The 57671-nt window shown below is 58.1% G+C and carries 46 protein-coding genes (1 of these 46 running past the window's edge); 20 read left to right on the top strand and 26 right to left on the bottom strand.

Annotation, left to right across the window (positions count from 1 at the left end):
- Positions 1-35: 35 nt before the first annotated feature.
- Complete coding sequence (locus tag ACI5FR_RS05330) at positions 36-767, top strand: SGNH/GDSL hydrolase family protein (RefSeq protein WP_405451307.1); 732 nt, start codon at positions 36-38, stop codon at positions 765-767.
- On the opposite strand, the gene ACI5FR_RS05325 is transcribed toward ACI5FR_RS05330, so the two are convergent.
- The 9 genes from ACI5FR_RS05325 to coxB all read right to left on the bottom strand — a co-directional run bounded on the left by ACI5FR_RS05325 (position 753) and on the right by coxB (position 9405).
- Complete coding sequence (locus tag ACI5FR_RS05325) at positions 753-1883, bottom strand: response regulator (RefSeq protein ID WP_405451304.1); 1131 nt, start codon at positions 1881-1883, stop codon at positions 753-755. The two genes, ACI5FR_RS05330 and ACI5FR_RS05325, sit on opposite strands and share 15 nt — an antisense overlap.
- A 172-nt stretch (positions 1884-2055) precedes the next feature.
- Complete coding sequence (locus ACI5FR_RS05320; protein ID WP_405451302.1) at positions 2056-3129, bottom strand: Gfo/Idh/MocA family protein; 1074 nt, start codon at positions 3127-3129, stop codon at positions 2056-2058.
- Between the two features lie 135 nt (positions 3130-3264).
- Positions 3265-3873 (bottom strand): Uma2 family endonuclease, encoded by a 609-nt coding sequence (locus ACI5FR_RS05315; RefSeq protein WP_405451299.1) that lies wholly within the window; start codon positions 3871-3873, stop codon positions 3265-3267.
- 122 nt (positions 3874-3995) lie between these two features.
- Positions 3996-4454 (bottom strand): DUF420 domain-containing protein, encoded by a 459-nt coding sequence (locus ACI5FR_RS05310; RefSeq protein ID WP_405451297.1) that lies wholly within the window; start codon positions 4452-4454, stop codon positions 3996-3998.
- Between the two features lie 47 nt (positions 4455-4501).
- Complete coding sequence (gene ctaG / locus ACI5FR_RS05305) at positions 4502-5398, bottom strand: cytochrome c oxidase assembly factor CtaG (RefSeq protein ID WP_405451295.1); 897 nt, start codon at positions 5396-5398, stop codon at positions 4502-4504.
- A gap of 116 nt (positions 5399-5514) precedes the next feature.
- Positions 5515-5826, bottom strand: a complete 312-nt coding sequence (locus ACI5FR_RS05300; RefSeq protein WP_405451292.1) for a cytochrome C oxidase subunit IV family protein — start codon at positions 5824-5826, stop codon at positions 5515-5517.
- A 3-nt stretch (positions 5827-5829) separates the two neighbouring features.
- Entirely contained in the window at positions 5830-6444 is a 615-nt protein-coding gene (locus ACI5FR_RS05295) for a cytochrome (ubi)quinol oxidase subunit III (RefSeq protein ID WP_405451289.1), read from the bottom strand.
- Positions 6441-8243, bottom strand: coding sequence for a cytochrome c oxidase subunit I (gene ctaD, locus ACI5FR_RS05290; protein ID WP_405451498.1), 1803 nt, complete (start codon positions 8241-8243; stop codon positions 6441-6443). The genes ACI5FR_RS05295 and ctaD overlap by 4 nt, the downstream gene beginning before the upstream one ends.
- An 82-nt stretch (positions 8244-8325) precedes the next feature.
- The gene (gene coxB / locus ACI5FR_RS05285; protein WP_405451286.1) at positions 8326-9405 is read right to left on the bottom strand and encodes a cytochrome c oxidase subunit II; all 1080 of its coding nucleotides are present in this window, start codon (positions 9403-9405) and stop codon (positions 8326-8328) included.
- A 433-nt stretch (positions 9406-9838) separates the two neighbouring features.
- Here coxB and ACI5FR_RS05280 point away from each other — a divergent pair, with 433 nt between their 5' ends.
- The 5 genes from ACI5FR_RS05280 to ACI5FR_RS05260 all read left to right on the top strand — a co-directional run bounded on the left by ACI5FR_RS05280 (position 9839) and on the right by ACI5FR_RS05260 (position 14267).
- Positions 9839-10522, top strand: a complete 684-nt coding sequence (locus ACI5FR_RS05280) for a hypothetical protein (RefSeq protein ID WP_405451284.1) — start codon at positions 9839-9841, stop codon at positions 10520-10522.
- A 166-nt stretch (positions 10523-10688) separates the two neighbouring features.
- Complete coding sequence (gene motA, locus ACI5FR_RS05275; protein ID WP_405451281.1) at positions 10689-11504, top strand: flagellar motor stator protein MotA; 816 nt, start codon at positions 10689-10691, stop codon at positions 11502-11504.
- Complete coding sequence (gene motB / locus ACI5FR_RS05270) at positions 11476-12276, top strand: flagellar motor protein MotB (RefSeq protein WP_405451278.1); 801 nt, start codon at positions 11476-11478, stop codon at positions 12274-12276. The genes motA and motB overlap by 29 nt, the downstream gene beginning before the upstream one ends.
- Positions 12277-12385: 109 nt before the next feature.
- On the top strand, positions 12386-12973 hold the full coding sequence (locus tag ACI5FR_RS05265) for a guanylate kinase (RefSeq protein WP_405451275.1): 588 nt from the start codon (positions 12386-12388) through the stop codon (positions 12971-12973).
- A gap of 121 nt (positions 12974-13094) precedes the next feature.
- Positions 13095-14267, top strand: coding sequence for a conserved virulence factor C family protein (locus tag ACI5FR_RS05260; protein ID WP_405451272.1), 1173 nt, complete (start codon positions 13095-13097; stop codon positions 14265-14267).
- Positions 14268-14397: 130 nt separating this feature from the next.
- On the opposite strand, the gene ACI5FR_RS05255 is transcribed toward ACI5FR_RS05260, so the two are convergent.
- Together ACI5FR_RS05255 and ACI5FR_RS05250 are read right to left on the bottom strand one after the other, a co-directional pair.
- The gene (locus ACI5FR_RS05255; RefSeq protein WP_405451270.1) at positions 14398-15837 is read right to left on the bottom strand and encodes a DEAD/DEAH box helicase; all 1440 of its coding nucleotides are present in this window, start codon (positions 15835-15837) and stop codon (positions 14398-14400) included.
- Positions 15838-16311: 474 nt separating this feature from the next.
- On the bottom strand, positions 16312-17145 hold the full coding sequence (locus tag ACI5FR_RS05250) for a MurR/RpiR family transcriptional regulator (protein ID WP_483875159.1): 834 nt from the start codon (positions 17143-17145) through the stop codon (positions 16312-16314).
- Between the two features lie 243 nt (positions 17146-17388).
- Between ACI5FR_RS05250 and ACI5FR_RS05245 the strand changes: the two genes are divergently transcribed.
- The 5 genes from ACI5FR_RS05245 to ACI5FR_RS05225 all read left to right on the top strand — a co-directional run bounded on the left by ACI5FR_RS05245 (position 17389) and on the right by ACI5FR_RS05225 (position 22479).
- Positions 17389-18438, top strand: a complete 1050-nt coding sequence (locus ACI5FR_RS05245; protein WP_405451261.1) for an HD domain-containing phosphohydrolase — start codon at positions 17389-17391, stop codon at positions 18436-18438.
- Positions 18435-18986 carry a heme NO-binding domain-containing protein gene (locus tag ACI5FR_RS05240; RefSeq protein WP_405451255.1) on the top strand — a complete coding sequence of 184 codons (552 nt, stop codon included), beginning with the start codon at positions 18435-18437 and terminating at the stop codon, positions 18984-18986. Before ACI5FR_RS05245 ends, ACI5FR_RS05240 begins: the two co-directional genes overlap by 4 nt.
- A 4-nt stretch (positions 18987-18990) precedes the next feature.
- Positions 18991-20724 carry a hybrid sensor histidine kinase/response regulator gene (locus ACI5FR_RS05235; protein ID WP_405451252.1) on the top strand — a complete coding sequence of 578 codons (1734 nt, stop codon included), beginning with the start codon at positions 18991-18993 and terminating at the stop codon, positions 20722-20724.
- Positions 20717-21076: a response regulator gene (locus tag ACI5FR_RS05230; RefSeq protein WP_405451249.1), complete on the top strand. Its 360-nt coding sequence runs from the start codon at positions 20717-20719 to the stop codon at positions 21074-21076. The genes ACI5FR_RS05235 and ACI5FR_RS05230 overlap by 8 nt, the downstream gene beginning before the upstream one ends.
- Positions 21077-21177: 101 nt before the next feature.
- Complete coding sequence (locus ACI5FR_RS05225) at positions 21178-22479, top strand: ABC transporter substrate-binding protein (RefSeq protein ID WP_405451247.1); 1302 nt, start codon at positions 21178-21180, stop codon at positions 22477-22479.
- 2 nt (positions 22480-22481) lie between these two features.
- Here ACI5FR_RS05225 and ACI5FR_RS05220 read toward each other — a convergent pair whose 3' ends face one another.
- Positions 22482-24974 (bottom strand): glycoside hydrolase family 2 TIM barrel-domain containing protein, encoded by a 2493-nt coding sequence (locus ACI5FR_RS05220; RefSeq protein WP_405451245.1) that lies wholly within the window; start codon positions 24972-24974, stop codon positions 22482-22484.
- Positions 24975-25082: 108 nt separating this feature from the next.
- Between ACI5FR_RS05220 and ACI5FR_RS05215 the strand changes: the two genes are divergently transcribed.
- On the top strand, positions 25083-26000 hold the full coding sequence (locus tag ACI5FR_RS05215; RefSeq protein WP_405451242.1) for a helix-turn-helix domain-containing protein: 918 nt from the start codon (positions 25083-25085) through the stop codon (positions 25998-26000).
- Between the two features lie 21 nt (positions 26001-26021).
- Here ACI5FR_RS05215 and hisJ read toward each other — a convergent pair whose 3' ends face one another.
- A complete protein-coding gene (gene hisJ / locus ACI5FR_RS05210) occupies positions 26022-26858 on the bottom strand; it encodes a histidinol-phosphatase HisJ (RefSeq protein ID WP_405451239.1) in 837 nt (278 codons plus the stop codon).
- Between the two features lie 99 nt (positions 26859-26957).
- On the opposite strand from hisJ, the gene ACI5FR_RS05205 reads away from it, so the two are divergent.
- A complete protein-coding gene (locus ACI5FR_RS05205) occupies positions 26958-29909 on the top strand; it encodes a DEAD/DEAH box helicase (RefSeq protein WP_405451237.1) in 2952 nt (983 codons plus the stop codon).
- A 56-nt stretch (positions 29910-29965) separates the two neighbouring features.
- On the opposite strand, the gene ACI5FR_RS05200 is transcribed toward ACI5FR_RS05205, so the two are convergent.
- Positions 29966-31303, bottom strand: coding sequence for a hemolysin family protein (locus ACI5FR_RS05200; protein WP_405451235.1), 1338 nt, complete (start codon positions 31301-31303; stop codon positions 29966-29968).
- Positions 31304-31735: 432 nt separating this feature from the next.
- Here ACI5FR_RS05200 and ACI5FR_RS05195 point away from each other — a divergent pair, with 432 nt between their 5' ends.
- The gene (locus ACI5FR_RS05195) at positions 31736-32386 is read left to right on the top strand and encodes a sensor domain-containing protein (RefSeq protein WP_405451232.1); all 651 of its coding nucleotides are present in this window, start codon (positions 31736-31738) and stop codon (positions 32384-32386) included.
- A gap of 66 nt (positions 32387-32452) precedes the next feature.
- On the opposite strand, the gene ACI5FR_RS05190 is transcribed toward ACI5FR_RS05195, so the two are convergent.
- From ACI5FR_RS05190 to ACI5FR_RS05170, 5 genes are all read right to left on the bottom strand, one after another.
- Complete coding sequence (locus tag ACI5FR_RS05190) at positions 32453-34717, bottom strand: glycosyl hydrolase family 28-related protein (RefSeq protein WP_405451229.1); 2265 nt, start codon at positions 34715-34717, stop codon at positions 32453-32455.
- A gap of 72 nt (positions 34718-34789) precedes the next feature.
- Positions 34790-37054, bottom strand: a complete 2265-nt coding sequence (locus ACI5FR_RS05185) for a glycosyl hydrolase family 28-related protein (RefSeq protein WP_405451226.1) — start codon at positions 37052-37054, stop codon at positions 34790-34792.
- 187 nt (positions 37055-37241) lie between these two features.
- Positions 37242-39494, bottom strand: coding sequence for a glycosyl hydrolase family 28-related protein (locus ACI5FR_RS05180; RefSeq protein ID WP_405451223.1), 2253 nt, complete (start codon positions 39492-39494; stop codon positions 37242-37244).
- Between the two features lie 40 nt (positions 39495-39534).
- On the bottom strand, positions 39535-41193 hold the full coding sequence (locus ACI5FR_RS05175; protein WP_405451220.1) for a hypothetical protein: 1659 nt from the start codon (positions 41191-41193) through the stop codon (positions 39535-39537).
- 214 nt (positions 41194-41407) lie between these two features.
- A complete protein-coding gene (locus ACI5FR_RS05170) occupies positions 41408-42007 on the bottom strand; it encodes a hypothetical protein (RefSeq protein WP_405451218.1) in 600 nt (199 codons plus the stop codon).
- Positions 42008-42188: 181 nt separating this feature from the next.
- Between ACI5FR_RS05170 and ACI5FR_RS05165 the strand changes: the two genes are divergently transcribed.
- Positions 42189-42530 carry a VOC family protein gene (locus ACI5FR_RS05165; RefSeq protein ID WP_405451215.1) on the top strand — a complete coding sequence of 114 codons (342 nt, stop codon included), beginning with the start codon at positions 42189-42191 and terminating at the stop codon, positions 42528-42530.
- A 68-nt stretch (positions 42531-42598) separates the two neighbouring features.
- Here the strand turns inward: ACI5FR_RS05165 and ACI5FR_RS05160 are convergent, their stop codons facing one another.
- Complete coding sequence (locus tag ACI5FR_RS05160) at positions 42599-42847, bottom strand: glutaredoxin family protein (RefSeq protein ID WP_405451212.1); 249 nt, start codon at positions 42845-42847, stop codon at positions 42599-42601.
- A 264-nt stretch (positions 42848-43111) separates the two neighbouring features.
- On the opposite strand from ACI5FR_RS05160, the gene ACI5FR_RS05155 reads away from it, so the two are divergent.
- The 3 genes from ACI5FR_RS05155 to ACI5FR_RS05145 are packed head-to-tail and all read left to right on the top strand — an operon-like array spanning position 43112 to position 45681.
- The gene (locus ACI5FR_RS05155; RefSeq protein ID WP_405451209.1) at positions 43112-44095 is read left to right on the top strand and encodes an ABC transporter ATP-binding protein; all 984 of its coding nucleotides are present in this window, start codon (positions 43112-43114) and stop codon (positions 44093-44095) included.
- Positions 44092-44895 (top strand): ABC transporter permease, encoded by an 804-nt coding sequence (locus tag ACI5FR_RS05150; protein WP_405451207.1) that lies wholly within the window; start codon positions 44092-44094, stop codon positions 44893-44895. The genes ACI5FR_RS05155 and ACI5FR_RS05150 overlap by 4 nt, the downstream gene beginning before the upstream one ends.
- Positions 44896-44898: 3 nt before the next feature.
- Complete coding sequence (locus tag ACI5FR_RS05145) at positions 44899-45681, top strand: ABC transporter permease (RefSeq protein WP_405451204.1); 783 nt, start codon at positions 44899-44901, stop codon at positions 45679-45681.
- A 2-nt stretch (positions 45682-45683) separates the two neighbouring features.
- On the opposite strand, the gene ACI5FR_RS05140 is transcribed toward ACI5FR_RS05145, so the two are convergent.
- Complete coding sequence (locus ACI5FR_RS05140) at positions 45684-46796, bottom strand: SGNH/GDSL hydrolase family protein (RefSeq protein ID WP_405451495.1); 1113 nt, start codon at positions 46794-46796, stop codon at positions 45684-45686.
- Positions 46797-47032: 236 nt separating this feature from the next.
- Between ACI5FR_RS05140 and ACI5FR_RS05135 the strand changes: the two genes are divergently transcribed.
- Positions 47033-47929, top strand: coding sequence for an aminoglycoside phosphotransferase family protein (locus ACI5FR_RS05135; RefSeq protein WP_405451202.1), 897 nt, complete (start codon positions 47033-47035; stop codon positions 47927-47929).
- Positions 47930-47950: 21 nt separating this feature from the next.
- Positions 47951-48790 (top strand): sugar phosphate isomerase/epimerase family protein, encoded by an 840-nt coding sequence (locus tag ACI5FR_RS05130; protein WP_405451199.1) that lies wholly within the window; start codon positions 47951-47953, stop codon positions 48788-48790.
- Between the two features lie 78 nt (positions 48791-48868).
- Here ACI5FR_RS05130 and ACI5FR_RS05125 read toward each other — a convergent pair whose 3' ends face one another.
- The 5 genes in view from ACI5FR_RS05125 to ACI5FR_RS05105 are tightly spaced (at most 60 nt apart) and all read right to left on the bottom strand, a layout consistent with a single transcriptional unit that may run on beyond the window.
- On the bottom strand, positions 48869-50992 hold the full coding sequence (locus tag ACI5FR_RS05125) for a hypothetical protein (protein ID WP_405451197.1): 2124 nt from the start codon (positions 50990-50992) through the stop codon (positions 48869-48871).
- Between the two features lie 25 nt (positions 50993-51017).
- The gene (locus tag ACI5FR_RS05120) at positions 51018-51662 is read right to left on the bottom strand and encodes an SGNH/GDSL hydrolase family protein (protein ID WP_405451194.1); all 645 of its coding nucleotides are present in this window, start codon (positions 51660-51662) and stop codon (positions 51018-51020) included.
- An 18-nt stretch (positions 51663-51680) separates the two neighbouring features.
- Positions 51681-54842, bottom strand: a complete 3162-nt coding sequence (locus ACI5FR_RS05115; protein ID WP_405451191.1) for an alpha-mannosidase — start codon at positions 54840-54842, stop codon at positions 51681-51683.
- A 44-nt stretch (positions 54843-54886) separates the two neighbouring features.
- Positions 54887-56167 carry an ABC transporter substrate-binding protein gene (locus ACI5FR_RS05110; RefSeq protein ID WP_405451188.1) on the bottom strand — a complete coding sequence of 427 codons (1281 nt, stop codon included), beginning with the start codon at positions 56165-56167 and terminating at the stop codon, positions 54887-54889.
- A gap of 60 nt (positions 56168-56227) precedes the next feature.
- Positions 56228-57671, bottom strand: partial view of an FAD-dependent oxidoreductase gene (locus ACI5FR_RS05105; RefSeq protein WP_405451185.1) — the 3' portion only. It continues 485 nt past the right edge of the window; 1444 of the gene's 1929 nt are visible here — the last part of the coding sequence; its start codon lies off the right edge, out of view; its stop codon occupies positions 56228-56230.

The raw sequence follows: 57671 nt of genomic DNA, 5'->3' as shown, positions 1-57671 counted from the left end.
TGGGGAGCAGAACCTTGAGACGAAGGAGAATCTCCATGAACGATCCAGATTCCCTCCCCGATTCCGCCGCATTCGCCAGATTCCGGGAGCGGCTGGCGCGTAAAAACGCCGACGTAGCCGAACCGCCCGTCCTCTACACCGCCTTCGGCGACAGTGTCACGCAGGGCTGGTTCGAACATGCGACATGCGATCATCCCTGCTCGTTCCCCACCCAATTCAAGCTTCGGGTCGAGCGTCGCTATCCGGCTGCGGCCGTCAATCTGATCAATGCCGGCGTGGCCGGCGATACGGCTGCCCGTTCGCTGAATCGCATCGAGCGCGATCTGCTGCGGTATCCGTCCGATCTGGTTACGATCGCTTTCGGGGCGAACGATGCGCACGGCGGGTCGGCAGGCCTCGATGCCTATCGCCGCTCGCTCACCGAGATCATACGGCTCGTCCGCGAGAACAGCGATGCCGATCTTCTGCTGATCACACCCAGCTGGATGATGTTGAGCGACAACCCGTTCATCCATGTGCTGGAGCGCAAATATGTAGATACGTTCGTCCAGCTGGCCGAGCGCCGCACATTGTCTGACTATCGAGAGGCCATGCTGGAAGCCGCCAGTCTGACCCATACGTCGTGCTTGGACATTTATGCCATGTGGCAGAAGATGCACGACTCCGGTATCGATATTCATGCCCGGCTGGCGAACGGCATCAATCATCCCGACCGCGCCATCCATGAACGGATCGCGGAAGCGATGGAGCGGCTAGTTGTGGGCTGACACCATGGCATCGCGCAGCTCGCGTATACGCGGCTTCACCTTCAGCCCCAGCTCTTCCTCCAGCATCGTGCGGTATTTCTCGTACCAGAACAGGAAGGAGCTTCGGTCGTGCAGGGCCGCATACGTCTCCAGCAGCAGCACATACGCGTCTTCGTCGAGCGGGTCTTGCTCCACCGCCTTGAGCAGCGTGTCCACCGCCCGGCTGAGCGCACCCTTCTCCAGGTAGGCGCAGGCGAGCTGCTGGGCGAGCCGGCTGAATTTGCGCTGCAGCCGCTCCTGCTGCGCCTGGCTCCAGCTGTAGTCCTTGCCATGAAGCAGCGGGCCGCGGTACAGGGCGAAGCTGCGCTCGGCGTCTTCCAGGCTCATCTTGCCGGAGTCGATCTCCTCCACCGTTCGCTCGAATTCATCTAGCTCGCAGTCTTTGATGCCGATCAATCGATACGTGCCTCGCTGCGACTCCAGCCGATATTCCACATTGTATTCCTGTAGGGACTTCTTCAGCCGGTAGACGGCGGTGTACAAGTTCTGCTCGGCCCGGTCCGGTCCGGATTCCGGCCACAGCTTCTCGCAGATGTCCCACTTGGAGATGCTGTGGCCTCCGCTCGTGACCAGGAAGGCGAGCAGCTCCTCCACCTTCGCGGTGGAGAACCGCACGGGCGTCGATCGCTTCGGCCCGTACAGCTCGAAGCCGCCGAAGACGACCAAGCGGGCTGAAGCGGGAAGCGGCTCTTCGGCCGGCTCCTCGGCCTCCGCCTTCAGCCGACGCTGGAGCCGCTCCCAGCAGCGCCCCATCTGCGCCGCGCTGACCGGCTTCAGCAAGTAATCGAGCGCGCTGACGCCGAACGCTTCGAGCGCATATTCCTTGTACGCGGTGACGAAGACGAACTCGGCCTGCGGGAGTGCCGCCTGCAGCTCCCCCGCGAGCTCGATTCCGCTCATCTGCGGCATCTCGATATCCAGGAACACGACGTCGGGCCGGAGCCGCTTCGCCTCCTGAAGCGCTTCCGAAGGCTTCGTGAACGCTCCGACCACCTGCAGCTCGGTATGGTCCTGGATCATTTGGGCGAGCAAGTGAAGCGCCGGGCTCTCATCGTCTACGAGTAGGGCGGTCCGCATCTGTCCGTTATCTCCTTTGTCGGTCCCCGGTTATTTCTGGCCGTGCAACCTGATTCACCTCATATTTTAGCACATTTCTAATTCTTGGAGAGGGCTTGGACGAAAGAAAAATGACCGTTCCGAGCAGCTGCCAGCTGTCCGTACGGTCACTTTTGTTCGATGGAGCGGAGGCCTATTCCACTTGCACCGCTTGCTTTTGTGCGATCAGGCATAGCTCGGCCGCCTTGAACGCGTGGGCCTGGGTCATCGCGTTCTCGGTCCGTTTAAGGCAATCGAGCACGAGCTGTCCGAAGTACGGGAAGCCGACCTTGCCGGACAACTCGAGATGCTGCTCTCCTTCATTGTTCACCAGGTACAAGTGATCGGACGTCCCGCTGCGGGCGACGTCTATATACTTGCGAAGCTCGATATAGCCGTCCGTCCCGAGAATGACCGTTCGGCCGTCCCCCCATGTGCCCAGCCCTTCCGGCGTAAACCAGTCCACGCGGAAATAGTTCGTCGCCCCGTTATCGCCGATCAGCGTCGCATCCCCGAAGTCTTGCAGCTCGGGATAGTTCTTGTTGTTGTAGTTCGCCACCTTGCTCGAGACGACCTTGGCGTCCTTGCAGCCGGCGAAGTGCAGGTATTGTTCGATCTGGTGGCTGCCGATGTCGCACAGAATGCCGCCGTATTGCTCGAGCTTGAAAAACCAATCCGGACGCGAGGCCGCTCTCAGCCGGTGCGGGCCTAGGCCGATCACTTGCAGCACCCGGCCGATCGCGCCGTCCTTGATCAAGGCGCCGGCGTGAACCGCACTCTCCACGTGAAGGCGCTCGCTGTAGTACACGGCATATTTTTTACCGGTCTTCGCCGTCATGGCCCTGGCCGACTCCAGCTGCTCCAACGTCGTGAATGGAGCTTTGTCGACGAAATAGTCTTTGCCGTGCTCCATCACCTGCAAGCCCAGCCCGCAGCGCTCGTTCGGGATCCCCGCTCCTGCGACAAGTCGCACTTCCGGGTCTTGCAAAATTTGCTGCATTTCGGAAGCGGCTTGGGCACCCGGATACCGCTTCAGCAGCCCGGCTACCTTGTCCGGATCGGGGTCGTACACCCACTTGAGCGTCGCACCTGCTTCCACTAGCCCGTTGCACATCCCGTTAATGTGGCCATGCTCCAAGGCCGCCGCCGCGAATACGAATTCACCCGGCTTCACAACCGGACTTGGCTTGCCCTCCGGCGCATAGTTCATTCCGTCTGCTTTTTGCATCTCTATCTTTCCCTCCCACTTGTAGTCGCAAGTCAATATCTTCTATGTACTAGCGTACACCAGACCGTTTATTTGGAATTGCACCGTATTTGGTAACTTTCTGCGCTCATTTATACGTGGTTGTTCAATTCCAGCTTAATTCCGGATCGATTGGAACAGCTTGTCCACCTCGATATGCAGGCAGGGGAATCGATTAGACGTAAGCACCATGGCAAATGCTATGCCATAGCTCTGTACGAGCGTGAACTTCCCTTGCTCAAGAACGAATTGGTCGAGCGTAAAATGCAGCGGGTCCACGATCCAATATTCTTCTACCCCGTGCTTCTCATATTGGCGTTTTTTTCTAATTTTATCGTTGGTACTCGTACTTGGAGACAGGATCTCCACGACCAGATTCGGCGCCCCTTCGATACGAGCAGATTTGATGATAGGCTCCCGCTCGTGCAGCACCATGACAAGGTCCGGTTGAAACTGGTTCTCCTCATCCAGATAGACGTCAATCGGTGCATAGAGGATCGTCCCGTTCGAGTGGCACGTGGCGTGGATGGCCAAATAAAGGGCTGCCGAAACTTTCTGATGAGCCACTGTAGGCGCCGGCGAGAGATCATAGCGTACTCCCTCAATGATCTCATAGCGTTCTTCGATGTAAGGAACCGCATGGACGTCTGCACTATACTCGTAGGACTCGGGAGTTTCTTTGACTTTATCCGGTTTTTGTTTGGATGTATCGTCACGCTCGCTCATGGTCGACGCCTCCTGCAGCTCGATTCATGTATTACCGCTCATTCTTATGGTATCAAATGAAGCGCGGTATGCCAACGAAAGAAAAAAGACAGCCCGGTTAGGCTGCCTGAATATAAACCCCATTAATAACCAAAAATCGCTCTCCACACCGGCGCCGTATGGCCGCCCGGGTACTTGATGTAGAGCAAGTAGTACACGGTCACGCCGGTAATCGCCGTTAGGAACCATATGATCGAAGTCCACGGCCCGATGCGGCGATGCTTGTCCAACTGGTTCTTGTAGCCCCAGCGCAAGGTGATGATCCCCATAATGCCGCCGACGGTGGCGAGCACGATATGGAACAGCAAGAAGATGAGATAAAATACCTTCGTATGCTCCGGCCCGTCGAACAGCGTGTTCCCCACGAACACCGTGCGGGACAAGTAAAAGATGAAAAACAAGGAAGCAAATACGCCTGCCGTCGTCATCACTTTCTTATGCGCTTCGATCTTGCGCTGCGCGATCAGCACCCAACCGATCGCCACGAAGATGGCGCTGATTACGATGAACGAAGTGCTAATGGTAGGCATTACATTGTACATCCGCTACAGACCTCCCCTATAGTCCCACAAAACGGCGAACCCCATCGTTACGCGGTCGTCGGTTCGATTTCGTTGTCGTCCCCTCGCTCGCGGCCATACCAGGTGAAGAACACATAAGCCAACGCGGCGCCGTACGTAATTTCCTGCATGACCTTCATGATGACGCCGCCTAGCTGCTGATCTTCCTGCCCCCCGAGCAGCAAGAAATACTGCGGGCCGCCCGCGAACTGCTGCAGCAGCGCCTCCGCATTGCCCGACACGCAGTAGCCCATTGCTTTGGCCCAAGCTTCGGGATCACTATAGGTGGCGTACACCGTTGTATCGGCGAATATGATCAAGGCGCACGCCGGCGTGATCAGCACGCCATTGGCGAAAATATACGCCATCTTTTTCAACTCGGACATGGAATGAAGCTCCGGCAACGGGGACACGATCGGCCACCACATCATGAATGCCGCGAATAACATCGCGAAGAAGTACACATTATGAACCGTAAAATGGGTCATGACATAATCATGCACCATCGGCATGTGATAGAACGAGAAAAGAATGTTGAACATGAACACCGTGATCATCGGATGCGTGATCGCCGTGAGCACCCGCTTGACCCCGCGGAACCGGAACAGCGGCTGGATCATCCAGCCCGGAATCCCGATGAGCATAAGCGGCGGCGCGATCAAATAAGCCAGCGTCATGGCCGTCATATGCGCGCTGAACATGAGGTGGCCGAGCAGACTGACCGGTCCCCCTTGCGCCATGTAGTAGACGAACAGACCGATCAGGAACGAGATGATGCGTCCAATCGACAGCGGCGTCGATTCCGCGAACAGCTTCGTCCGGTACGGGCCTACGAGACCTAAGTACACGACGGCGATGATGATCGTAAGGATCAAGCTAAACGGACTCCACAGGTCGCTGAATGAGAAATATTGCAAGCCCAGCATTAGCGCAACCTCCTTCAAGCCTTACTGTAAGCAACCCCACTCATACCTTTGCGGGGACCCAAACTAAGACCACATTGTAAAAAAGGGGAGGCTATCTTGCAAGCCTCCCCGACATGTTACCACCAAATCCAATATACGACTGCCGCTACGCCTGTTAGCGCGATTGTAAAGCCGAAGGTGATGCCTACGATAGCGTAAACGTGGCCGCGGTCCTTCGCATGCATCCAGAACAAGAACTGGAAGGCGGCCTGGATGAGCGCCAGCAGGACGATGAACAGCAGGGTGAACGTACGTCCCATCTGGGCATTGACTACAACGAACGCCAGAATGGTCAGGACGATCGACAGGGCGAAGGCCAAGAAGTGATTCTTGGGTCCTTCATGCACATGGCGACGGTTCTCGCTCCCCGATGGAGAATGATTTGCCATCGATTACGCCACCTTTCCCATCAAATAAACGATCGTGAAGATGAAGACCCACACAAGGTCGACGAAGTGCCAGTACAAGCTTGCATTGTAGAGCTTGGGCGCCGTGACGACGGTAAGGCCTTTGCGGGCCAGCTGCCCCATCAAGAGCGAGATCCAGATGACCCCGAACAAGACGTGGGCTCCGTGGAACCCGACTAACGTATAAAAGGCGGAACTGAAGGCACTAGTCGAGAACTTATGACCTTCATGGACATATTCGACGAATTCGTAAATTTCGAGACCCAAGAAGGCGAGGCCGAGAACGACCGTGATCCCGAACCAGAGCTGCATGGCGCCAGTCGCCTTGCGGTGCATCGCTTGAACCGCGAGCACGCTAGTCATACTGGAGGTCAACAAGATGAACGTGGCGAGAGCCACTGTAGCGAGCTTGAAAATCTCGTGTGCCGGAGGACCGTCAGCGATCTCGTTGCGCAACCCGATGAAGGTGGCGAACAAGCAGCCGAACAACACGGTCTCTGCGCCTAGGAACAACCAGAAGCCGAGTACTTTATTGCGTCCTTCCAGTGTAGCTTTCTCCGGCTCTGCAGGAAGGTTATGACCCGTCAAATCGTGGTTCATGCTCTTACCTCCTTATCCTGCAGTTCTTCCACTTCTATGTGGTACCCGTGATCGTCATACAGCGAGCGCAGCAGCATGCAGATCAATGTGATTGCAACGCCGATGCCGGATACCCAGTAGTAGTGATACATGAAGCCGTAACCTGCGATGAACAACCCGATCGACATCACGAGCGGCAAGATCGACGGCGATGGCATATGGATCGGACCGAGCGGCTCGGCCGGCGTCATTTCCTTCTTGCCCTCCATCTTCTCCTTGAACAGCGGATCCAGCCCGCGTACGAGAGGAAGCTGCTTGAAGTTGTACTCCGGCGGCGGCGAAGGAATCGCCCATTCCAGTGTACGGCCGTCCCATGGATCGGCTGGCGCGTTCTTCGGTTTCATAGCGGTAATGACGATGTTCACGAGCAGAAGAATCGTCCCTACCCCCATGCTGAATGCGCCGATACTGCTGACGAGGTTCAATGTATCGAAGCCTTGATTCGGCAAGTAAGTGAATACGCGGCGCGGCATCCCCATCAAACCGAGGAAGTGCTGCACGAAGAACGTCAGGTGGAAGCCGATGAAGAAGAACCAGAACATCCACTTGCCTAATGTTTCGTTCAACATGCGTCCGAACATCTTAGGCCACCAGTAGTAGAGGCCCGAGAACAATCCGAACACGAGACCGCCTACGATTACGTAATGGAAATGCGCTACAACGAAATAGCTGTCGTGGAACTGGAAGTCCGCGGCCGGCGCCGCCAGCATAACCCCGGTCATCCCGCCCATAACGAACGTTGGGATGAAACCTACGGCGAACAAGTTCGCGGTCGTGAACCGAATCTGACCGCCCCACAGCGTGAAGAGCCAGTTGAAGATCTTGATCCCCGTCGGAACCGCGATGAGCATCGTCGCGATCGAGAACAAGGCGTTCCCCACCGGACCGAGGCCGGTTGTGAACATGTGGTGGACCCAAACCATGAAGCCCAAGAACCCGATGATTACGGTCGCGAATACCATCGCGCTGTAACCGAACAACCGCTTGTGCGAGAATGTACTTACGACTTCCGAGATAATGCCGAACGCCGGCAAAATCAGGATGTACACCTCGGGGTGACCGAAGATCCAGAAGATGTGCTGCCACAAGACGACGTTCCCGCCGGCCGCCACATCGAAGAAGTTCGCGTGGAACAGTCGTTCGAACATCAGGAGTACGAGGCCTACCGTAATCGCCGGGAAGGCGAAGAGAATAAGTGCAGACGTGATGAACGACGTCCATGTGAAGAGCGGCATTCTCATGAAGGACATGCCGGGCGCCCGCATGTTGATAATCGTGACGAGGAAGTTAATCCCCCCGATCAGGGTCCCGATCCCCGCAATCTGAAGGCCGAGTACATAGAAGTCGGTCCCTCGGCCCGAGTACTCAGGCGAGGACAATGGTACGTATCCGGTCCAGCCCGCATCCGGAGCGCCACCGAGCAGCCAGCTCGTGTTCATGAGCAAGCCGCCGGCGAAGAACAGCCAGAAGCCGAGCGAGTTCACGAACGGAAACGCTACGTCGCGCGCGCCGATCTGAAGCGGTACAACCGCATTCATGAAGGCGAAGATCAGCGGCATCGCCGCGAAGAAGATCATCGTCGTCCCGTGCATCGTGAGCAGCTGATTGAACATGGATGCATCGACCGCATCGTTCATCGGCTTCATCAATTGCACGCGGATCAGAATCGCTTCCAGACCGCCGAGCAGGAAGAACAATCCTCCGGCCAGCAAGTACAGGATGCCGATCTTTTTATGGTCAACGGTCGTCAGCCAATCCATCAGACCGCTGTACTTCTTGACCTTGTGGTGAGCATGTGCATGTGCGTGTGCCAACGTTCTAAACCCCCTTCTTCAATAGTCGTTACTTCGTCGACTTTTGTCCAGCCAAGTATTCTACAAGCGCATCGATCTGCTTATCGGTCAGCCCGAGGCTTGTTTCCATCTTGCTGCCTGGAACGTCCTGCGGATTCGGCATCAGATTGCCCGGTTTCACTTCCTGAGGATCCTTCAACCACGTATGTAGGTTGTTCTTCACGTCCTCCGGGTTCTTGTTGATCAAGATACCGGCTACCGTCATGCGATCTCCGTAGTTGACCAGGTTAGGGGCCACTTTACCGCCTACTACTTGCTTCTGCTGCGGATCGAATACGGCGTGACAGCCGATGCAGCTCTTCTTGAAAATTTGCTCGCCTTCGGACGCAAGCGCGGAATTCACGGCCACCGGAGCCTTCATGCTGGCGATCCAGCGATCGAACTCATCCGGCGTAACGGCCTTCACCTTGAAGTCCATCAGAGCGTGGGACGTACCGCACAGCTCGGCGCACTTCCCATAGTATACGCCCGGCTTATCCGCGACGAGGTAGTGCATATTGGTCATACCAGGGTTGTTATCCTTCTTGCCGCCGAGTGTCGGCACCCAGAACGAGTGGTTGACGTCAGCCGATTCCAGATGGAAGGCAATCGTGCGGCCGGTCGGAATGACAAGATCTTGAGCGGTGTTAACCTTCTCGTTCATGTACTCGAATTCCCACCAAAACTGATGGCCCGTCACCTTCACCTGAAGCGCGTTCGGATCCTTCGAGTAGTCTTTGTCCAGTTCGAACGTGTACTTCACCGTCGGGATTGCAATGATGAAGAGCAGAAGGAACGGAATCACGGTCCAGATGATCTCCAGCTTGTGATTGCCCTCTACTTGCTTCGGGATCCCCGTCTGTCCAGGCCGTTTGCGGAAACGTACGAGAACATAGACGTAAATCACGGCCACGACAATGAAAACGCCGATCATGACGGCGAGCGAGATAAGGATCAGCCATAATTGCTTCTCCGCTACAGGTCCTTTCGGATTCAACGTAGTCAATTCGTCAATCCCGCAGCCGGATAGTATGAACGTCATCATCGCCAGCAAAGGGACTAAACGCCATACAAATTGCCACCGTTTCATTCACTCATCAACCCCAATTCTCTGTTATCAATAGATCAATCGATGAAAGACGACCAATCTATTCAAGTATTACAATCCAAATTCCGCCGTCAAAAACCGAGGAATTTCGATCATGGATGGCCATATCTTGCGGGCGAACCTTAATCACTTTATTAACTATAAGTTCGTACCGATTGTTTGTCAATCTTCCTGGCAAAGTTCACAAAATGTTCTAATATCAAGGGTTCCAAGCGTTTTCGGGCCTTTTTCCACTACCTTAAAATGGCAGTTTTGCCCTCATGGCGACTCATAAAGGGTATTTCCTTTTTTCGGTTACTTTATGCAATTGCCTACAGATTTCGCTGTGTTCGAAGAGGCGCATATTTCCCACTTCGGAGCGAATGATAACGATAAGCGCAATCCTACAACCCGATCTCACAGCCAGGAGGTTCTTATGTCCAACGCACAGCTGATCAAATGGATCGCCTGCCTCACGCTCGCCGCAGGACTTACGGGGTGCACGTCCTACAAACAGCACTTCGAGAACAGCCCTTCCGATTACGGCAGCCGGACCAGCATGCACGAAGCGACAGGCTTCCGTACCTACAATACGCAGCGCAGAGCCGCCGACCACAACAACAATACGATGGCTTACAGCCAATCTTCCTCCGACGCCGTCGACGACATGAAGGGGATCCGAACGTCCTTTGTCATCGTGACCGATAAGAACGCCTATGTAGCGATCCTGCTCGATAGTACCGCTACCGGCATGAAGGGCAAAGGGACGAAGCTCGGCAGCGACCGGAGAATCGCCTCCCCCGGCGTGGACGACCATTCCGACTTCACGGAGTCGCTCAAGCCCGGCGATATCGCGATGAACAAGTACTCGTTCCCGACGATCCCCGATCCGCAGGATATCTCGAGCGAGCTGCAGACGGAGCTGACCCAGAAAATCCGGGGGCTGCATCCGGGCATCACGAACGTGTTCATTTCCGCCAACCAAGATTTCATCAACCGGTTCAGCCAGTACGCCCACGAAGCTTGGCGCGGCGTCTCCCTCCAGCCTTATGTGTCCGACCTGAACGCGCTCGTGAAGGATCACTTCGGGGATCACGGCATCATCCAGCTGACGCCATAAACGTGTTTCTTCATCTAATAGTGTCCAAACACCGAATGAGAATAAGTCTCACGGTGTTTTTTTGTGCGCTGGGGGTGAACTCGCGTGCAGGAATCGATTGTCTCTAATCGAATCCTTAGTCGATGCCGATATACTTAGGGTATAGACTAAATCGCGAGGTGTCACAATGGAGAAATCTACAATAATAGGGGTCGTCCTGGGGTTTGTCGCCGTCGGCGTCGGCATGGTGCTCAAGGGGGCCCACCTCAGCTCGCTGTTGAATTACGCCGCGTTCCTCATTATTATCGGAGGCACCGCAGCCTCGGTTCTCATCGCGTTCCCTATGTCGGAATTGGCTAAGATCCCCAAGCTGTTCCGGATTATCTTCGTGAAACAAAAGCTCGTCCCGAAAAAGGAGCTCATCCAGCTGTTCATCGAGTGGGTGACGATTACCCGCCGCGAAGGGCTGCTCGCGCTGGAGAGCAAGGTGGAGGAGATCAACGACCCGTTCTTGCGCAACGGAATGCGGATGATCATCGACGGCAACGACCAGGAGTTCATCCATGACGTATTAATGGAAGAAGTCCATGCGATGGAGGAGCGTCACCGCGCGGGAGCGTTGATCTTCTCCCAGGCAGGTACATACGCGCCTACGCTCGGGGTGCTCGGGGCCGTGGTCGGGTTGATCGCGGCGCTCAGCAACTTGAACCAGGTAGACCAGCTCGGCCATTTGATCTCCGCCGCCTTCGTCGCGACGCTGCTCGGCATTTTCACCGGCTATGTGCTCTGGCACCCGATCGCTACGAAGCTGAAGCAGATTTCCCGTAAGGAAGTCGAGATCAAGCTGATGATGGTGGAAGGTCTGCTCTCGATCCAATCCGGGATCTCCGCGATCGCGATCGAGCAAAAGCTGTCCGTCTTCCTGACTCCGTCGGAACGTTACGGTCCACAAATCCAAGAGGAGGATTCCGAACGTGAGCAAAAGGCGAAAACCGCATCATGAGGAACATATCGATGAAGGCTGGCTCATCCCTTACGCCGATTTGCTGACGCTCCTGCTCGCCTTGTTCATCATCTTGTTCGCCTCGAGCGAGGTGGATTCCAAGAAGTACGACCAGATTATGCGCAGCCTGAATTCCGCATTCAGCGGCGGGACCAGCCTGTTCGAGAAGACGACGATCGTCCCGATCACCAAGGAACCGACCGACGAGATCAACAAGAAAACTGAGGATTATAAAAACCAGAATCAAGTGCTGACCCGGGAACAACAGGCGCAGTTCGAGAAGGAAATGGCCGACCTGCAGGAGCTGAAGCAGAAGCTCGACCAATACATTCAGGATAACGGGCTCACCACCCAACTCGAGACCCGCCTGACGAACGATCTGCTTATGATCACGATTCGCGACAACGCCCTGTTCGCCTCGGGCAGCGCGGAGGTGAAGCCGGACGCCCGCTTGCTGGCCCAGGCGATCTCGAACATGCTGACCCAATACCCGAATTATCAGATTGAAGTCGCAGGACATACGGACAATATCCCGATCAACACGCGGGAGTTCGAGACGAACTGGGACTTGAGCTCGAAGCGCGCGAGTAACTTCATGAAGATCCTGCTCCAGAACCAGCAGATCAATCCCGCCCGGTTCAGCACCATTGGGTACGGCGAGTTCCATCCGATCGACGACAACAATACGGCGGAAGGCCGGGCCAAGAACCGGCGCGTGGAAGTATCCATTCTGCGGACGGCCAAGAACGGCACCTCTATCTCGGCACAATGACAGCCGTATACAACGCACCCAGAAGACGCAGCGAGTGAACCGATCCTGCGTCTTTTTTGACGCTTGGTTGAATACAATGTTTCCATATAATAAGGGGAGGTGTGCGGTCATGAAAGCGGACAATGGGAATGCGCGAATCTTTGTGTTTACCGGGCCCGACGGATCCGGTCGCAAGACGGTAGCCGATATGGTCGGCTCCACGCTCGAGCTCGAGAAGGTATTGTCCTGCACGACCCGCTCCCGCCGGCCCGGCGAGCAGGAAGGGCAAGACTATCAGTTCCTCAGCGCGGAGCAATTCCGCGAAGCGGACGAGTCAGGAGCGTTCATCGAAAGCGTCTTCATCGACGGGCATTATTACGGAATCCGTCATGCCGATATTGAACGGCTGAGTGCCGCGAACAAGCATGCTTACTTAATCTTGAATACGAAGGGAGCGAGCATCCTCAAGGCCGTGTATGGCGAGCGGGTGGTCGAGGTGTTCCTCTATGCGGACCGGACCTCCGTCGAGAGCCGGCAGCGGGAGCGCGGCGACGCTGAGGACGTCATCCGGAAGCATATGTCCCATTACGACGAAGCGATGGCGTACATGGGGGAATGTGCGCATGTGTTCGAGAATCTCGATCTCGCTCATACGGTGTTCGAGATTACGAATCGGTTGGAGTCGTACCTGGACCGGCATCTATTGAACTTGGATTGAGGGCTAGATCAGCGCGAGCCTCGCTCCCCCGGAGCGGGGTTTTTCATTTGTCGCGGAATGTGACACAATAGAAGTAGTTGGAGCAACGTCTGATTGGCATTGAAGAGGAGGATGATGAAGAATGCGAATTGTTTCGATCGAGCCGACGCCGAGTCCGAACTCGATGAAGATCAATGTGGACGAGGCGCTTCCGAAGGGCGACAAGCGCACTTACGATAAATCGAATCGCAGCTCCGCCCCGGCCGCGATTCAGCAGCTGCTCGATATTCCCGGCGTTACTTCGGTATTCCGAACGGCCGACTTCCTCGCCATCGACCGGAATCCGAAGGGCGACTGGCAGGCGATTCTGGCTAAGACGCAAGAGATTCTGGGGACCGTCGGCGGAGGTCCAAGCTCAACGAGCAACGTTGCCGCAGCCGGTGGGGTTGGGAGCGCCGGGGAAGCGGACGCCCACGCCGCCTTCGGTGAAGCGCAAGTGTATATCCAGATGTTCCGCGGCATCCCGATGCAGATACGCGTGAAGAGCGGCCTGGAGGAATTCCGCACGGCGCTCTCCTCGCGGTTCACGGACGCCGCGATTCAAGCCGGGACGGCGTCCCCGAACTTGATCCGGGAGCGTACGCTGAAGGATGCGGGCGTCCGCTACGGCGAACTGCCGGAGATCGCCGAGCAAGTGGCGGCCGAGCTCGACGCCTCCTATGACGACGCCCGGCTGCAGGAGCTCGTGCGGAAGTCGCTCGAGACTGGCGTGGGCGGCGAGCAGACGCCGGAGGAGCTGAAGGAGCTGTCGGCGAGCGAGCTCGCCGCCCGTATGGCGCACGACGACTGGAAGGTGCGCTATGCCGCCCTGCAGCGGGTCAAGCCGGCGCTTACGACGATGCCCCTGCTCGTCCAGGCGCTGCGCGACCCGCAAGCGTCGATCCGGCGGCTGGCGACCGTCTATCTCGGCGATATCCGCGAGCCCCAGGCGCTGCCTTACCTCTTCGAGGCGCTGAAGGACAGCTCCGTCTCGGTCCGGCGCACGGCCGGCGACACGCTGTCCGATCTAGGCGATCCGGCGGCGATCCCGCCGATGATCGAAGCGCTCGGCGACCCGAACAAGCTCGTGCGCTGGCGGGCCGCCCGCTTCCTGTACGAGGCCGGCGACGCCACCGCGATCCGGGCGCTCAAGGCCGCGGTCGACGATGCGGAGTTCGAGGTGCGGCTACAAGCGCAGCTGGCGCTCGCCCGGATCGAAGGCGGCGACGCGGCGGCCGGCTCGGTCTGGCAGCAGATGACGCGGCGGGGCGAATAGCCTTTGGAAGGAACGAACGCCACTTTGGCGCTGACCGGTTGCCCGGTCCTGCGCCTAAGTGGCGTTCGTTTTTGCCTGAGTGCCGCGGCTACCTGCAGAGCGTAGCCCGGGCTGCTTCTTGAGGCGGGCGTCAGCGCCCGCGTGCGGGGCCCCGCCCGCCGGAGCGCGGGCCGCGCGCTTCGCCGCGGGCGGCGCCTGCCGCGCCGGGGCGCGAGCCGCGCGCTTCGCCGCGGGCGGCGCCTGCCGCGCCGGGGCGCGGGCCGCGCGCTTCGCCGCGAGCGGCGTCGCGCGTGCCGCGCCGGCGCTCGTCCGGCGCGCCGGCACGCGCGGCCCCGCGGCGGCCGCTGCGCGGCTGGCCCGCGCCCGCGGACGCGGACGCGTCCCGCCCGGCGCTGCGGGCGCCGCGGCCCGCCGGCTTCGCGGCGGCAGCGCGTTTCGTGCCGCTCGCGAGCAGTGCGCCCTCGGCCGTGCGGCGCTCGAGCGTCTTGCCGATGCCGCGCTCCAGCTGCTGCAGCGAGATGCGGTCGCGCTGCGTCACGAACAGGATCGCGACGCCGGTCTCGCCCGCCCGGCCCGTCCGGCCGATCCGATGGATGTAGCTTTCCTTGTCGTTCGGAAAGTCATAATTGTACACATGGGTGACGCCCTCAATGTCGAGTCCCCGGGCCGCCACATCCGTCGCCACCAGTACCTGCAGCTTCGCATCGCGGAAGCGCCGCAGCACGAGCTCGCGCTTCGCCTGCGACAGATCGCCGTGCAGCTCGTCCGAGTCGACACCGGCCTCCTGCAGCTTCTTGTTCAAAAACGCGGCGCCCTTCTTGGTCCTGCAGAAGGCGATTGCGAGGTAGGGCTTGTGCAGCTCCAGCAGCTTCAGCAGCGTGTCCGGCTTGTCCGCATCGGTCGTCTCCACGATCGACTGATGGATCTCGTCCAGAGTGATATGCTTGCTCTGAATTTTCACCTCAGCCGGATGGCTCATATAGCGGGTCGCGAGCGCCCGGACCTGCTGCGGCATCGTGGCCGAGAACAGCATCGTCTGCCGCTTCTGCGACATGTCGGCGAGCAGCGCCTCCGTGTCGTCCAGGAAGCCCATGCGCATGATCTCATCCGCTTCATCCAAGACGAGCATCTTCACCCCGGAGAGCACGAGCGTCCCGCGCCGTACATGATCGAGCAGCCGGCCCGGCGTCCCTACGACGAGATGGGTGTCGCCCTCCAGCTTTTTTATTTGCCGGTCGAGATCCTGGCCTCCGTAAGCCGCCAACACGCTGAGGCCCACCACATCGGCGAGCCGAGTGAGCTCCTTGTAGATTTGGAGCGCCAGCTCCCGCGTCGGCGTAATGATCAGCCCCTGCAGGAACGGACGCGTCGGATCGAGAATCTCCAGCATCGGCAGCAGGAACGCGAGCGTCTTCCCTGTCCCCGTCTGTGCCTGCGCGATTACGTCTTTTCCTTCTAATAATGGAGGGATCGCTTGAGCCTGCACCGGCGTCGGTTCGCTTACCCCGACTTCCTTCAGCTTCTGCTGCAGCTCCTTCCGAATCCCCAATTGTACAAAGTTCGTCGCCATATGGCCACCATCTCTTTCCTGCTCATTATCTTACAAACTATACCACACCCGCCCCGTTCCCACAAAGAAACCACACCCGGAGTTACTGTACAGCCAGCGAAGGAGCTGCTCGAGTCGATCAAGAAAGTGCAGGTGTTGGCTCTTCCAGGCGCGGAAGCGGGGCGGAGTCGGATCGGAGAGGGAAAAGCTCCCTCTCTTTCCGGCCGAATGGCCCGCTTTTCGGTTGTGTTGGGGAAAACCTCCCTCTTTTTTTCGGCTACATGCTCGAATCCAGCGGATTTCGACCGAAGAGAGGGAGGTTTTCCCTGTTCTACAAGTAAACGGGCCAGTTGGCGGCTAATGAGGGGGAGGTTTTCCCTCTTGTGGTCGCGCTTACTCGAGCAATGGGCAAAAAGAGCCAAAATGCTGCTATTCGCGCAACACTTTGGCCTTGAATCATACTGCATCTTATGCAACATTCCAAACTCTCGCCTTCTAAGTCCGCTTCGTGCGGCTAACTGCGATCCGAGTCTTCTCCAAGAGCGGGATAACCTTGTCCTGCTGACGGCTCGCGATCGTGATGAACAGGATGTCCACAACGTTCAGCTGTGCGATCCGGGATGCCATCGCCCCGCTGCGGATGCTCTGCTCCACGCTGCTCGTGAACAGCCGGATATCGCCCAGCTCCGCTACCGGCGACGTCCCGAATTTCGTCAGCGTGATGATCGTCGCGCCCTGCTTCTTCGCCTCGCTCAGCGAATTGATGATGTCCTCGGTCTGACCCGAGTAGGAGATGCCGAACGCCACATCCTTCTTCGTCAAGCTCCCGGCCGACGTCAATTGCGCGTGAAAATCCGTATACGCTTGGCACCACCAATTGATTCGGCTGAACTTCTGGTAGACGTCGGCGGCGATGACGGCGGAAGCCCCCACTCCATAAATATCGATTTTGCGCGCGGCCGAGAGTGCGATGGCGGCCCGCTCGACCTCCGTATCCGAAAGCACGGAGAGCGTGTCCTGAATCGACTGCTTGTTGTTGTTGCTCACCGCCTGCATGATCGATTCGATCGAGCCGCCCATCTTGATCTCTTCATACGTCCCGGTCGGCACATTCGAGGTCAGGTCGCCGGCGACGCGCAGCTTCAAGTCTTGATAGCCGGTCATATTGAGCGTCTTGGACAGCCGCACAATGGTCGCTTCCGACACGCCGCTCAGCTCCGCCAGCTTTTGCACCGAATATTTGACGATTTCCTTCGGGTTCTCCAGAATATACTCGGCCACCTTGCGTTCCGATGGCTTCAATTGATCCAAACTGGCTCTTAAGGCCACAAGTCCCCCGTTTAACACTTGACACCACTACCTTTTTTCATCTAAGGATCCGATCTTATTATTGTTAAGCTTATACGAAACCCCACACAAGTGTAAATATCATGGCCCAAAAAAGCACTCCCCTTCCCATTCCAATTCCTGCAAACGCGATCCCGTAGAGGAAGGAAAACCCAGCGTCTCTGTTGAAATATTGTAAATAAGAACTATTTTCTAGGCATCTAGAACTATTCTGAGGGGTTGCTAATGGAACAAACATGGCTAGGCCAAGCATCCGTCTTCATTATGGACGATCAATCGTATAATATCGAGCTGCTCGAGCGGATTTTGCGCCGTGCCGGGTTCGGGAACATGACGAGTACGACCGACCCTACCCAATTCATGTCGATTTTCCGCGAGCTGAAGCCTGACATTGTGCTGCTCGACCTGCATATGCCGGTTCTCGACGGCTTCGCCGCCCTGGCCCAAATCCGCGAGGAGGCACAAGAGGACGATTATTTGCCGGTGCTCGTCCTGACGGCGGATGTCACCCCGGAAGCGAAGCAGCGGGCGCTCAGCGAAGGCGCTCACGATTTTTTGACCAAACCGTTCGATCGGGGCGAAGTCGTCCTGCGGATCCGCAATTTGCTCAAGACCCGCTTCCTCCACCTCCAGCTGCAGGAGCATAACCAGCACTTGGAGCGCAAAGTAGCGGAACGTACAGCCGAGCTGGAAGCCGCTCAATACGAGATTCTCCGCATTCTGGCACGTTCGGCGGAATTCCGGGACGACGAGACCGGCGAGCATACGCACCGGGTCGGCCGGCTGTCCGGCCGGACCGCGCGGGCGCTCGGCTTGTCCGACGAGCTGGCGCAGGAGATCGAGTATGCCGCCACGCTGCACGATATCGGCAAGATCGGCATTCCCGACTCGATCCTGCTCAAGCCGGGCAAGTTCACGGAAGAAGAGTTCGAACGAATGAAAACCCACACGACGATCGGCTCCGGCATTATCGGCGATGCGTCCTTCCCCATCCTGCGCACCGCCGCCGAGATCGCCGTCTGCCACCATGAGAAATGGGACGGTACCGGCTACCCAAGGCAGCTCTGTGGGGATGAGATTCCGCTCGCGGCGCGGATTGTGGCGATTGCGGATTTCTATGACGCGCTCAGCCATGAACGGCCGTACAAGGCCGCCTGGCCTCCCGACCAGGTGATGGCCGAAATTCATCGCCAGCGGGGCAAGCATTTTGATCCGGCGGTCACCGATGCCTTCCTCTCTATTATTTTACCCCAAAAAGAGGAGTCTAGCGTATGAAGGGGATGGTGTTTACTACTTTTTTGGAGATGGTGGAGGAGCGGTTCTCGCTGGAGATGGTCGATAGCATGATCGAAGCCGCTAATCTCCCTTCCGGAGGGGCTTATACTTCGCTAGGCACGTATTCGCACGAAGAGTTCATCCAACTTGTCGTTCAGCTCAGCCGGGAAACCGGCATGGCCGTCCCCGACCTCGTCCGGTCCTTCGGCGAATACTTATTCGTCCGGCTGGCCGCCGGCCATCCGCAGATGGTGGACACCCGTCAGTCGCTGTTCGATTTCCTGCACCGCGTGGACTCGTATATCCATGTCGAGGTGCGCAAGCTGTACCCGGATGCGGAGCTGCCGGCCTTCACCTACGCCTCTCCGTCTCCGAGTATGCTCGTGATGACGTACCGGTCCTCCCGCCCTTTCGCCGATCTCGCGGAAGGCTTGATTGCGGGAGCGATTCTGCATTTCGGCGAGCCGGTTCGTATGGAACGCGAGGATTCGACCGACGAGCAAGGGGCAGCCACCCGATTCACCATGACCTTACAGGAGCTGGGGTAATTGTATGGAAGACCAAATTGCTTTGCTGCAGCGTCAGCTGGAGCGGGAGAAACGGGCGCGCCAAGCCGCCGAGACCATCGCCGAGCAGAAGACGCGTGAGCTGTATTCCGCCAATCTGGAATTGAAGAACGTGAACAATCATCTGGAGGAGCTGATCAAGGAACGGACGGCGGATTTGATCCGGGCCCGGGATGAGGCGATCGGAGCGAACCAAATCAAGAGCCAATTCCTCGCCAACATGAGCCATGAGCTGCGCACCCCGCTGAACGCGATTATCGGCTATAGCGAGATGCTGGAGGAAGAAGCCCAAGATTTGGGGGAGCCCGCCTTCGCCGAGGATCTCAAGAAAATTCATACGTCCGGCAAGCATCTGCTTACCCTGATTAACGATATTCTGGATTTGTCCAAAATCGAAGCGGGCAAAATGGACCTCTTCCTCGAAGTGTGCGAGCTCGACGGGTTCATCCGCGATGTCGCCGCTACCGTGGAGCCCCTGATGCCCAAAAACGGCAATCGGTTGGAGATCCGCGGAGTGCCCGGTTTTTTCCGCACCGATGTGACGAAGCTGCGCCAGATCGTCCTGAACTTGCTCAGCAACGCCTCCAAGTTCACGGAGAACGGCGTCATCCGGCTGGAGATCGAGTCCGTTTCGGAATGGGACAAGGCGGGGTACCGGTTCCGGGTGACCGACACCGGAATCGGCCTGACGCCGGAGCAGGTGGACAAGCTGTTCCTGGCGTTCACCCAGGCCGATCCTTCCACGACGCGCAAGTATGGAGGCACCGGGCTCGGTCTCGCCATTAGCCAGCGGTTCGCGGCCATGCTCGGCGGCTATATCCAGGTCGAGAGCGAGCAAGGCGTCGGCAGTACATTCACCGTCTGGCTGCCGAACATGGAGATCGTCGAGAGCAGCGCTGAGGCCTCCTTGGAACTCGAGAACGACCCTCTCGCCGGGGGCGAGCCCCGGTTCACGGTGCTGCTGATCGACGACGACATGGATATGCTGAAGCTGCTGCAGCGCCAGCTCCAGCGCGAGCGGATCTCCGTCCTCCTCGCACTGAACGGTAAGGACGGCTTGGACTTGGCCCGTGAGCACAAGCCGGACGCCATCCTCCTGGACGTTCTGATGCCCGGGATGGACGGCTGGTCCGTGCTCGCCGCGCTGAAGAAGGAGCCCGACCCCGAGGTGGCGGCCATCCCGGTCATCCTGCTGTCGATCACCGACGACCGCCAGCTCGGGTACGCCTTGGGCGCCGCGGAGTACTTGGTCAAGCCCATTCAGCGGGACCGGCTCCTCTCCGTCATCCATCAATATGTGAAGGACAAGGATGCGAGCCGCGTGCTGGTCATCGAGGACGACGTGCCGACCTCCGAGATGATCACGAAGATGCTGAACCGGGAGGGCTATGCGGTCACACGGGCCGGCAATGGCCGCATCGCCTTGGAGCAGCTCGCCGTCTCCGTGCCCGAGGTGATTCTGCTCGACTTGATGATGCCGGAGATGGATGGCTTCGACTTCGTCGCGGAGCTGCGGCGGCATTCGGAATGGCAGGCCGTACCTGTCGTTGTCGTGACCGCCAAGACGATTACTAGCGAAGACCGGTCCCGCTTGAACGGACGGGTGGCCAACATCCTGCAGAAGGGGCAGGCGTCTACGCGCGATTTGCTGCAGGAGGTTCAGCGGGTGATCAAGGCAGCAGGCCGATCGAATTCGGAAGGAGTAGATACGCATGGCTAAAGTACTCATCGTGGAAGACAACGAAATGAATCGCGACATGCTCTCGCGCCGCTTGCAGCGCAAAGGTTACGAAATCTCCATCGCCTCAGACGGCGAGGAAGGGATTCGTCTCGCAACGGAGCTGCTGCCGGATCTGATCCTGATGGACATGAGCCTTCCGGTTCTGGACGGCTGGTCCGCCACCCGGCAATTGAAGACGGCTCCGGAGACCCAGCGCATCCCCGTAATCGCCCTGACCGCGCATGCGATGAGCAGCGATCGCGAGAAGGCGCTCGAAGCCGGCTGCGACGACTACGATACCAAGCCGGTCGATCTGAACCGGCTGCTGGCGAAGATGGAAGCTTTGCTGTAACACAACAAATCAACACCATTTCGAACAAACAGGCGGCTATCCTTCGTCCGAGAATCCCCCTATCCTAGAACTATAGACTAGAAAAAGGTGGGAAAGTTGGAATGAAGCGAATCGTTGGATGGTGTATGACCTCTATTCTACTTCTGGCCATCGGCTGTGAAGCCGAGCCCGAGATCAAGAGGCAGCCGCAAGAGATCACGGTACTTCTTGCCGAAACAACGAATAACCCCGCAGGCCAACAAATCACCGCCTGGTTGGATCAATCGAAGACGTGGTTCGAATCGCAGTACCAATCGAAGGCGGTTCGTTTCGTCCGGGTCCCTCTACAAGATTATGACCGGAAGGTAACGGAGCTGAAGCCTGACGTGGTGGTTCAGTCATACGCCTCTTGGACGGATTACCGATCCAAAGGGTTGCTGATGGACTTGACCCCGCTCGCGAAAAACGCCGGCATGAACTTGAACGACTATTATCCCGAATCGTTGACCCGATGGCTCGCTTCGGGTTCGAAGCTGTATGGAATTCCTGTAGCCGCTGCGCCTTACGTTGTCGTTGGTTACAGCAAAACGTGGTTCGATCGGGCGAACCTTGCGTATCCGAAGGACAATTGGACATGGGAGGATTTTGCCGAAACGGCCAAAAAGCTCAAGGCCGCCCATGCCCCCACGATGGATGACCCTGCGATCTCGGGGGCGGTGATCGGTCCCCATTATAGCATTATCGAGGCGATGGCGATGAGCAAGGGCGGGAGCTTATACTCGACCGACGCTAAGACCGCGAACGGTTTCCTGAACGGTAAGCCTGTAGTCGAGTCGATGCAGTGGATCAAGGATTTGTCCGTCGTTCAGAAGATCACACCCCCTCTGTCCGCTCCCCAGGCTGCTTATCAGGTCAGTACGCTAGGGAAATCAACCGGGATGCTTATTCAGGGCGTCAGCGCGTTTGAAGCGTTGAGGAACGATCCGCAAGCCGGTCCACAGATCGGCATTGTCGGGCTGCCGCATTTCAAGGACGGCAGGCGGGTCAGCAATCTCGGGAATCTGGGCTTTATCGGCATTTCCTCCACGTCCCGGTCGCCGGAGTTAGCCTGGGAGTACATCCGGTCCCTTACGATGGACGATACGGAGGTGTCCCGCCAAGCGTTCGCTTTGCAGGCCAGCGTCTCCCTGGTCGTAGCGAAAGCGCTGCGAGCGGATCAGGATCCGTTCGTCTCCGTATGGATGAACGAGCTGAAGTACGCGGAGCCCAGCGTGTACTTGAAGGTCCCGCAGTGGAATACCCTCTCGAACGACTATATGACGAATGAATTCACACGCCTCGCTCTGGGAGACTTCGATCTCGAGCAAGGGCTCACCCGGCTCGCCGAGACGACGGACCGCAAATTGGCGGAAGCTCAGCCCTAGCGTTACCGATCCCCCCAAGCCAAAAACGCGGTCGGCAAGCCTTCGCACTTCACGCTGATGACCGACACGCCTCCTCGGCTGGAGGCGTCGGTTGCCCGCGAAGCCTCGGTGGCCGAAGCAGGCCCGCCGGCGGAGAAGAAGCCGGACTCGGTAATCGACGCAGGCAGCGCCCCGGCCGGATCGAAGAAAATGCCCGCGCGTCCATTGGCCAGCTGGATCAGGCGGGAGCCGCGCACGGTACCGAGGTTATCGAGCAATCGGCCGTCCCCGCTGATGCCGAACCGCAGGAAGCGGACTGCGTCCAGGCAGGGAACCCCGGCTGCGTCGAGCGCCTGCGCCTCCACGTAGACGCGCCCGTCCGCCTGCGGCTCGGCTTGCAGCCGAAGCCGGACCGGCGCCCCCCATGTCTCCGTCTGGTAGAGGAAGCCGACTGAATCCTCGACAACCACCCCGTCCTTGAGTCCGACGGCCCGCACGTGATTGTGCCCTCGGACGAGCGGCGTATCCCAGCGCAGTCCCGCGCAAGGGAAGTTCTGAGAGTCCCGCTTCTTCGCACCCAGGCTGACCCCATTCAGGAACAGCTCCACCTCTTCACAGTTGGAGTAGACGCGAATTTGCTTCGTCTCCCCGTCGCCCCCCCAGCGAATCGGCATCGTATGGCCGTACACCCGGATCATCGGCTGCTCCGACCAGTACGACTGGAACACATAGTAGGCTTCCTTTTTCGTAAAATCCCGCTCCACGATACCCTTCATATTCAAGTAAGGAATCGGCGAATCCGGCCTCACGGGGGTCGCGAAATCTTTGAACGCCCATTGCGCCGCCCCGGTCAGCCATTCCATCTGCTCCTGCGCTTTCAAGTACCAGTCGATCATTTCGCAGAAGTACGTCTCCGACCAATCCCCGTCCCGGGACACCCGCGCCTCACCGCCGGTCAGCAAGTAGTCGCCGTCCCGCTCGTCGGTCGCCCCCTCGGTGCGGGGAATGAACTCGAATCCGGTGAATGTCTTCTCCACATGCCGGCCCGCCAAGTTATCCGCCCCCCACTCCATATGGAAAAAGGAGCGCACGTTCTCGAACGCCTGCCGGCTGCTGGCCTCATAGTCCGTGTAGATCCCCCGGTACCATCCGGCCCAAATGGAAGGCGAATACACGTCAACGATATCTTTGCAAAATTCACAGCGCCGGATCGCCGTGAGCCGGTTCGGATCGAGCGCGTGGGACATATCGTGAAGCTCCTTCATGAACGCCCGGATCTCCTGCTGGTCGAAATGGTCGAAGTCGCACTCCCAGTCATTCTCATTGCCCAGTCCCCACAGGATGACGGAAGGATGGTTGTAATGCTGCTCGATCATCGCGCTCAGCATGTCCCGGCACATCCGACGGTAGGCGTCTCCCCCCAATCCGCCGCGGCACCACGGGATCTCTTCCCAGACGAGGAGCCCCAGCTCATCACAGCAGTCCAGTACGATCCGGGATTGCTGGTAATGGCCGAGCCGGATGAAGTTCGCGCCCATCTCCTTGATCAGCCGCATCTCTTGCCGGATCATCGCCTCGGTCATCGCAGCGCCGACTTCCGCATGATCCTCATGCCGATGCGTACCGCGAAGCAGCAAGCGTTCGCCGTTCAGCAGGAACGGGCCGTTCGGGACGAATTCGAACGTCCGCACGCCGAACGCCGTCTCCTCCCGCGTCTCCCCGTACTCGCTCGACAAAATCACCTCGCACCGATACAGGTACGGGGACGCGGGGGACCACAACCGAGGGGCGTCCACTTCGACTCGCGCGAGCTCGCAAGCCCCATCCCAAGGAGCCGAATCGACCGTCTGCTCCTGGACCAGCTTCCCTTCGGCATCCTTGATGCTAATGCGAATTTGGAGCCGCCCCTGCTTATCGAGCGGATTGTACAGCGTCCCCCGCACTTTGACCGTACACGTCCCCTCCTGCTGCAAGACAGGCTCTACATGCACCGTCTTCCAGGAAATCGCCGGGACATGCACCAAGTTCACATACCGATAGAGGCCGCCGTAAAGGTTGAAGTCACTAGCGTCCGACGGAATCGTCTCCAGCTCCCGGCTGTTGTCGCACTGAATCGCGATAGGCACGGCCCCTGAGTACCGCTCGATCCGCGCAGCGGCTGCGGCCGCCTCCGTAATATCGACGGTGAACTCATCGTAGCCGCCGAGGTGCTCGCCGACCTGCTGCGTGTACACGAACACGCTCGTTCGCTGGCCCGCGCCTTCGAAGTGCAGCAGGGTGCGCCCCTCGACATACGGATTGTCATAGCGAAGCCGAGTGCGGTACCAGCTGGGGCCTTGATAATACTTCCGGTCCGGGTCCATCACATCGAGTCCGTTGTATGTGTGAGGCAGCTGAACCGGCAGCCATGGCACGTTGTAATGATTGTTCAGCTTGTCCGCCCGCCATACTTCCCACACGCCGCCCAAGCTGCCCGTATAGTGCTCCCAATGGTCGATCAACCGTTCTTTGCGCATATGTTGTCCCTCTCGATCCTCTATTTTCTACATTTCTTAACTCCATTAATCGTAGCAGAGGCGAAAGGGCGAATGTTGTGTGCGCTTATGATAAAATGTTGTTAGTTTATGATTGAAGCCGTTGGTCACCCGTTAACGAAAGGGGCAACGAAGAACGAAATGATGAAGCTGATGAATTACATGAACTTGAACCAACATCCCGTTCAACTGTCGTTCCGCAAAGACCGGACGCACGAGTTCGCGGAAATTTACCATGCCCATCAAGGCATGGAGATCTTGTATGTGCATGAAGGACACGGACACGTCGTAGTGGAACGACAAATTTTCGAGCTGGGCCCCGGCACGATGTTCCTCTTCCGCCCGTACCAGCTGCACCGGGTCAAGATGACGGACATGAGCTCTCATCCATATGTCCGCACCCTGTTCGTCTTCGAGCCGAGCGTGCTGGAGGCGGTGCTGCAGCCGTTCGCGAACCTGCTCGCTTTCTTCCGCATGCTATGGAAAGACCCTGCCGCATCCCCTGTTCTCATGGGGCCGGGCAGGGTCGAGATGGAAGCATGGTTTCGACTCCATGCGGAGAGCCTGCAAACGAGCATGTCCGAGTCCTTGCTCGAAGATCAGCTCTTGTTCCTCATGTCGCTGATCCAGCGGCTTCGCACGAGTTGGCCGTTCGATTCCACCGAGATCGGGGGACCGAGCCGGCCTCGCGCCTCGTCGACCGCGGAAGCGATCATGGAGTGGATCGAAGCCCATTATGGCGAGCCGTTCGAACTGGATCGGCTCGCCCAGCACGTGCATCTGACCCCGAACCACGTCTCCGCCCTCTTTCGCAGGTCGGTCGGCAGCAGCATTACAGAGTACATCACGGCTCGCCGCATCCGTCAGTCGTGCTGGCTGCTCCGTACGACCGACCAGCCGGTCCGGGCCATCGGCGAAGCGGTCGGCTTGTCGAACTTCTCCTACTTCTGTCAGGCATTCAAGAAGCATGTCGGCCTCAGTCCGCACCGGTACCGACACGAACGCTAGACCGCTGATCGGAACCTGACCTCAGCGGGCACCGGCCGCAGCCTGGCTCACGATATCCCAGCCGGCACCGGCATGCTCGGATTTATGCGCATCCGATCCAAAGACGCACGGCACGCCGGCCTCCAATGCTTGCAGCAGGAACCAATCCGGCACGTACACCTTCCCGCATGTCGCCACCCGGAGCCCGGCCGCATTGATATCCAGACCAACGCCGGTCTTCGCCAGCATCGGCAGGATCCGTGTCAGCCGCTCGCGGATCTGAGCTTCGTCCATGGCCGGCAGCACATGCCTGAACTTTTCGATCAAATTGATATGCCCGATCCGCCGGTCCCCCGGCAAGCCCGCCGCGAACTGAATCGCCCGTTCCACATGGTTGTAATACTCGTCCACCACCCGCTCCATCGTGCCGTAGTAGGCGAGCAGATTCGTCTCAAAATCCGAAGGCTTGTAATCGATGCAGCGCATGCCGCCTTTCCCCGGCAAATAATGCACCGAGACGATCAAGTCTTCCAGCTGCGGCAGCCACGGCGCCAGGAAGTCCCGGGTGAACGAAACCGCCCCGTCGAGATAATCCAGCTCCAGACCCAGCCGCACGTCCAGTCGGCCTTCATAGCGCTTCTTGTGCTCCAGTACGTAATCGATATACGCCGGCAGCTCGCTCGCCTCCATGGCCAACTCCGCCATGAGCACCTCGTCATCGACCCATCGGTCCGGCAGAGGCGGATGCTCCGTTACGCTGTAGCGCGTGAATCCTTGCTCGATCGCCCGATCCAAGTACAGGTGCAGCTCATCGGGGTGTCCATGCTTGCAAAATTTCGTATGCGTGTGTCCGTCCCATTTCATCAACCGCTGACTCATCGTTCCTCTCTCCCTCGCCCATTCCGGTAATGGGACCATTATAGCACAGCAAAAGTGGTATAATGAATGGCAGAACGCTTTACGAGGTGACCGCTCATCATGGACAAGCTTCCCCCATGGGACCCCTATACAGCCGATCAGGTAATGGCTATCTTCAACAGCCCTCCTTCCGCCTCGGAAAGAGAGGCCTATTTCTTCCACCAGGGCGAACCGTCTCGCAAGGAATCCCTCAAGGTCGAATTTATTTGCCAAGCTCGCACGTATGCCAATCAAGGCTGGATCTCCCTGGAGATGAAGGCGGGACCGAACCGGCCCTATGTAGTGCAACGGATTCACGATTTTTTGCGGGCCATCGAGTCACGGAGGACGTATCCCTTCACCAAAAACTTTGCGTACGAACCGTCCAAGCATACGTTTCGACCGTCGGATTGGACCGTCATTCAGGTGCTCATGGAGGCGATTCGGCAAGAAGACGAATACCGGCAAGCCTTCGGCAAGCCGTACGGCTACCAGCTGATTCAAGACCGCTCCCTCTACCTGCCTCCCCATATTTGGGACAAGCTGATTCCACTGTGGAACGAAGATGTGAGCATGACGTTCGAGTACGGTCTGCATGCGCATCCCACGCTGGATATCGTGCAGGGCGAGCCTCCGCTCCAGGTCGAGCTGACGAAGCCGACGAGCGCTTACTACCAGCTGGACTTTCACAATCTGGATCAGATCGAAGTGCTGGACAAGTATGGGTACGCGCTGTTCGACGGCAAGCTGTACAGGCTGAAGCCCGCTCAACTGAGCCGCCTGCGGGAGCTCAAGACGAGTCTCGACCGCACCCACCCCAAACAGATCCGGTGCTCCTCCGACGAGCTGGAGCCGGTGATGAACCGGATGCTGCGGGGGCTGAGGACGATCGCCGCCGTCTCGATGGCGAGGAACATTACGGAGCGTGTCATAGACGTTCCCCTGCGCGCGAAGCTGTATCTAGACCGGATGGACGATACGATCATTGCCGGACTGGAGTACGTATATGACGACGTCTCGTTCGATCCGCTGGAGCCGGAACCGGATACGTACACCGGCTCCGCGAACCGGTTCATCCTTCGGGATGCCGAGCAGGAGGCTCAAATTCTGGACGCGCTGATTGCAGCCGGGTTTCAGCGCGACGAGGGCCGGCTCTGGCTGGAAGGAGAGGACGCCGTCTTCGAATTCTTGTATTTCACACTCCCGCAGCTGGAGAAGCGGATGCAGGTGTATGCCACCTCGCAGTTCAAGCCGATCGTCTCCAGGATCGTCACGACGCCGAAGATCTCAGTCGATTGGCCGGACAAAACCCAGTGGCTGGAAGTGAAGTTCGAGCTGCCCGGATTCGGCGAAGAGGACGTCCGCCGTGTCCTGCAGAACGTCTTCGAGAAGCGGCGCTACGTGCGGCTGAAGAGCGGCGCGTTCTTCTCGCTGGAGGACGAAGCGTTCCGCGAGCTGGAGCGCGTCATGCGAGAGCTGAATCTCCGCAAGTCTCTGATCGGCGGCAGTCAGCTCCAGGTGTCTCTCGCCCGCGGGCTGCCGCTGCTCTCTAGCGCGGATGATCTTCGCAACCTGAAGCTCAGGCTAGGTAAACCGTTCCGGCAGCTGCTGAACCATCTGCGCAATCCCGATGCTCTCGAATTCCCCGTACCGGCTGAGCAAGCAGCCATTCTGCGGGACTATCAGACGTACGGCTATCAATGGATGAAGACGCTGGCACATTACGGGTTCAGCGGCATTCTCGCCGATGACATGGGGCTCGGCAAGACGCTCCAAGCGATCGTCTACTTGGTGTCCGAGCTCGACCGCATCCGGACCGACGGCACGCCGGCGCTCATCGTCTGTCCAGCTTCCCTGATCTACAATTGGAAGAACGAGATCGCCCGCTTCGCCCCGTCTCTTCGGGCGGAAGTGATCGCCGGCGCGAAGCGGGAGCGAACGGAGCTTCTGCAGACGCTGGCAGGGACCGATGTGTGGATCACCTCCTACCCTCTGCTCCGGCGGGATATGGAGTTGTACCGCGGCACGAGATTCCACACGCTGATTCTGGACGAAGCCCAGGCGTTTAAGAACCACGCGACCCTCACCGCCCAGACCGTGAAGGAGATCGACGCCGTGCACCGCTTCGGCCTGACGGGCACCCCGGTCGAGAATTCGCTGGACGAGCTGTGGTCGATCTACGATGCGATCTTCCCCGAGCTGTTCGAGGGGCGCCGTTCGTTCCAGGATATGTCGCGCGACGAGGTTGCCCGACGCATCCGCCCCTTCCTCCTGCGCCGCATGAAGCAGGACGTACTGAAGGAGCTGCCGGACAAGATCGAGACGCTGCAGGCGTCCGAGCTGCATGAGGAGCAGAAGCAGCTGTACAAGACGTACTTGGCCAAGCTGAAGAAGGAAACGGCCGTGCAGCTGAGCCGGGAAGGGTTCCAGAAGAGCCGGCTCCGCATCTTGGCCGGACTCACCCGCCTGCGGCAGCTGTGCTGCCACCCCTCGCTCTTCCTCGAGGATTACAAGGGCGGGTCGGCCAAGCTGGAGCAGCTGATGGAGCTGCTCGAGGAAGCGCTCGCGAGCGGCAGGCGCATCCTGCTCTTCTCCCAGTTCACGAGCATGCTGAGCCTGATCCGCCGGGAGCTGGAAGCGCGCGGGGAGTCGTACTTTTACCTCGACGGGTCGACGCCGGCGGCCGAGCGGGTCGAGCTGTGCCGCCGGTTCAACGAAGGCGAGCAGGAGCTGTTCCTGATCTCGCTCAAGGCGGGCGGCACCGGCCTCAACCTTCCCGGAGCGGATACGGTCATCCTCTACGACCTGTGGTGGAACCCGGCGGTCGAGCAACAAGCGATCGACCGGGCGCACCGGATCGGGCAGACGAACGTGGTACAGGTGATCCGGCTGATCGCCCAAGGGACGGTCGAGGAGAAAATGCACGAGCTCCAGCAGAAGAAGAAGGATTTGTTCGATCAAGTGATTCAGCCGGGCGACGAGGGCTTCGGCGCGTTGTCCGAGGAGGATCTGCGCGAGATCCTGGAGCTGTAAGGCACGCAAAAGGCCCATCGGGACGTTGCACCCCGATGGGCCTGTTCCATTCCTTATTACGACACTTGCTGCTCGGCGACCTTCTCCGCGTCCGGCAGCTTGCGCACGATGAGACGCGAGATGCGCATGTGATCCACTTCATCGACCGTGAACATAATTTGCTCGTACGGCACCTTCTGATTCTTCGTCGGCGGCATCTCGATCTGGGAGTACACCCAACCGCCGATCGTATCGTAATTGTCCGTCTCGATCTCCGTGCCGAACATATCGTTGAACTCCTCGATGAGGAGCATCCCGTCGACCGAGAACGTCATCTCGTCGCGCTTCTCCACCTTCGGCCGTTCATTGTCGAATTCGTCGTGAATCTCGCCCACGATCTCTTCGAGAATGTCCTCCAGAGTCACGAGACCGGACGTACCGCCGTATTCGTCGATCAGAAGCGCCATGGCGGTCCGTTTCTTCTGCATCGTCTTCAGCAGAGAGCTGATGGACATCGAATCCGGTACGTTCAGCATCGGGCGCATGATTTGCTTGATGTCGTCCAGCTGGTCGTTCGTCTTGAGCAGATCCTTTATATGAATAAAACCAATGATATTATCTTTGTCCGGGTCACATACCGGGTAGCGCGTATGCATTTCGGTAATGGCGATCTCTCGATTCGCTTCAAACGGAAAATCCGCATACAGACAAACCATTTCGGTCCGCGGAATCATGATTTCTCGGGCACTGGTTTCAGAGAATTCAAAGATATTGTCGACAAGCGCGAGCTCCGTGTTGTCGATATAGCCGCTTTTGTGGCTTTCTTTCATCAGTAGGCGGATTTCTTCTTCCGTGTGCACCGATTCATGGCCTTCATCCGGCTCGATCCCCGACTTGCGCAGCATCCAGTTGGACGCGCCGTTCAGCGACCAGATAAGCGGATACATGAGCTTGTAGAAAAAGACGAGAGGAATCGCGCCAAACAATGTGACTTGCTCGGACTTGCGGATGGCGTACGTCTTCGGATATTGCTCGCCGATCGTAATATGCAGGGAAGTCATGAGCGTGAACGAAATGATGAATGAGATCGTATGAATGACGGTTTCCGGCAACCCCAGTTTCTCCATGGGGGGACCGATCAGTGCAGCGATCAGCGGCTCGCCCAACCAACCCAGTACAAGCGAAGCCAGCGTAATGCCTAGCTGACAGGCGGATAAGTAGGCATTCAAATTGCCGAGCACTTTGTTAGCGTATTTCGCTCGAATGTTGCCTTCTTGTGCAAGCGCTTCAATTCGACTGCCGCGAACTTTGATCATCGCGAATTCAGCGGCGACGAAAAAGGCGTTTAACAGCAAAAGCACCACGACTAACACTGCCTTGATCACTAACAAACCGGGTAACGGGTCACTATCCAAATACTCCCTATCGCCTCGTTGAGGCGGATAGGTACACCTCCTTTAAATGAAAATGGTAGGGCTCGACAGACCGGAATCTGGACGGAGCTCAGCCTTTGAACCTCATTATACATGCTGGCAGAAAAGTCAGTCAAATCGCGGAGGTCGGCGTAAACTCCGTTCACGGCTCGTAAACGGCCCGGTGATCCATAAAGAACGTTTATAAATGCTTCTTACACTCCGTAAGTGCGATTGAAACCACTTTTAAACCATTCATGTTGAAAAATTAGGCGAAGCCGACTGCCGTGCTTCATTTTATGGCCGTTTGCTTGTATTTTATGCCGGTCGAACCTGGACTCAGGTCGGGGAACCGCTCCGTGCTGCGGTCGGTTTACACGCGGCATGCGGGGTCGTATTATAAAGATATACTTAAGGACATGGAGGAATTACACTATGGTTGCTGCCGACACGACAGCCCCAAGCAGCCGCGTTCCGGATTTCATCCGGCTCTTCGGCTCCAGAACGGCATATCTGCTCGTCTCGATGCCGCTCGCGATATTCAGCTTCGTCGTAACCGTCACTTTGCTCGCCCTGGGCATCGGACTTATGCCGCTCGGCATTGGATTTTTCATTTACTGGTTCGGGCTCGCCGCCGCCGATCGCCTGTATGTATTCGATCAGTGGATGGTCGCTCAGCTCGTCCGTTATCGGGACGGTTCTCACGTAGACTTCCAGTCCCCCCAAAGGATCGCGCTGCGTCGCATTTTCCTAGAGAAAAGCTACTATCGGCCGGTGCTGTACAATCTGGTCAAGCTGCCGATCAGCATCCTGCAATTCGTGGTCGTCGTCACGTTCGTCATCTGCGGATTCGCGATGCTGTTCACGCCGCTCGTCTACGTCATCCTCGACCGGTTCGGCATTCCGATGTACGAGGGCGATATCGTGATGACGGTGCTGTTCCCGAATTTGACGCCGTACCAGTACTCGTTCTTCGGCACCGCTCTCGGCGTCGTGTTCCTGGTCATCGGCCTCTCGCTGATGCCGAAGGTGATCCGGCTCGCAGCTGTCGCCGGTCGGGCGGGAAGCTCCACGGCTTCGATCTAGTTCATGCGGTGAAAAACCTCCGAAGGGGATTCGGAGGTTTTTTCATTTGGTTCTGCCCGATGCGCATCAACTGATCATGCCGTAGTTGCGCATCGTCTGCTTCAGCTGGTTCACTTCCATCTCCAGCTGCTCTAACGTGGAGCCGCTTGTGTCGGGAACGGCCGGGAGCTTGCCTATGCTGCCGAAGGCCATGTAGCCCGGGGCGGCGAAGGACACGGGGCTCGAAGAGGCCGCCGCCGTCAAGTTCGCGTTCAGCCGCAGCTGGTTGCCCGAGATGCGTACGATCCGCCGGAGCTGATTGCCCTGCTCGATGCGGATCCATTGCTCCGGCTGCAGCTGGGACACGTCGTTCACGACGAGATACGGCGTCCCCACCGTGCCCGTCCCGGTCACGCCGGTCAGAGTGCCGGCCGTCCCCGTGGCCGTGACCTTGAAGCCGGCCGGTGTCTTGCCTGCGTCGACGCTCAGGCCCGTGACGAGCACGATCTCGCCTTGAACGTACGTGCCGGAGGTAGGCGGGAACGACGCCACCGTCTTGGCCGGCGGCGCATCCGTCTGGACCGACGGGCTTACGCTGAACCAGAGGCCGCCCTGCTTCGTGGTAATCAGGTTGTTCTTCACCGAGACGTTCGTGAACGTCCCGTCGAAGTCGTTGACCCGGATCGAGAACAAGCCCTTCGCCTCGTCGTACGTATCGGAGATGTAATTGCCGGAGATGTCCGCCCCGTTCACCGTCGACCGCAGCAGGATGCCAGCTCGGTACAGCTCGGACGAGGCCGGGTAATGCCCGGCGTTGACGATCATGTTGCCGCTGATCTTGATGTTCGTCGATACCCCCACCTTGGTCGTACTGCCTACCCGAATGCCGGTCACCGGCGCATTGCGGATGAGATTGTCGCTGATGACGACATTCGTATAGTCGCAGTTCCGGTATAAGCTGATGCCGTACGCTCCTTCGTTCAACGGCGAGCGGCGGGTGAACTCCTCCTCGAACACGATCGTGTTGCCCGTAATCGTAATGTTCTCATGGGGGCCGATGTCGACGGAGCTGCCGGCGGTCGAGATGCCGGTCGTGAGCGAACGCAGGTGTACGGTGTTGATCAAATGGATCGTGTTGTTCGAGATCACCACATTCTTGATGCCGTGCTGGAGCCGGGGGCCGAACTGGATCCCTTGGTTGGCGTTGCTGATCGTATTGTTCGTGACCGTCATGTCGCAATGCTCGCCGCTCGATTCGCTCGCTTGAAGGTTGATGCCGGTGTAATAGCCGTCGCTGATGTTATTGGAGATCACGCTCGTCCCCGCGTGCGTCTCGATCGCGCCTCTCGCCTTTTGACTCGGCTCCGCGCAGAACAGGCAGTTCGATACGGTGTGGCTGCGCCCGTTCAAGTAGATGGCCGAGTTGTCGTAATCGGGGTCACCCTTTGCGCGAACGAAATTGAAGCGGCAGTTCGTGATGATGGCGTTCTTCGCTGTGATTTTGTTAAGGGTAATCGTATTTTTGCCACAAGTAGGGTCAAACGTCACGTTGTCGATGACGATGTTCTCGTAATTGTACAGCGCGATCACGAACTGCCAGTAATACGAATCCGTTCTCGACGAATCGATGTTGCACGTCAGGTTGTTCGCCGGGTTCTGATCAACGCGCAGATGGGAGATCCGTACGTCCCGGAGCGGTGTCGCAGAGCTGGCGCCGAACACCATACCGTAGTCGCCGGCGTTGTCCTTCACCTTGATCACGGTGCTGGTACCTTCTCCGAGGATGTTGACGTTGTTGCGCAGAAAAATACGGTTCTGTCCGGAAGGCGATACGATGTATGTCCCGTTCGGGATGAACGCCGTGCCGCCGCCCTGTTCAGACGCGGCATCGAGCGTCCGCTGGATCGCCGCCATGTCGTCCGTGACGCCGTCGCCCTTGGCGCCGAACCACTTCACATTCAAGTAGGGCGTCTCCAGCAGCCGCTTGAACCTCGCCCCGCTCGCCGACACGACGACAAGGCCGATATTGTCAGCTGAAGCCGCATCTGCCGGATCGTAGACGAAGTGCCCTTCCTGGCCCGGGTTCGTGACCAGATACGCGTAATCCGCGCTCGGGGCGGTCATCGCCCGCAGCTCTTCGATCGTCGTTGAGACGACGAAGGCGAGGTCGGCGATATCCTTGGGTTTCGTCTTCCCGTCTTTGCCGTATACGGAATCCGTCACGGATGCGCCGTCCTTGCCGTTCGCGACGCTCATCATCGTGCCGAACATGACCGCCGCCGCACCGGCCGCCCCCATCGACTTCAGCAGCTTCCTCCGGCTCATCGTCCGGCTGTCCGTCTCTTCCCTCATTCCTATAGCCTCCTCGAATAATGGAATCATAGAATCTTTATTCGGTTTTTTTGCACTTTTTCCAGGCTGCGACTAGCTTAGGATGCCATAGTCGCGCAGAGTCTGTTTCACCCGGTTGATCTCGGTTTCCAGCTCCGCTAAGGTAGACCCGCTCGTATCGACTACGGCAGGCAGCTTGCCTATGCTGCCGAAGGCCATATAGGACGGGGCGGCGAATGTGACGGGACTCGATGCCACGGTCGCCGTCAAGTTCGCGTTCAATCTCACCTCATGACCCGAAATACGGACGACCCGCCGGAGCTGATTGCCCTGCTCGATGCGGATCCATTGCTCCGGCTGCAGCTGCGACACGTCGTTCACGACGAGATACGGCGTCCCGACGGCACCCGTCCCGGTCACGCCGGTCAGTGTCCCAGCGGTCCCCGTGGCCGTAACCTTGAAGCCGGCGGGCGTCTTGCCGGCGTCGACGCTCAGGCCGGTGACGAGCACGATCTCGCCCTGAATGTAGGTGCCGGAGGCCGGCGGGAACGAGGCCACGGTCTTGGCCGGCGGCCCATCCGTCTGGACCGACGGGCTTACGCTGAACCAGAGGCCGCCCTGCTTCGTGGTGATCAGGTTGTTCTTCACCGAGACGTTCGTGAACGTCCCGTCGAAGTCGTTGACCCGGATCGAGAACAAGCCCTTCGCCTGGTCGTACGTATCCGAGATGTAATTGCCGGAGATGTCCGCCCCGTTCACCGTCGACCGCAGCAGGATGCCCGCGCGGTACAGCTCGGACGAGGCCGGGTAATGCCCGGCGTTGACGATCATATTGCCCGTAATCTTGATGTTCGTCGACACGCCCACCTTGGTCCCGCTGCCCACCCGAATACCTGTAACCGGCGCATTGCGGATGAGATTGTCGCTGATGACGACATTCGTGCAGTCGCAGTTGCGGAACAAGCTGATGCCGAAGGCACCGTCGTTCAATGAGGATCGGCGGGTGAACTCCTCCTCGAACACGATCGTGTTGCCCGTAATCGTAATGTTCTCGTAGGGCCCTACGTCCACGGAGCCGCTGGCGGTCGAGATGCCGGTCGTGAGCGAACGCAGGTGCACTGTGTTGCTCAAATGGATCGTATTGTTCGAAATCACCACATTCTTGAGGCCATATTGCAGCCGGGGCCATAACTGGATGCCTTGATTGGCGTTGCTGATCGTATTGTTCGTGACCGTCATGTCGCAGTATGCGCCGCTCGATTCGCTTGCCTGCAGGTTGATGCCGGTGTAGTAGCCGTCGCTGACGTTACCTGAGATGACGCTCGTGCCCGCATGGGTCTCGATCGCGCCCCTCGCCTTCTGACTCGGCTCGGCGTAGAACAGGCAGTTCGATACCGTGTGGCTGCGCCCGTTCACATAGATGGCCGAGTTGTCGTAGTCAGGATCGCCCTTCGCGCGGACGAAATTAAAGCGGCAGTTCGTGATGATGGCGTTTTTCGCCGTGTTTTTGTTCAAGGTAATCGTGTTGATGCCGCAGGTAGGGTCAAACGTACAGTTGTCGATGACAATGTTCTCGTAGTTGTAGAGGCCGATTACGAACTGCCAATAGTACGAGTCCGTCCTGGACAAATCGATGTTGCATGTCAGGTTGTTCTTCGGGTTCTGGTCGACACGCAGATGGGAGATGCGAACGTCCCGGAGCGGCGTCGCGGAGCTGGCGCCGAACACCATGCCGTAGTCGCCGGCGTTGTCCTTCACCTTGATCACGGTGCTGGTGCCTTCTCCGAGGATGTTGACGTTGTTGCGCAATGAGATCCGAGTCGATCCGGAAGGCGATACGATGTAAGTCCCGTTCGGGAGAAACGCCGTACCTCCGCCCCGCGCCGACGCGGCATCGAGCGTCCGCTGGATGGCGGCCATGTCGTCTGTGACGCCGTCGCCCTTCGCGCCGAACCACTTCACATTCAAGTACGGCGTCTCCAGCAGCCGCTTGAACCTCGCCCCGCTCGCCGACACGACGACGAGCCCGGTATCGTCGGCCGAGGCCGTGTCCGCCGGATCATAGACGAAGTGCCCTTCCTGGCCGGGGTTCGTCACCAGGTAAGCGTAGTCTGTGCTCGGGTCGGTCATCGCCCGCAGCTCCTCCATCGTCGTAGAGACGACGAAGGCGAGGTCGGCGATATCCTTGGGCTTCGTCTTCCCGTCCTTGCCGTATACGGAATCCGTCACGGATGCTCCGTCTTTGCCGTTCACGACGTTCATCATCGTGCCGAACATGACCGCCGCGGCGCCGGCCGCCCCCATCGACTTCAGCAGCTTCCTCCGGCTCATCGTCCGGTTGTCCGTCTCTTCCCTCATTCCCATAGCCTCCTCGAATAATGGATTGCTTAGCGGCCGGCAGCGATTGACAGTAAGCGTTTCCATGCCGCTCCAATACCGATATCATAGCTTGGATGAGAGGCGAAAGCTTTGTAGAATTCATCGCAGTTTTTGCATTGCTTTTTGCATCTTTATTCGGTTTTTTTGTACATTTTCGAGGCTGCGCCTAACTTAGAATTCCATAGTCCCGCAGAGCCTGTTTCACCCGGTTCATCTCGGTTTCCAGCTCCGCTAAGGTAGACCCGCTCGTATCGGCTACTGCAGGCAGCTTGCCGATGCTGCCGAAGGCCATATAAGACGGAGCGGCGAATGTGACGGGACTCGATGCGGCGATCGCCGTCAAGCTCGCGTTCAATCTGACCTCAAGGCCCGAGATGCGGACGATCCGCCGGAGCTGATTGCCCTGCTCGATGCGGATCCATTGCTCCGGCTGCAGCTGGGACACGTCGTTCACGACGAGATACGGCGTCCCGACCGCCCCTGTCCCGGTCACGCCTGTCAGCGTGCCCGCAGTTCCCGTAGCCGTCACCTTGAACCCAGCCGGCGTTTTGCCCGCGTCAACACTCAGCCCCGTGACGAGTACGATCTCGCCTTGAATGTACGTGCCGGAGGTCGGCGGGAACGACACCACCGTCTTCGCCGGCGGCGCTTCCAGATGGACCGATGGGCTTACGTTGAACCAGAGGCCGCCCTGCTTCGTGGTGATCAGGTTGTTTTTCACCGTCACGTTCGTGAACGTCCCGTCGAAGTCGTTGACCCGGATCGAGAACAAGCCCTTCGCCTCGTCGTATGTATCCGAGATGTAATTGCCGGAGATGTCGGCCCCGTTCACCGTCGACCGCAGAAGGATGCCCGCACGGTACAGCTCGGAGGTCGCCGGGTAATGGCCGGCATTGACGATCATGTTGCCGCTGATCTTGATGTTCGTCGACACCCCCACCTTGGCCGTACTGCCCATCCGGATCCCGGTCACCGGCGCATTGCGGATGAGGTTGTCGCTGATGAGGACGTTCGTATAATCGCAGTTCCGGTACAGGCCGATGCCGTACGCTCCTTCGTTCAACGACGCGCGGCGGGTAAACTCCTCCTCGAACACGATCGTGTTGCCCGTAATCGTGATGTTTTCATGGGGTCCTACGTCCGACGAGCTGCCCGCCGTCGCGATTCCGGACGTAAGGGTTCTCTGGTGCACCGAATTGGCCAAATGAATCGTGTTGTTGGAGATCACCACATTTTGAATCCCGTATTGCAGCTGGGGACCGAACTGAATCCCTTGGTTGGCGTTGCTGATCGTATTGTTCGTGACCGTCATGTCGCTGTGTACGCCGCTCGCTTCGCTGGCTTGCAGATTGATCCCGGTGTAGTAGCCGTCGCTGATGTTGTCCGAGATGACGCTGGTGCCTCCGTGCGTCTCGATCGCGCCCCTGGCCTTCTGACTCGGCTCCGCGTAGATGAGGCAGTTCGCTACGGTGTGGCTGCGCCCGTTCAGGTAGATGGCGGAGTTGTCATAATCGGGGTCGCCCAGCGCGCGGACGAAACGGAAACGGCAGTTCGTAATGACGGCATTGCGGGAGGTGACGTTATTGAGGGTAATGGTGTTGTTGCCGCAGGCGGGGTCGAATGTAACGTGGTCGATCACAATATTCTCGTAGTTGTACAGGGCGACGGCAAACTGCCAGTAATACGAGTCGGTCCTCGACGAATCGATGTTGCACGTCAGGTTGTTCGCCGGGTTCTGGTCGATGCGGAGATGGGACATTCGCACATCCCGGACCGGTGTGGCGGAGCTGGCCCCGAACACCATGCCGTAGTCGCCGGCGTTGTCCTTCACCTTGATGACAGTGCCGCCGCCCTCTCCGAGGATATCGACGTTGCTGCGCAGCATGATCCGGTTCTGCCCGGAGGGCGACACGATGTACGTCCCCTGGGGGAGGAACACGGTGCCGCCGCCCCGGGCCGACGCGGCATCGATCGTCCGCTGGATCGCCGCCATGTCATCCGTCACGCCGTCGCCCTTGGCACCGAACCACTTCACGTTCAAGTACGGCGTCTCCAGCAGCCGCTTGAAGCGCGCTCCGCTCGACGACACGAGGACAAGGCCGGTATTGTCGATCGAGGCCGTATCCGCCGGATCGTAGATGAAATGCCCCTCCTGGCCCGCATTCGTGACCAGATAAGCGTAGTCCGCGCTAGGGGCGGTCATCGCCCGCAGCTCCTCGATCGTCGAGGGGACGACATAACCGGCACCCGTCAAACTCGCGGTCCCGCCTCCCTCTCTATACACCGCGCCCAGCACCGAAGCGGCCGATCCTCCGGTTGCGCTCATCATGGCGCCGGCCATCGCCGCCGCCGCGCCGGCGGCCCCGGCCGCCAGCAGCTTCCTGCGACTCATCTTCTTGCTGTCTTTTTGCTCCTCCATGTCATTCCCTCCTCATAACGTTTGGATGAAACAACTCGGTCTAGCTCAGGAGCTGATGCGCGAGCGGAAGCTCCCCGATGAAGAACGTTCCCCCGGCTTCATACGTTTCCCCTGCGGCGGCCGTATACTGCTCGAACGGCTGCGGGTACAATTTTTGCATCGTGGCGTCCCGGTGCTGCAGCCACACGACCGAGCCGGTGCTCCGTTGGCCCGGCATGCCCTGCCGCAGCGTCTTGGCGATATCCTGGATCGTCATCGCGACCACCGTATCCGGCTCGCCGGAAGTTCCGGAAGCGTTATGAATGTACGCATAGCTGACCGCTTGATCATTCTCGGCCAAATCGGTTTTGCTGCCGTCGGTCGCGGTGGCGGCATAGACATTGCCGAAGCTCGTGATGAACTTGTCGGCGAACGAGCCGACTACGGGGAACATCATGCCATAGCCGGCGAGAATCGTAACCGGCCGCAGCCATTTCACCCGCGCTTTGATCGAGACGCCCAGTGCGCTGACGGTGTGGACGCATTGAATCTCGGCCACGGGGTTGGACGGATCGCCGGGATGCCGGCCTAGCAGCTGCTGCACGATCTTCACCGATTTCACCGGCCGGACCGAGGCGTCCGGCGTCCAGTCGACGATCTCGGCATCGTCGAAGTACACGCGCTGGGAAACGGCGAACACAGTCCCTACGTTCACATGTTCAGGGAGGAAATGGTAGGGCAAGCCGGAATTCGCCGGGGTCATGTTGAGCGCGAACTCCTTGTTGCTCCAGGAATGCAGGACGTCGAACCGCTTAACCGGGGTTAGCGTCTGGCTCTCTCCGTAAATGATGGCGGTCCGGTACTTGTCGTCCTGCGAAGAGTAGCTTGCCGCATTGCGGACCCAGCCTCTAGACGTGCCGGGCCCTCCGGAGGGCGGATGGCCGGGATCGTCGCCTTGGAACGTACCGACGACGGTATGCATCCCGTTCGCCAATCCTCGCGCAACCGGCCGAGACGCGTAGTTGCCGGTAAACTTCTGATCGGCGGGCACGGCATCGATGTGGGTGCTGACCGACGCTGCGACGACCCCGTCCACACTGAGCTGCCAGACACCTCCCCGTGTATCCGTGAAATGCTGAAAGTTAAAGCCGGTCCCTTCGAACGTGAACGTAAAGGTCGCGCCCACCTGCGTCGTATAGTCGTTAGGCGGAAATCCGGTCACCCACGTCCCGGTCTTGCTCGCATAATCCAGAGCGTTCATCCGCATGTACTGGATGTCGAGATCCGATACGGCCCCGTACTGCATTTTGATGAAATCGTCGTTCGTGTCTTTGATGAAGGCATAGTGGGCGCAGCGTTTGCCCTTGAACGGGATCAGCGCTTCCACGCTGCGGTTACCCGTAACCTTGGCATAGAGCGTCACGGCCGTTTCGTTGTGCTCCCGGAGCAGCTGGACGTAGTCGACTTGGGGATAGGAGCCGGAGGAGGCGGTACTCACCGGACCGGGAGCCTGCCCGCCCGCCGCCGCCAAACTCGAGACCGCCCCTGCGGCAAGCTCCGGCCTAGGCTCCCCTAGAGCCCGGCTGCATACCAAGGCGACGCCCGCCGCCCCCATCGACGCCAGCACCGATCTTCGCGTCCATCCCTTGCCGCTCCTCTCCTTGCTCACACTCCCGCTGTCGGCTTGATCTGCCGAATCCGATGGCCTTTGGTTCAACATCAATTCCACTCCGTTCCCTCGTTAGAATGGTGAGGGTCGGCCCTTGCGCATCACGCACTCCGGCCTCCCTCCTATCGCCATCATAGCTTGGAGCGAGGCCGAATTTCTTTGTCTTTTTATTCGTAAAATTTGCACCTTTATCTCCAAAAAAAGAAGAGCGAGAGAGGCTCCGCCCAGCGGCACGGCACCTACTCTCGCTTCTATCTATCCTAGGTCAGTTCGTCAGTAACTCGTCTCCCCCGCCGCTCCGGGAGTAGCTGTATTGAAGCAGCAGCCTCATCTCCAGCCACTGCACATGCTTGAGCAGCCGCTCAGCCGCTTCATCGCGCGGTGAAGTCACGCACTGCTCCACCAGATCTACGAACAGGTAAGGGTCCCAACCGTTCCCGGCCAGCAACCGGTCCAACAATTTCTTGAGCGTTGAGCTGGCGACCATCTCAGTCTCGCTGCGCATGTAGCCGCCGGCCTGCTCGAACAATTCCGGATACACGGGATGGCTGCCCACCATGCGAAACCAATATTTCGCGTTGCCGTAGTCTCCCTCCATCCGATGCATGATGCCGTGCCAATAGCTACCGGTCGAAGTATGGATGTCTTGCGACAACGTATGCGAGCGATCGAGACTTTCGTTCAACAGATGAAGCCCCGCCTTCACGGCCAACGCATAGGCTAGACGCTCTCCCGCAAAACCGTCCGTTCGCAGCTCTGCGATCTCCAGGTCGATCCGTCCGTCGGGTTGTTCCGTCGGGCAGATTGCCGGCTTATGTTCGACAAGCTGCTTGGCCAACTCGCTGAACTTGTCATTCCAACTCATGGGCTTCCAACCTCCATTCGGATTCACCATATCTATCTAGCATTCGGGACCGGACTCCCCAAATCCTATATTACGAAACTGCATTCTGACCATGCTCAATATATGGTATAATGTGGTAAATCAATAAGATGGTAGTAAGGCTTTGAACAATAACCATACTTTTGAATAGAGGAGTAATCAAATGCCAGATCAAACAATGATTACAGGAATTACGGCCATTTTCATCCCAGTGCCGGATGTAGAAAAGGCGAAAGATTGGTACGAGAAATACCTTGAATTGAAATGGAACGGATTCTGTTTTGTAGTGCCGTCAGGACCTCCTATATTCCTTACAGAATCTAAGGACCGATGGGAATTACAGGCCTTATCTTTCAAAGTCACAGATGCTCATGAGCTTCATAAAAAATTAGAAACTCACGGGATACGAGTCCAAGCAATTCGGGAGATTCCTGGTATAGGAAAGGAATTCGATTTTTATGATCCCTTCGGTAATAAGTTGCAGGCAACACAACCTTCCTTTTGATAGATAGAACGAACAGCCCCGGCAGACAGAGATCCGCCGGAGCCGTCTGGCAACCGTAAGGCAAGAGCTTATCGAACGTCCGCCAGCAGCTTCTTCAGCTCTTCGGGCTGGAAGCCCTTGACCGCACGCTCACCGACGACCGTCACCGGAATGCCGAGGAAGCCCAGCTTCTCGACCGCTTCGCGCGCGGACGCATCCGTGAGCACGTCCTTTACTTCATAGGCGACGCCCTCGGTCTTCAGGAGCTGCTTCACCTTCTCGCAATCCTGGCAGCCGGGGGCGGAATAAACGATCGCTTGGTTGACGCTTGTGCTCATGAGTAACCCTCCCATCCGTATAAATCCTGGGGTCCCCGCAAAGTAATCGGAATAAGCTCCAAAGGCTCACGTCACTTTGTGGGGTATCTTACCTCTCATTATGCGCCATCCGTTCCCTTGACACAACCCGTCCCTAGAGGATGATGAGGCGAGACAATCGTTTTACTTATTTTCTCCCTTGTCCTCCTCCCGCCGGAAGCCTACAATGGTAAATGCTTCATTTTGGGAGCAACCTCAAAATTGAATAAGGAGGAATAAGCGCAAGTGATCGAACTGCATGGGATCAGCAAGTCCTTCCAAGTGGCGAAACGTACCACAGGTCTGTTGCAAGCGGCAAAAGCGCTATTCGTACGCGAGCACACCACGGTGCACGCCCTGAAAGACATCTCCTTCTCCATCCCCGCCGGGGAAATCGTAGGCTACATCGGCCCGAACGGGGCGGGCAAATCCACAACCATCAAAGTCATGAGCGGCATTCTCGTCCCGGATCACGGAACCTGCAGCATCAAGGGCTACACGCCCTGGAAGGAGCGCGTCCCCTACGTCCGCAACATCGGCGTCGTCTTCGGGCAGCGCACCCAGCTGTGGTGGGACGTCCCGGTGATGGATTCGTTCGAGCTGCTGCGCGACATCTACAAGATTCCGCCGGCGGACTTCCGCGCCACCCTGGACCTGCTGGTCGACAATCTCGACCTGGGCGCCATCCTCCACACTCCGGTCCGCCAGCTAAGTCTGGGCCAGCGGATGCGCTGCGAGATCGCCGCCTCCCTGCTGCACAGCCCCGACATCCTCTTCCTCGATGAGCCAACGATCGGCTTAGACGCCGTATCCAAAGTCGCCGTCCGCCAGTTCATCAAGACGATCAATAAAGAAAAAGGCGTCACCGTCATCCTGACCACCCACGACATGAGCGATATAGAAGCGTTGGCGAACCGGATTATCCTGATCGGCAAAGGCAGTGTCCTGTTCGACGGCAAGCTGTCCGACCTGCGCAATCGCTACGATACGCATAAAACGATTACCGTCGATTATCGCGAGACGGAAGCCGAGCCGGCGCTCGACATTCATGGGACGACCGTCATGTCGCGAACGTCCGAAAGAGCCGTACTGTTGGTCAATACGGAGCAGGCGCTCGTCTCGCACGTCATCAGCGAGCTGTCCGGAAGGTTGGAGCTGATGGACGTGGCGGTGGAAGCGCAGCCGATCGAGGAGTTGATCGTGAAGCTGTATAAGGAGCACCGGATATGAAAGCGTATTATTCCGTCTTACGGCTTCGGCTCATGCTAGGGCTGCAATACCGGTCGGCGGCGTTCGCCGGGATGGCGACCCAGTTCTTCTTCGGCTTCATGCACATCATGGTATTCATCGCGTTCTACGCCTATTCGACGCAACCCATGACGATGACGCTCGACGAGGTGGTCACTTACACTTGGCTCAAGCAGGCTTTTCTAGCGCTGATCATGCTGTGGTACCGGGACAGCGAGCTGTTCCAGCTCATCACGAGCGGGAATGTCGCCTATGAGCTGTGCCGGCCGGCCGGCATCTATGAATTCTGGTATGCGAAGCTGATGGCCCAGCGCATCTCCGCCGCGCTCTTGCGCTGCGCGCCGATTCTCCTCATCGCGTTCTTCCTGCCGGAGCCGTTCCGGCTCGATCTGCCGGAGTCCGTACCGGCGTTCCTGCTGTTCGTCCTGACGCTCGCGCTCGGGCTGCTCGTCATGGTGGCGATCTCGATGCTGATGTACATCTCGGTGTTCGTCACATTATCGCCAACCGGCTCGCTGCTCCTGTTCGGTATTCTGGGCGACTTCCTCGCCGGCATGATCATCCCGATCCCGCTTATGCCCGGCCCGCTGCAGCAGGTCGCGGAGCTGCTGCCGTTCCACCTCATCGGCGACTTGCCGTTCCGGGTGTACTCCGGGCAGATCCCGGTATCGCAAGCACTGATCAGTGTTCTCAAGCAGCTAGTCTGGCTCACTGCGCTTATCGGGCTGGGGAAGTTGCTGATCCGTCAGGCTCTGCGCAAAGTCGTCATCCAAGGAGGTTGACCGGTGAGCTTATATTTACGCTATGTGCTAATTCTGTTCAAGTCCCAAATGCAGTACCGGACCTCGTTCTGGCTGCTGACGATCGGACAGTTTTTCATCCCGTTCTCCATGTTCGCCGCCCTCTACCTGCTGTTCGAGCGGTTCGGCCAAATTCAGGGTTGGAGCTTCGCCGAGGTTGCGCTATGCTTCGGCGTGATCCACATGTCGTTTGCGGTCAGCGAATGCTTCGCCCGGGGCTTCGACGCGTTCTCGAGCCTCGTGGCCGGGGGAGACTTCGACCGGCTGCTCGTCCGGCCGCGCAGCACGTTCCTGCAGGTGCTCGGCTCGAAATTCGAGTTCACCCGCTTCGGCCGACTGTTCCAGAGCGTCGTCGTGCTGGCCGTCGCTATCAACGGGCTCGAGCTTGAGTGGACGGTGCCGAAGGCGGCGCTGCTCGTCCTCATGATCGCTAGCGGCACGTTCATCTTCACCGGCATCTTCATGCTCGCCGCGACACTCTGCTTCTGGACGATCCAGGGGCTTGAGGTCGTCAACGTCTTCACCGACGGGGGGCGCGAGATGGCCCAGTACCCGCTGAACATTTATTCCAAGTGGGTGACGCGCTTCTTCACCTTCGTCATCCCGTTCGGCTGCGTCAATTACTTGCCGCTCCTGTACTTGCTCGGTAAGGCGGAAGGCGCCGGCTGGACGTACATGCTGCTGCCGCTAGCCGGCTTCCTGTTCCTCCTCCCTTGCCTCTTCGTCTGGCAAGTCGGGGTCCGGCATTACCGATCCACCGGCTCCTAGCGCTACTTGAGGTACGGCTTGATCGCCGCGGCATACTTGTCCGCGAGGAACTGATGGCCGGCGTCGGTCGGCAGCACTTGGTCGCTCGACACATACTGCGCGTAGTTCGCGGCTGTCCAGGCGCCGGCCAGATCGATGAATACCGCCTGGCTCGTCGCCTTGACCGCATTCTGAATGCTGGCGTTGTACGGCTGCAGTTGCTTGTCGCTGTAGCTCGGGGTAGAGACGATCCCGCTTACGAAGATCGGGACGGCCGGCAGCTCCTTCCTTAACGCCGTTAACAACGACGTGTAATCCGCCTGCATCTTCCTCGGGTCGGACGGGATGGCGTTCAGGCCGTAGACGAGCAGTACGTAGTCCGGCTTCTCCGCAACGACGTCCGCCCGGTACCGGTTCAGGCCGCTGTCGAGCGCGTCCTTGCCGGAATTCACCGCGACGTCGGTCCCGGCGACGCCCTGATTGACCGTCTCGACGCCGAGCAGGCCGCCGAGGAGAGCGGTGAACGATTTCGCGCCCCAATCGGTCGCGTTGCCCCCCTCGACGTAGCTGTGGCCGAGCACGACCAATTTCTTCGCAGCAGGCGACGCCGGCTGCTTGAGCTCGGAGCCGTTCTCGATCCACAAGCCGTCGATCTCCGCGGCATGGGAGAAAGCGATCTCGATCGTATGCCAGCCGGCTGCCCCCTTATAGAGCGGGATATCGAGGGCGGAGCCGTCGGCCGGCAGCGTCTGGCGTACGACCGGCTGCTTGTCCACCGTGACGGTGAGCGTACCGCCAATGGCCCGCTGCTTCAACACCGCGGAAGGGCTGTTCGTCATCAACTGAGCCTTGCGCCCTATGCGCGCGGCCTTCTTCACTTCGCCCCAGCCCGATTCGCTCGCCTGGCTCCACGATCCGTTCGTGTACAGCCAAGCCGGATCGGTCGCCTCGACGAGCTTGTCCGGCTTGCCCGACGGGGCCGAAGCGGCTGCGCTCCCGGACGACGGAGACGAGCCGCCGCCGGGCACGGCCTGCTCGGCTGCCGCATAACCCACAGGCTGCAGCAGCGCCTGACGCTCCCGGTTCATATTCCAATGCCGTTGTCCCGCTATCATAACGCCGATATAAATTAGCACAAGCAGCAAACTGACCCACCGTAACACGGCATTCGCCACCATATCCACCTACAGTCCTATTTTTTCCATCTTTAGTATTATAGCAAGAGGAACCGGATTCGGTTATAGGAATTTTTCATCTATACGGGACATCTCCTTCTGGTATACTTAGAACCGTAAACCCCTTTAAGTAACGTGCTGTCACCAATGTAAAATCCGTCCTGTATTTCCATTCCACTTGGAAGAGAGGGAACGACATGCATCCGAATTTGCCCGATCCGATGAACTTGGTTCAAGAGCTGAAGCACAAGGGGATTGTCGAACCGGATTGCGAGGTCTCCGAGCGGTTGAGAGGGACGACCTTGGGTACCGTGTACGTGCTGAAGGCAGCCGGTCAACCGGCTTATGTGCTGAAACTGGACGATCCGCAGCAAATTTATATCACCGCCCGATTCCTGACGGGTTATAGCGGCAACCCGCTGTTGCCCCGACTCCTTTATGCCGATCCACAAAATGAATTCATCGTATACTCCTATATCCAGGGGAGCGCCTTCCCCGCCCGCGGCCCGAAGAAGGGTTGGCTGCCAGCCGTCGCCGAACGGCTGATCGGCGCCTATGTCGTCGCGGAAGATCACCACGGCTGGGGGTGGATGGATGAACCGGCCGATTCCTGGCTAGACTTCATCCAGGAGCGCATCCAGGAAGCCCGCGCCGCAATCGGCGACCTGCTCCCCGAAGAGGAGCACGCGATGGTGCAGCAGCTCGCCCTTCCCCACGCCGCGGCGGTGCTCGAGACCGCCGGGCCGGGCATCGGGCCGGCCTACTGGCTGCATGGCGACTGCGGAGTTCACAATTTCCTGTTCGAGCAGGGAGAGCTGACAGGCGTCATCGATCCTAGCCCCATGATCGGGCCGCCGCTCTACGATCTCGTCTTCGCCTTCTGCTCCTCCCCCGACGATCTGTCGCCGGACACCCTGCTGGATGCGGCTGACGCCATGCCGACCGGCGACTCGGGACCGCTTCCCCGTTCTCTCCTCATCCGGGAGACGGTGATCCAGCTGTATTGCCGGATCGCCACGTGTTTGCGCCACCATCCGGATGATCTGCCCGCTTACCTAGAAGCTTGGGCCGAGTGGAAGAACGCGCGATCCTAACCATGAAGGAGGCAACTAACGTTGACACGTCCGTTTGGGATACATGCCCACTGCTTCGGCCGCCTGCCCGTGGCCGAGCTCGCCCGGCAAGCCGGCGACGCCGGCTTCACTTCGGTCCAGCTCGCGCTCGACAAAGCGCTGTCCGATCTGGACTGCACCGCGGGACGGCTCAGCCCGGGGCTCGGGTCTTATATCGCGGAGACGTTCCAGCGCCAAGGGGTGCGAATCGCCGTCTTGGAATGCGGCATCGACCCGATCCATCCGGACCCTGACGTGCGCCGGCAAGGCGTGAAGCGGTTCAAGGAGCATCTGAAGTTCTGCCGGGACTTCGGCTGCAGCGTGGTGGCGACGGAGACCGGCCGTCTGAACACGTACTGCCAGGAGTTCCCCGACGACTATGAAAAGAAGGCGTGGGGCATTCTCCGTCACTCGCTCTACGAGCTGGCGGAAGAGGCGGAACGCTGGGGCGTCATCGTCGGTATCGAGCCGTCCATCCCCTTCGTCATCCAGCGCGCCGAGGATATGCGCCGGATGCTCGACGAAGTCGTCTCTACGACGCTCGGCGTCGTGCTCGATCCGTGCAGCCTGCTGGACACCGACAACGCCGGCCGGCAGGATGAGATCGTCCGGGAGGCGTTCGACCTGCTGAGCGACCGGGTCGTCGCCTTCCACGCGAAGGATGCGCTCCTGCGGAGCGACAGCCTGCTCACGCCGACGGCGCTGGGCGAAGGCGACGTCAATGTGCCGCTCTTCCTCCAACTGGCCCAGGAGCGCAAGCCGTATACCGACATCATCCTGGAGTGCCTCGAGGGCGAGCAGATTGGGAGATCGCTCGAGTATGGGCGGCAGCAGTGGGGCTAGCGCTGGGACATCGTACGCAAACATCAATAGGCTGTCGGATGCCCATGGGGCTCTCGACAGCCTATTTCATTCCTTTAGTTAGCTGACAACCTGGTAGGCAAACTGCACCTCAAGCCCCTGAGCCGAAGAAGCATTGAGAACTCGCAGCTGCAGTTTTCTAGGACCGCTAATGCCGTCAACCGCGTAAGGGGCGGCCAGATTTTTGGACTGCAGCGCGGAGGATGCAGCGAGGGCACTGCCTCCGGCACTGGAGCCGTCCGCATCCAGCCGCACGTCGCACGTTCCGGAAGCTAGTTTGACGGTTACTTTCACAATCCTGATTTTCTGGCCATCGAGATATAAAAAGTTTTTGAGATCGTAAAGCCCCGCCGCAACCGGACCCGGAACTTGTGCGCTTAACCATCCGTCAATTTGTTCGATGCCTTTATTGCCTATGAATCGGGTTTGACTGGACTGAGTGCCGGTTAACAGATAAGGCCCTACCGTGTTTCCCTTTAGATCATTATCGCTGACCAGCACGTCCCCCGCTTCGCTGACAACCCCATAATCCTGGCGCTGAACGCCGTCAGCCAGAGCGCCAATGACATTGCCGACCACCACAACCCGGGACGCGCTAGACCTGAGGTTGATGCCCGCACCGTTGCGCCAAGCCGTTCCGCCCGCAAGGTAGCTATTCGCGAAGTTTACGCCCTGCAGATCGAATTGGGTCGGGCTAACCACCGTGATCTTCCATTTGCCGTTGGCCTCTGCAGTACCCGACACGCCCTGAATGCTGATCCGGTCGTCCGTGACCCAGCCATGCGCTGCACTAGTAGTGATGCGAACCCCGCCGGAGCCATTATCGGAAACGTTAGAAATGGTCCTGGCAAACGCCGGATGCGCAGTTCTGCCATTGTTGCCGATCAGACAGCCGGTGACGGTGACCCGCGACGAAGCGATGTCGATGCCGTTCCGGCCGCAGCCCCGAATCACGCAGCCGTTAAATGTCGCATTGCCTGTGAAGCTGGGCGCAATCCTTACATTGTCCTCTTCGCCGTCGCACGAGATGTAAGTATTGGCGAATTGTACCTGAGAGCCGGCTTCCAGCAGCACCGGTACCCCATGCGCATTCTCGAACCCGCCGCCCTCAAAGTACAGAAACTTCGGTCCCGCCTGACCCGTGGTGTTTCGGAGCCACAATCCATGCCTCCCGAACAGGATCGCCGTTGCAAAAAACTTGATCGAGCCGCCCGAACCGTCAATAACAAGGTTATCCGTATTCGGATTCGATGTTCCCGCCGCGATGGCGCACTGCGAGAATTCAACCGGGTCTGCCCTGGATGTATCGTTAACGCCGTTTAGTAAAATGACTTGCTCCCCGTTAAAGCCGGACCAGACGCAGTTTTGAAATCTGACGGTGTTGCACGCTCTAAGCGTAATACCGTTATAGCCGTTCTTGAATCTTGCATTGTAAAAGGAGAGCATATAATTGCCGGCCGTGCCGTTGCGTTCCGTAGCGATGAAGCTGCCTCCGGTTAACCCCTCGCCCCGCATTTGCAGGCCCGAGAAGCCTCCGCCGCGAACCCCGGAAAGCAGAAAGCCATGTTCAGCTCCTGTAGCCACGACGTATTGCGTAGCATACGCATCATTGTCCGTACTTCCGGCACCTTCAAAGACGATCGGCACACTAACAACGGTTACCGTATGCTCGATCCGGACGATGCCGGGACCTGTCTCGATCACGCCGCCGGCTACAAGCGCATTCACCGCAGCCTGCATACGCGCGGAGTCATCTTCCAGGCCGAGGCCCCTCCATCCGAACCAGCCGAGATTCAAGCGGTTGGTATAGGGTCGCTTCCATCGCCCGTCGGCAACCCCGGCCACAGCGAAGACCGTGCCGCCGTTATCGGCCTCCGTGCTATCGGCATCCCAATACACCGTGCCGCCGCCTGTTCCGGGGGTGTCCTCGTAATAGCCCAGCAAACTCACTTGCTGGCCATCCGCAACGCCAGGTGTATGGCGCAATTGATCGACGCTCTTCAGCTCGGTCTGAACATCTTTCAGTTTGATTTTATCGTCGTCTTTCTTCCCGTACACCGCCTCGCTGACCGTCGCCTCTTTCCCGAACGCCGGGACCGCAAACATTACGGCAGCGCTTGTCGCCGCCATGGAAGCTAGAAGTTTTCTTCTGGAGATTGTTTTGCCAGGCCCTTGATCCTCCATTTAATACCCCTCCTAAACAAAGGTTTTACACGCTGTAGGAATCCAATAGTTCCGACAAACAAGCCGCATACAAGTCGTGTCCCCGAGGCGTCAGGTGCACCCCGTCTTTCCTTCCGCAATTGTGTTCCGTCAAGAGCAGATCGGCCAGCGAGACCCCGTCCCTCAGGCGATCGCTCCAGTACCGGGCGATATCGGCCAATGGAGCACCGCTCGCCTCCGCAACATCCCGGACACCCATGCTGTAGCGATCGATCCAGCGCTGCGCTCCAAGCGGGTCGTGGTACCATTCCTCTGGATGCCTGGAATAGTAATACCCGGATGCATCCCCCTCGATGATGGGGTGAATGGTGCACAAGACCGGAAGACCACCCGTATGCTTGACCGTACGGCATATCGTCGTCAAGTTGTCTTGGAATTGCTGCAGCGGGACGCGCGGCTCATTCCATCGAACGGCCACGTGATCGTTCATGCCGAACGCGATCAAGCAAATATCCGGTTTCTGCGGAACAATCAGCGACAATCGCTCAAGAGCGCGGGATGAAGTTGCTCCATTCACGCCCGCATTCGCAACGCTCCAGCCGTATTTTTGACCCAGCTTATACAAGAAAGTATCTTCATTCCGTACATGAGCGCCTGCCGTTATACTGTCTCCGAGGCCGACGAGCCGCATAGGGGTCACCGCCATCCATCAAGGTTGTTGGGGAGTTTCTCCAATCTCGATTAAAAACGTCTTGATTTCATAAGGAGCGATCGGGAAACGAAGAACGGGTTGCGTGCACTTCTCCCCTATGGGGCGTTCCAACAAATCGCACTCCTGCCATGAATGAATGGGCAACCTGCTGGCGATTTCCACAGAATCGCGACCGCCTGCAAATTCGTGAAGGCGCAGCACGACACGTCGGCTATCCTCCGCTTTTTTCACCGCATCGATCATCACGCTGTCTGTATCGGTTCGGAACAGCGACATGCCCGGGTGCAAGGGTTTACCCTCTCTATAAGTAAGCGGGTTGTTGAGCTGCCACGCCTCGCGAACCGTATTCCCCTCATACCACCCGCCGATATGCGGCAGCAAAGCATATGTAAAGGTATGCTCGCCTTGATCCTGCGTCGGATCGGGACGGATCGCGGATTTGATTAAGGTCAGCCTCATCGTATGGCCTTTTATGTCATAGCCGTATTTGCAGTCATTCAGCAGGCTGACCCCGTACCCATGCTCCGACAAATCCGCCCACTGGTGCCCGACCGTTTCGAATTTCGCAAGATCCCAGCTCGTATTCCAATGAGTCGGGCGCTTCACGTTGCCGAATTGAATATCGTATGTCGCTTCGGTGGCGCGGATATCGACCGGGAACGCAACCTTCAGAAGCTGCTGCCGCTCGTGCCAGTCGACGTTCGTAACGAAATCGATCCGGCGGCTGCCGCTGTAGAGGATCATGTCCTGCACGATCGCCGAGTTTCCATAGGTCCATTCGAATCGGACCACCGCACGGAGCGGCCCCGCTTCTTTCACGTCAATCCGCTGAATCCCCTCGATTTCGCGCATCTTTTCTTGGTAGAACAGATCGATATCCCAGGCATCGTGCATCAAGGGCTTATCTTCGAAAACTTGCCATACATTGCCGCGAGCGCCCTTCCCCAATACATCCCGCCCGGCTTTCTTATCGTACAGGCGAATGAGCTGGCCTAGCGGGTTCCACTCCAACTCATAATACGGCGTCGATATTCCGGAGGGTTGAACGGTGAAAGGTACGGGCTTCTTCGCCGGTTCGATTCCCGAAGTTCCTTCCCTATATCGGACCTCACCGTAGCCCATGGAAGGGAGTCCCGAAGTCTCCACCAACCAATAGCCCTCGCAGCGCTGGGCCTGGAGTTCTTGACCTCGGCTATCCGTCCAGAGGCGCTCCTCCCGATCTTCCGACTCAACAAAAACCTTCAATAAATCGGTACGCTCCCAGTTCGCCGAATTGATGACGGTCATCGTGCCGCTCGATTCACCGCCGCCCGCCAACGACTCCGCGGCTCCCTGCCATAGGTTCGTGACGATACCTGCCGCTTCCTCATATTCCTCGCGGCTATCCTCATACACTTCATGGATGGACGAGCCTGGAATAATGTCATGAAATTGATTGCGCAGGACGATCTTCCAGCCTTCCTGCAGCTGCGCCTGCGGGTAGCGGGTCCAATCGGCCCCGAGCACGCTCTCCAGCGTGCAGAGGAATTCGGTCTCGCGGTACAGCAATTCCAGTTTGCGATTCATTCGCTTATTGTGCGCTTGGCTCGTTAACGTGCCGCGGTGGTACTCCAAATACAGTTCTCCGTCCCAGCTATGGACGTACTCCCCGGTCTCCGCTACCGTTTGCTGCAGCTTTTCGAAGTAATCGTCCGCCCGGCTCATAACCATATTCGGGATGCCGGGCATTTCCGCGAGACGGCGGCGATGCTCCAGCATCTCCCGGTTCGCTCCTCCGCCTCCGTCGCCATAGCCGAACGACATCAGCAGATCCTTGTTCAAGCCTTTATCGTGATACCGCTCCCAGAGCCCCAGTGCGGTCTCGGCTCGGAGCACGCCGTTGTACCCGTGGCGCTTCACGTCCTTTTGCCCCGGTCTAGGCGTCGTGATGAAATGAGCCAATACTTCCGAACCGTCGATCCCCTTCCACATAAACGTGTCATGCGGCATCTGGTTGTACTGATTCCAGCTGATCTTCGTCGTCATAAATGTAGGGATGCCGGACTTCTGCAAAATTTGCGGCAGGGCCCAGCTGTAACCGAACACGTCGGGCAGCCATAAATAAGTGCAGTCGACTCCAAACTCTTCCTTCAAAAATCGGGTGCCTAGTAGAATTTGACGGACCAGGGATTCCCCGGAAGGCACGTTGCAATCCGCCTCCAGCCACATCCCCCCGGATGCCTCCCAGCGTCCATCGTGCACCCTGGCGCGAATCTGCTCATAAATTTCCGGGTAGTCCGTTTTGATGTATTCGTACAGCTGCGGCTGGGATTGCAGGAATACATACTCTGGGTACTTCTCCATCAAACGCAGGACGGTAGAGAAGGAACGCGCCGCCTTTTCTCTCGTATGCCTAAGCCGCCACAGCCACGCCACGTCGATATGCGTATGGCCGATGCAATGCACGGTTACGGGATGACGCTTCTCCAATCGGCTCCATTGATCTCGCAGCAAAGCGCGGGCCTCCGCGACCGAATCGTAGAAGGCGTCCGATCCCGGATTGGCCCAGTCCACCTGATTCATCGCATGATTCAGGGCTTGGAGCAGCGAATGCCGCTCCGCCAGTCGTTCGTCCAGCTCCTTGACCGTCTCTATGATCGCCCAGCCCGTATAGTAGAGATCGTCTGCCGCCTCGTCCAACCAGGCGATCTCGGCCCGCTTCAGTTCCAACTCCCGCGGCTTCGTCGATCCTCCGCCCGTAAGTCCCGACCATATTCGGAATCTCAGGGAGGGCGAAGTTCCCGCAGCATTCTCTGGGAAAAACACTTCTTGGTGGTTCGCGTCCACGCCCTGGTAAGGGGAGCCGTTCATATACAGCAGAGCTTCACATGAGGCCCCCGATGCACCAACGACGCCGAATTCGAACAAACCGACGACCGACCGCCCTTCCCACGTTGCGGGAATGTCCACATCCGCCGCCAACCACGCATATAGATCGTGGCCCTTCCAGCGGTCGCCGGGACGCATCTCATTCCATGGGCCGCCTTCGGGAGGATACGTTCCATTCTCGCCTTTCTCGTCGATTTGAAAGCGGAAAGCTGGGATTTTCATAGCATCCCGGTATCGGAAGCCCGCTAATTCCCGGATCCGGAGCGCCAATTTTTCTTCCGTAAAAAACATCGTATTTCCCTCCACAGCTGTATATGAAGTCGGTTGGCAAGCAGTTACTGCATGACTTTCAGTCCCAGCCCGATCTGCCTATTGGCCTCATCTTCCGCCTTCCGGAGCACGGTATTTACATCGACGCCGCCGCTGAGCATTGGAGTCAAGGCGTCCCGGTTGAATATCGATTTGGCAATACCGTCGTATGGGGTAAAGGGGACCGGCTTGGCGATCGTATCTTTGAACAACGCGGCCAAGTTTTTATTCTCCAGGCCGGGGATGCCTTTTCCGTATTCGCTGCGCACCGTTTCGCTTTTGAGGATCGGAATTCGGCCTTGTCTGGCCAGTGCGATCCCGACCTCGTCGGATAAAAGATAGGAAATGACCTGGAAGGCCGCATCCTTGTTTTTGCTTGTCGGCGGGATGGCATAAAAGGGAGCGTTCATCTGCGAGCTGGCCTCCATTCCGCTGAAATGGGGCAACGAAACGAGATCCCAATTTAATCCGCTCGCTCCGGCCGCCGCCAATTCCGTAATATAATTCGGACCGGTACGCATAGCCAATGTCTGATTTTTCAGAAATGCGGTTTTTTCGTCCACAGGCGGCTGGTTCCCGGGAATGGAGTAGAACGCTGTCATCACTTTCAACCAACGCGCCCATTGATCGTTGTTAATCGTCGCCTTATTCGTCTTGGGATCGACAAAGGTGAGGCCCAATTGATTTTTATAAACCATATTAAGAAAGTTATAATGAAACCCGTTATATTGGACTCCGCCTTCGGTTCGGACTAGCCTTTTGGTTAATTCGAACAACTCTTCCCACGTCATGCCGTCTTTCGGATAGGGGACCCCGAACTTGTCGAAGATCGTTTTGTTGTAAAACAGCGCATTGTTGTTCAGCTCGAACGGCATCACCAGAAAGGCGCCGTTGTCGGAATAAGATTTCACTACATCCACAACCCCTGGAGCAAGCCGGTTCAGGTCGAATTTATAGCTTTGGATAAAGGGGGTGAGATCGGAAAGCAGCTGCAAATCCTTCAGCTTCGAGAGCCCGCCCAAGGACATAGAGATGATGTCGGGAATTTCACCGCTTGCGGTGACCTCATCGATCGTAGTCCCTTTTCCGCTTTTAATGATTTTCAAAGTCACTTGCGGAAATTTCTTGCGCACCAATTCATCAATGGTCTCTGCGGACACGCCGGGATCCTCTTTAAAAAAGGTTAACGTTAGCGGACCCATATTTTCCAACAAAGTTTGTTGTTTATCGCTCGTTGGCGGATTGCTTTTATCCGGGTTGTCGTTCTCGTTGCCGCTGCTGCATCCGACCAGAAACACCAAGGCCATCGCCAGGACCGCCAAAACACACTTCTTCCATACCCGCACCCAAATCACCCCGATTATGATTTATATAGCTCTTGCGTTTCTCAACAACGTATACAGCACGACCAGTAATTCCCCTCTGGTAACGGTTTCACGTTCTTCCGACAATTGATCCGAAATGTTCACCCCAAGTGCTTTGGCGGCAACACGTGACCATCTTCGAACCATCGATCGGCTTAATAACGGGTTCACCTCCCAATATTCGGATGGCGAGAGATCATCCGCTTTCGGATTTCTCGGCCCCATGTCTGTTCCCGCAGGCAAGATCCCGTTTGTGGCGGGCAAACAAGGCATCCTGTTGCCGCCTTCGAATCTTCTTGCCGTACTCACCCAACGTGATGCTTCGGCTACAGTGATGGGCTCTCCCAATTCGGCGTTATAGCTCGTAATGAACCCTTTGGTCCCGAAATACTGGGCCGCTTTACTTGTTTCCGTTCCCAGCTCGACATCCTTGAAATAAGTGATGACCTGGTTGTCGCGCAGCAACTCGTCCTGCAGCCGGTCGATCGAGATGCGGCGTACCGTAACCTCGGAGGAGAGGCTTACATCCGCCGCAACCCCGGCGGCATAACCCATCTGCATCCAGCAAGGCTCCATGCGGATCGTGCCGAGCCCCATATGAGTCGCGGAGACGGCCACCGGCACAAGCAGGTTGTCGATTCTCTGGGGGACCATCACGCCGTAGGGAACTTGATAAATCTCTGTAATCCAGCCAATCGCCATAAACCCTTCCAGGGAGAGATGGCCTCCGGTCCGATCGCGTTTGCGAGCGGCGTGTGAATCGATTCCGTAGTCTCCAGCCGCTATACTGTCGTAATGGATAGGCGCTCGGCCCAAGCCCGGCGCCAGCCTGGCGTCATTCTCCGTGAACACGTACTCTCCATGAATCCGGCGCGCTTCCCGAACGTACATTTGCGGGGGGAAGTGGTCCGTGTCTTCGAATTCATCCGCCGCATACCCCCATTGTCGGGCATCTTCGCGGAACCCGGCAGGCAGCTCCTCGTCATTTTGCAAGAACCACAGCAATCCCTGTATGTACTCCCTATGCCGCTTGACAATGCGCTCCCTTTCTTCTCGGCTGCCCTCCGGATAATTCAAATTTTCCTCCGGCAAGTCGGTAGACAACATGCAGTTGTGATGATTGTTGGTATCCGATTTTCCATTCGGGATCTGTACGATATTAATCACTTCATTAATCGCTTTCTGTCTTCCCGCAAGCACATCGTCCACGAGGCTGCTGTAATCCGCCCGGTTGTAGTTGGCCGGTTTTCGGAAGGGGACTTGATTATCAGGATTCTTGGTCAGACACAGCCGAAAATTATACGCCTGGATCCATTCATCGCCTTCCCCGGTGCTGCCCGGCAAAATTTCCTTGGTCCTGAACACCTGATACAATTTCCCGGCGTATTCCTCGTTCCACTCGTCCCGGGATTCCCGTCCTAGGGAATAAGAAACGCCCGACTTGGCG

Source organism: Paenibacillus sp. HJGM_3, assembly GCF_045062745.1.
In the GTDB taxonomy this organism is placed as follows: Bacteria; Bacillota; Bacilli; order Paenibacillales; family NBRC-103111; genus Paenibacillus_AA.
The sequence above is the reverse complement of the archived record's forward strand: the minus strand, read 5'-3'. Positions and strand labels throughout refer to the sequence as shown.

Coding starts and splice junctions, on each gene's coding strand:
- ACI5FR_RS05235 (WP_405451252.1), top strand. CDS start 18,991: ATGGAAGACCAAATTGCTTTGCTGCAGCGTCAGCTGGAGCGGGAGAAA.
- coxB (WP_405451286.1), bottom strand. CDS start 9,405: ATGAAACGGTGGCAATTTGTATGGCGTTTAGTCCCTTTGCTGGCGATG.
- ACI5FR_RS05195 (WP_405451232.1), top strand. CDS start 31,736: ATGGTTGCTGCCGACACGACAGCCCCAAGCAGCCGCGTTCCGGATTTC.
- ACI5FR_RS05265 (WP_405451275.1), top strand. CDS start 12,386: ATGAAAGCGGACAATGGGAATGCGCGAATCTTTGTGTTTACCGGGCCC.
- ctaG (WP_405451295.1), bottom strand. CDS start 5,398: ATGCTGGGCTTGCAATATTTCTCATTCAGCGACCTGTGGAGTCCGTTT.
- ACI5FR_RS05260 (WP_405451272.1), top strand. CDS start 13,095: ATGCGAATTGTTTCGATCGAGCCGACGCCGAGTCCGAACTCGATGAAG.
- ACI5FR_RS05315 (WP_405451299.1), bottom strand. CDS start 3,873: ATGAGCGAGCGTGACGATACATCCAAACAAAAACCGGATAAAGTCAAA.
- ACI5FR_RS05110 (WP_405451188.1), bottom strand. CDS start 56,167: ATGGCCTTGGTGTTTCTGGTCGGATGCAGCAGCGGCAACGAGAACGAC.
- ACI5FR_RS05295 (WP_405451289.1), bottom strand. CDS start 6,444: ATGAACCACGATTTGACGGGTCATAACCTTCCTGCAGAGCCGGAGAAA.
- ACI5FR_RS05175 (WP_405451220.1), bottom strand. CDS start 41,193: ATGTTGAACCAAAGGCCATCGGATTCGGCAGATCAAGCCGACAGCGGG.
- ACI5FR_RS05205 (WP_405451237.1), top strand. CDS start 26,958: ATGGACAAGCTTCCCCCATGGGACCCCTATACAGCCGATCAGGTAATG.
- ACI5FR_RS05180 (WP_405451223.1), bottom strand. CDS start 39,494: ATGGAGGAGCAAAAAGACAGCAAGAAGATGAGTCGCAGGAAGCTGCTG.
- ACI5FR_RS05330 (WP_405451307.1), top strand. CDS start 36: ATGAACGATCCAGATTCCCTCCCCGATTCCGCCGCATTCGCCAGATTC.
- ACI5FR_RS05280 (WP_405451284.1), top strand. CDS start 9,839: ATGTCCAACGCACAGCTGATCAAATGGATCGCCTGCCTCACGCTCGCC.
- ctaD (WP_405451498.1), bottom strand. CDS start 8,243: ATGGATTGGCTGACGACCGTTGACCATAAAAAGATCGGCATCCTGTAC.
- ACI5FR_RS05165 (WP_405451215.1), top strand. CDS start 42,189: ATGCCAGATCAAACAATGATTACAGGAATTACGGCCATTTTCATCCCA.
- ACI5FR_RS05170 (WP_405451218.1), bottom strand. CDS start 42,007: ATGAGTTGGAATGACAAGTTCAGCGAGTTGGCCAAGCAGCTTGTCGAA.
- ACI5FR_RS05120 (WP_405451194.1), bottom strand. CDS start 51,662: ATGCGGCTCGTCGGCCTCGGAGACAGTATAACGGCAGGCGCTCATGTA.
- ACI5FR_RS05185 (WP_405451226.1), bottom strand. CDS start 37,054: ATGAGGGAAGAGACGGACAACCGGACGATGAGCCGGAGGAAGCTGCTG.
- ACI5FR_RS05300 (WP_405451292.1), bottom strand. CDS start 5,826: ATGGCAAATCATTCTCCATCGGGGAGCGAGAACCGTCGCCATGTGCAT.
- ACI5FR_RS05150 (WP_405451207.1), top strand. CDS start 44,092: ATGAAAGCGTATTATTCCGTCTTACGGCTTCGGCTCATGCTAGGGCTG.
- motA (WP_405451281.1), top strand. CDS start 10,689: ATGGAGAAATCTACAATAATAGGGGTCGTCCTGGGGTTTGTCGCCGTC.
- ACI5FR_RS05245 (WP_405451261.1), top strand. CDS start 17,389: ATGGAACAAACATGGCTAGGCCAAGCATCCGTCTTCATTATGGACGAT.
- ACI5FR_RS05240 (WP_405451255.1), top strand. CDS start 18,435: ATGAAGGGGATGGTGTTTACTACTTTTTTGGAGATGGTGGAGGAGCGG.
- ACI5FR_RS05215 (WP_405451242.1), top strand. CDS start 25,083: ATGATTGAAGCCGTTGGTCACCCGTTAACGAAAGGGGCAACGAAGAAC.
- ACI5FR_RS05325 (WP_405451304.1), bottom strand. CDS start 1,883: ATGCGGACCGCCCTACTCGTAGACGATGAGAGCCCGGCGCTTCACTTG.
- ACI5FR_RS05125 (WP_405451197.1), bottom strand. CDS start 50,992: ATGGAGGATCAAGGGCCTGGCAAAACAATCTCCAGAAGAAAACTTCTA.
- hisJ (WP_405451239.1), bottom strand. CDS start 26,858: ATGAGTCAGCGGTTGATGAAATGGGACGGACACACGCATACGAAATTT.
- ACI5FR_RS05255 (WP_405451270.1), bottom strand. CDS start 15,837: ATGGCGACGAACTTTGTACAATTGGGGATTCGGAAGGAGCTGCAGCAG.
- ACI5FR_RS05320 (WP_405451302.1), bottom strand. CDS start 3,129: ATGCAAAAAGCAGACGGAATGAACTATGCGCCGGAGGGCAAGCCAAGT.
- ACI5FR_RS05220 (WP_405451245.1), bottom strand. CDS start 24,974: ATGCGCAAAGAACGGTTGATCGACCATTGGGAGCACTATACGGGCAGC.
- ACI5FR_RS05135 (WP_405451202.1), top strand. CDS start 47,033: ATGCATCCGAATTTGCCCGATCCGATGAACTTGGTTCAAGAGCTGAAG.
- ACI5FR_RS05310 (WP_405451297.1), bottom strand. CDS start 4,454: ATGTACAATGTAATGCCTACCATTAGCACTTCGTTCATCGTAATCAGC.
- ACI5FR_RS05190 (WP_405451229.1), bottom strand. CDS start 34,717: ATGAGGGAAGAGACGGACAGCCGGACGATGAGCCGGAGGAAGCTGCTG.
- ACI5FR_RS05230 (WP_405451249.1), top strand. CDS start 20,717: ATGGCTAAAGTACTCATCGTGGAAGACAACGAAATGAATCGCGACATG.
- ACI5FR_RS05160 (WP_405451212.1), bottom strand. CDS start 42,847: ATGAGCACAAGCGTCAACCAAGCGATCGTTTATTCCGCCCCCGGCTGC.
- ACI5FR_RS05225 (WP_405451247.1), top strand. CDS start 21,178: ATGAAGCGAATCGTTGGATGGTGTATGACCTCTATTCTACTTCTGGCC.
- ACI5FR_RS05115 (WP_405451191.1), bottom strand. CDS start 54,842: ATGTTTTTTACGGAAGAAAAATTGGCGCTCCGGATCCGGGAATTAGCG.